This window comes from Nocardia grenadensis, assembly GCF_050942415.1.
In the GTDB taxonomy this organism is placed as follows: Bacteria; Actinomycetota; Actinomycetes; order Mycobacteriales; family Mycobacteriaceae; genus Nocardia; species Nocardia grenadensis.
Genome location: NZ_CP192054.1, coordinates 1,088,427 through 1,144,315 on the forward strand (window position 1 = coordinate 1,088,427; position 55,889 = coordinate 1,144,315).

At 68.2% G+C, this 55,889-nt stretch carries 59 protein-coding genes (2 of these 59 cut by a window edge); 33 read left to right on the top strand and 26 right to left on the bottom strand.

All coding sequences use genetic code 11. From position 1 onward, the window contains the following. From glgP to ACQPYS_RS04820, 3 genes are all read left to right on the top strand, one after another. On the top strand, positions 1–2,372 hold the 3' portion of the coding sequence (glgP, locus tag ACQPYS_RS04810; protein WP_433491786.1) for an alpha-glucan family phosphorylase. Its footprint begins 169 nt before the window's first position; 2,372 of the gene's 2,541 nt are visible here — the last part of the coding sequence; the start codon falls outside the window, past its left edge; it ends in the stop codon at positions 2,370–2,372. Between the two features lie 441 nt (positions 2,373–2,813). Further along, complete coding sequence (locus ACQPYS_RS04815; RefSeq protein WP_431940617.1) at positions 2,814–4,175, top strand: NCS2 family permease; 1,362 nt, start codon at positions 2,814–2,816, stop codon at positions 4,173–4,175. A 99-nt stretch (positions 4,176–4,274) separates the two neighbouring features. Beyond that, on the top strand, positions 4,275–4,817 hold the full coding sequence (locus ACQPYS_RS04820; RefSeq protein ID WP_433491787.1) for a DoxX family protein: 543 nt from the start codon (positions 4,275–4,277) through the stop codon (positions 4,815–4,817). A 10-nt stretch (positions 4,818–4,827) separates the two neighbouring features. Here ACQPYS_RS04820 and ACQPYS_RS04825 read toward each other — a convergent pair whose 3' ends face one another. Continuing rightward, positions 4,828–6,870, bottom strand: coding sequence for an ATP-dependent DNA helicase (locus ACQPYS_RS04825; RefSeq protein ID WP_433491788.1), 2,043 nt, complete (start codon positions 6,868–6,870; stop codon positions 4,828–4,830). Positions 6,871–6,996: 126 nt separating this feature from the next. Here ACQPYS_RS04825 and ACQPYS_RS04830 point away from each other — a divergent pair, with 126 nt between their 5' ends. From ACQPYS_RS04830 to ACQPYS_RS04840, 3 genes are all read left to right on the top strand, one after another. Further along, a complete protein-coding gene (locus tag ACQPYS_RS04830) occupies positions 6,997–7,872 on the top strand; it encodes an oxidoreductase (protein WP_431940614.1) in 876 nt (291 codons plus the stop codon). A 73-nt stretch (positions 7,873–7,945) separates the two neighbouring features. Beyond that, the gene (locus ACQPYS_RS04835) at positions 7,946–8,452 is read left to right on the top strand and encodes a transcriptional regulator (RefSeq protein WP_431940613.1); all 507 of its coding nucleotides are present in this window, start codon (positions 7,946–7,948) and stop codon (positions 8,450–8,452) included. A gap of 65 nt (positions 8,453–8,517) precedes the next feature. After that, positions 8,518–8,817: a DUF3817 domain-containing protein gene (locus ACQPYS_RS04840; protein WP_245664774.1), complete on the top strand. Its 300-nt coding sequence runs from the start codon at positions 8,518–8,520 to the stop codon at positions 8,815–8,817. A 15-nt stretch (positions 8,818–8,832) separates the two neighbouring features. On the opposite strand, the gene rdgB is transcribed toward ACQPYS_RS04840, so the two are convergent. The 10 genes from rdgB to clpS all read right to left on the bottom strand — a co-directional run bounded on the left by rdgB (position 8,833) and on the right by clpS (position 15,808). Continuing rightward, positions 8,833–9,441 carry an RdgB/HAM1 family non-canonical purine NTP pyrophosphatase gene (rdgB, locus tag ACQPYS_RS04845; RefSeq protein ID WP_431940612.1) on the bottom strand — a complete coding sequence of 203 codons (609 nt, stop codon included), beginning with the start codon at positions 9,439–9,441 and terminating at the stop codon, positions 8,833–8,835. Next, positions 9,441–10,214, bottom strand: coding sequence for a ribonuclease PH (gene rph, locus ACQPYS_RS04850; protein WP_433491789.1), 774 nt, complete (start codon positions 10,212–10,214; stop codon positions 9,441–9,443). Before rph ends, rdgB begins: the two co-directional genes overlap by 1 nt. Before the next feature lie 44 nt (positions 10,215–10,258). Then, positions 10,259–11,023, bottom strand: a complete 765-nt coding sequence (locus ACQPYS_RS04855) for a cyclic nucleotide-degrading phosphodiesterase (protein WP_431940611.1) — start codon at positions 11,021–11,023, stop codon at positions 10,259–10,261. 69 nt (positions 11,024–11,092) lie between these two features. After that, complete coding sequence (locus tag ACQPYS_RS04860) at positions 11,093–11,812, bottom strand: rhomboid family intramembrane serine protease (protein ID WP_084481697.1); 720 nt, start codon at positions 11,810–11,812, stop codon at positions 11,093–11,095. A 70-nt stretch (positions 11,813–11,882) separates the two neighbouring features. Next, positions 11,883–12,845 (bottom strand): PLP-dependent cysteine synthase family protein, encoded by a 963-nt coding sequence (locus ACQPYS_RS04865; protein ID WP_063041085.1) that lies wholly within the window; start codon positions 12,843–12,845, stop codon positions 11,883–11,885. A 4-nt stretch (positions 12,846–12,849) separates the two neighbouring features. Then, entirely contained in the window at positions 12,850–13,128 is a 279-nt protein-coding gene (locus ACQPYS_RS04870; protein WP_063041087.1) for a MoaD/ThiS family protein, read from the bottom strand. A gap of 50 nt (positions 13,129–13,178) precedes the next feature. Beyond that, positions 13,179–13,601: a Mov34/MPN/PAD-1 family protein gene (locus tag ACQPYS_RS04875; RefSeq protein WP_433491790.1), complete on the bottom strand. Its 423-nt coding sequence runs from the start codon at positions 13,599–13,601 to the stop codon at positions 13,179–13,181. 195 nt (positions 13,602–13,796) lie between these two features. Then, a complete protein-coding gene (locus ACQPYS_RS04880; RefSeq protein WP_431940610.1) occupies positions 13,797–14,858 on the bottom strand; it encodes a P1 family peptidase in 1,062 nt (353 codons plus the stop codon). Next, positions 14,855–15,424 carry a DUF2017 domain-containing protein gene (locus ACQPYS_RS04885; protein ID WP_063041093.1) on the bottom strand — a complete coding sequence of 190 codons (570 nt, stop codon included), beginning with the start codon at positions 15,422–15,424 and terminating at the stop codon, positions 14,855–14,857. Before ACQPYS_RS04885 ends, ACQPYS_RS04880 begins: the two co-directional genes overlap by 4 nt. 21 nt (positions 15,425–15,445) lie before the next feature. Next, positions 15,446–15,808, bottom strand: coding sequence for an ATP-dependent Clp protease adapter ClpS (gene clpS, locus ACQPYS_RS04890; RefSeq protein WP_063041095.1), 363 nt, complete (start codon positions 15,806–15,808; stop codon positions 15,446–15,448). Positions 15,809–16,048: 240 nt separating this feature from the next. Between clpS and ACQPYS_RS04895 the strand changes: the two genes are divergently transcribed. The 5 genes from ACQPYS_RS04895 (at position 16,049) to ACQPYS_RS04915 (ending at position 21,020) form a co-directional block, all read left to right on the top strand. Beyond that, positions 16,049–17,299 (top strand): nicotinate phosphoribosyltransferase, encoded by a 1,251-nt coding sequence (locus ACQPYS_RS04895; protein ID WP_433492971.1) that lies wholly within the window; start codon positions 16,049–16,051, stop codon positions 17,297–17,299. A gap of 27 nt (positions 17,300–17,326) precedes the next feature. Beyond that, the gene (locus ACQPYS_RS04900) at positions 17,327–17,902 is read left to right on the top strand and encodes an isochorismatase family protein (protein WP_433491791.1); all 576 of its coding nucleotides are present in this window, start codon (positions 17,327–17,329) and stop codon (positions 17,900–17,902) included. A 103-nt stretch (positions 17,903–18,005) separates the two neighbouring features. Next, entirely contained in the window at positions 18,006–18,353 is a 348-nt protein-coding gene (locus tag ACQPYS_RS04905) for an MmcQ/YjbR family DNA-binding protein (RefSeq protein ID WP_063041101.1), read from the top strand. Positions 18,354–18,922: 569 nt separating this feature from the next. Beyond that, positions 18,923–19,582: a PadR family transcriptional regulator gene (locus ACQPYS_RS04910; protein ID WP_063041105.1), complete on the top strand. Its 660-nt coding sequence runs from the start codon at positions 18,923–18,925 to the stop codon at positions 19,580–19,582. A 229-nt stretch (positions 19,583–19,811) separates the two neighbouring features. Next, positions 19,812–21,020 carry an FAD-dependent monooxygenase gene (locus tag ACQPYS_RS04915; RefSeq protein ID WP_433491792.1) on the top strand — a complete coding sequence of 403 codons (1,209 nt, stop codon included), beginning with the start codon at positions 19,812–19,814 and terminating at the stop codon, positions 21,018–21,020. Positions 21,021–21,071: 51 nt separating this feature from the next. On the opposite strand, the gene ACQPYS_RS04920 is transcribed toward ACQPYS_RS04915, so the two are convergent. The 3 genes from ACQPYS_RS04920 to ACQPYS_RS04930 form a co-directional block, all read right to left on the bottom strand. Then, on the bottom strand, positions 21,072–21,296 hold the full coding sequence (locus tag ACQPYS_RS04920) for a hypothetical protein (RefSeq protein ID WP_169811967.1): 225 nt from the start codon (positions 21,294–21,296) through the stop codon (positions 21,072–21,074). Between the two features lie 35 nt (positions 21,297–21,331). Beyond that, complete coding sequence (locus ACQPYS_RS04925; RefSeq protein ID WP_431940604.1) at positions 21,332–22,120, bottom strand: HNH endonuclease family protein; 789 nt, start codon at positions 22,118–22,120, stop codon at positions 21,332–21,334. A 563-nt stretch (positions 22,121–22,683) separates the two neighbouring features. Beyond that, complete coding sequence (locus ACQPYS_RS04930; protein WP_433491793.1) at positions 22,684–23,361, bottom strand: phosphate signaling complex PhoU family protein; 678 nt, start codon at positions 23,359–23,361, stop codon at positions 22,684–22,686. 104 nt (positions 23,362–23,465) lie between these two features. Here ACQPYS_RS04930 and ACQPYS_RS04935 point away from each other — a divergent pair, with 104 nt between their 5' ends. The 9 genes from ACQPYS_RS04935 (at position 23,466) to ACQPYS_RS04975 (ending at position 32,061) form a co-directional block, all read left to right on the top strand. Then, entirely contained in the window at positions 23,466–23,861 is a 396-nt protein-coding gene (locus ACQPYS_RS04935) for a nitroreductase/quinone reductase family protein (protein ID WP_063041113.1), read from the top strand. A 274-nt stretch (positions 23,862–24,135) separates the two neighbouring features. Next, entirely contained in the window at positions 24,136–25,023 is an 888-nt protein-coding gene (locus ACQPYS_RS04940; RefSeq protein WP_063041240.1) for an MlaE family ABC transporter permease, read from the top strand. Continuing rightward, positions 25,023–25,889: an MlaE family ABC transporter permease gene (locus ACQPYS_RS04945; protein ID WP_063041115.1), complete on the top strand. Its 867-nt coding sequence runs from the start codon at positions 25,023–25,025 to the stop codon at positions 25,887–25,889. Before ACQPYS_RS04940 ends, ACQPYS_RS04945 begins: the two co-directional genes overlap by 1 nt. Before the next feature lie 6 nt (positions 25,890–25,895). Next, on the top strand, positions 25,896–26,888 hold the full coding sequence (locus tag ACQPYS_RS04950; RefSeq protein WP_433491794.1) for an MlaD family protein: 993 nt from the start codon (positions 25,896–25,898) through the stop codon (positions 26,886–26,888). Beyond that, positions 26,885–27,889: an MlaD family protein gene (locus ACQPYS_RS04955; protein ID WP_433491795.1), complete on the top strand. Its 1,005-nt coding sequence runs from the start codon at positions 26,885–26,887 to the stop codon at positions 27,887–27,889. Before ACQPYS_RS04950 ends, ACQPYS_RS04955 begins: the two co-directional genes overlap by 4 nt. Then, a complete protein-coding gene (locus ACQPYS_RS04960; RefSeq protein ID WP_433491796.1) occupies positions 27,877–28,947 on the top strand; it encodes an MlaD family protein in 1,071 nt (356 codons plus the stop codon). The genes ACQPYS_RS04955 and ACQPYS_RS04960 overlap by 13 nt, the downstream gene beginning before the upstream one ends. After that, entirely contained in the window at positions 28,947–30,047 is a 1,101-nt protein-coding gene (locus ACQPYS_RS04965; RefSeq protein WP_433491797.1) for an MlaD family protein, read from the top strand. Before ACQPYS_RS04960 ends, ACQPYS_RS04965 begins: the two co-directional genes overlap by 1 nt. Beyond that, positions 30,044–31,108 (top strand): MlaD family protein, encoded by a 1,065-nt coding sequence (locus tag ACQPYS_RS04970; RefSeq protein WP_084481700.1) that lies wholly within the window; start codon positions 30,044–30,046, stop codon positions 31,106–31,108. Before ACQPYS_RS04965 ends, ACQPYS_RS04970 begins: the two co-directional genes overlap by 4 nt. Next, positions 31,105–32,061, top strand: coding sequence for an MlaD family protein (locus ACQPYS_RS04975; protein ID WP_433491798.1), 957 nt, complete (start codon positions 31,105–31,107; stop codon positions 32,059–32,061). The genes ACQPYS_RS04970 and ACQPYS_RS04975 overlap by 4 nt, the downstream gene beginning before the upstream one ends. Positions 32,062–32,095: 34 nt before the next feature. On the opposite strand, the gene ACQPYS_RS04980 is transcribed toward ACQPYS_RS04975, so the two are convergent. Further along, complete coding sequence (locus ACQPYS_RS04980) at positions 32,096–32,860, bottom strand: FadR/GntR family transcriptional regulator (protein WP_433491799.1); 765 nt, start codon at positions 32,858–32,860, stop codon at positions 32,096–32,098. 235 nt (positions 32,861–33,095) lie between these two features. Between ACQPYS_RS04980 and ACQPYS_RS04985 the strand changes: the two genes are divergently transcribed. Both ACQPYS_RS04985 and ACQPYS_RS04990 read left to right on the top strand, forming a co-directional pair. Next, the gene (locus ACQPYS_RS04985; RefSeq protein WP_433491800.1) at positions 33,096–34,382 is read left to right on the top strand and encodes an MFS transporter; all 1,287 of its coding nucleotides are present in this window, start codon (positions 33,096–33,098) and stop codon (positions 34,380–34,382) included. 104 nt (positions 34,383–34,486) lie between these two features. Then, on the top strand, positions 34,487–35,536 hold the full coding sequence (locus tag ACQPYS_RS04990) for an LLM class flavin-dependent oxidoreductase (RefSeq protein WP_433491801.1): 1,050 nt from the start codon (positions 34,487–34,489) through the stop codon (positions 35,534–35,536). 29 nt (positions 35,537–35,565) lie between these two features. On the opposite strand, the gene ACQPYS_RS04995 is transcribed toward ACQPYS_RS04990, so the two are convergent. The 4 genes from ACQPYS_RS04995 to ACQPYS_RS05010 form a co-directional block, all read right to left on the bottom strand. Next, complete coding sequence (locus ACQPYS_RS04995) at positions 35,566–36,372, bottom strand: hypothetical protein (protein ID WP_433491802.1); 807 nt, start codon at positions 36,370–36,372, stop codon at positions 35,566–35,568. An 81-nt stretch (positions 36,373–36,453) separates the two neighbouring features. Next, positions 36,454–37,167, bottom strand: coding sequence for a VIT1/CCC1 transporter family protein (locus tag ACQPYS_RS05000; protein WP_063041129.1), 714 nt, complete (start codon positions 37,165–37,167; stop codon positions 36,454–36,456). A 123-nt stretch (positions 37,168–37,290) separates the two neighbouring features. Beyond that, positions 37,291–38,199: an alpha/beta fold hydrolase gene (locus ACQPYS_RS05005; protein WP_433491803.1), complete on the bottom strand. Its 909-nt coding sequence runs from the start codon at positions 38,197–38,199 to the stop codon at positions 37,291–37,293. Positions 38,200–38,223: 24 nt separating this feature from the next. Then, positions 38,224–38,928: a metal-dependent hydrolase gene (locus ACQPYS_RS05010; protein WP_063041133.1), complete on the bottom strand. Its 705-nt coding sequence runs from the start codon at positions 38,926–38,928 to the stop codon at positions 38,224–38,226. Between the two features lie 420 nt (positions 38,929–39,348). On the opposite strand from ACQPYS_RS05010, the gene ACQPYS_RS05015 reads away from it, so the two are divergent. Both ACQPYS_RS05015 and ACQPYS_RS05020 read left to right on the top strand, forming a co-directional pair. Then, positions 39,349–39,900 carry an Rv3235 family protein gene (locus tag ACQPYS_RS05015; RefSeq protein ID WP_433491804.1) on the top strand — a complete coding sequence of 184 codons (552 nt, stop codon included), beginning with the start codon at positions 39,349–39,351 and terminating at the stop codon, positions 39,898–39,900. Positions 39,901–40,079: 179 nt separating this feature from the next. Next, complete coding sequence (locus tag ACQPYS_RS05020; protein WP_433492972.1) at positions 40,080–40,187, top strand: hypothetical protein; 108 nt, start codon at positions 40,080–40,082, stop codon at positions 40,185–40,187. A 179-nt stretch (positions 40,188–40,366) separates the two neighbouring features. Here the strand turns inward: ACQPYS_RS05020 and ACQPYS_RS05025 are convergent, their stop codons facing one another. Then, complete coding sequence (locus ACQPYS_RS05025; RefSeq protein WP_433491805.1) at positions 40,367–40,765, bottom strand: VOC family protein; 399 nt, start codon at positions 40,763–40,765, stop codon at positions 40,367–40,369. Between the two features lie 140 nt (positions 40,766–40,905). Between ACQPYS_RS05025 and ACQPYS_RS05030 the strand changes: the two genes are divergently transcribed. Together ACQPYS_RS05030 and ACQPYS_RS05035 are read left to right on the top strand one after the other, a co-directional pair. Continuing rightward, positions 40,906–41,502 (top strand): TetR/AcrR family transcriptional regulator, encoded by a 597-nt coding sequence (locus ACQPYS_RS05030; protein ID WP_063041137.1) that lies wholly within the window; start codon positions 40,906–40,908, stop codon positions 41,500–41,502. Between the two features lie 103 nt (positions 41,503–41,605). Further along, positions 41,606–42,808: a cytochrome P450 gene (locus tag ACQPYS_RS05035; RefSeq protein WP_433491806.1), complete on the top strand. Its 1,203-nt coding sequence runs from the start codon at positions 41,606–41,608 to the stop codon at positions 42,806–42,808. Between the two features lie 45 nt (positions 42,809–42,853). On the opposite strand, the gene ACQPYS_RS05040 is transcribed toward ACQPYS_RS05035, so the two are convergent. Further along, a complete protein-coding gene (locus ACQPYS_RS05040; RefSeq protein ID WP_433491807.1) occupies positions 42,854–43,087 on the bottom strand; it encodes a hypothetical protein in 234 nt (77 codons plus the stop codon). 3 nt (positions 43,088–43,090) lie between these two features. Here ACQPYS_RS05040 and ACQPYS_RS05045 point away from each other — a divergent pair, with 3 nt between their 5' ends. Then, entirely contained in the window at positions 43,091–43,456 is a 366-nt protein-coding gene (locus ACQPYS_RS05045) for a hypothetical protein (RefSeq protein ID WP_433491808.1), read from the top strand. Positions 43,457–43,480: 24 nt separating this feature from the next. Here the strand turns inward: ACQPYS_RS05045 and ACQPYS_RS05050 are convergent, their stop codons facing one another. Next, positions 43,481–44,134: an AIM24 family protein gene (locus tag ACQPYS_RS05050; RefSeq protein WP_433491809.1), complete on the bottom strand. Its 654-nt coding sequence runs from the start codon at positions 44,132–44,134 to the stop codon at positions 43,481–43,483. A 348-nt stretch (positions 44,135–44,482) separates the two neighbouring features. Between ACQPYS_RS05050 and ACQPYS_RS05055 the strand changes: the two genes are divergently transcribed. The 4 genes from ACQPYS_RS05055 to ACQPYS_RS05070 all read left to right on the top strand — a co-directional run bounded on the left by ACQPYS_RS05055 (position 44,483) and on the right by ACQPYS_RS05070 (position 51,110). Then, positions 44,483–48,250: a hypothetical protein gene (locus ACQPYS_RS05055; RefSeq protein ID WP_433491810.1), complete on the top strand. Its 3,768-nt coding sequence runs from the start codon at positions 44,483–44,485 to the stop codon at positions 48,248–48,250. Positions 48,251–48,253: 3 nt separating this feature from the next. Beyond that, positions 48,254–49,378, top strand: a complete 1,125-nt coding sequence (locus ACQPYS_RS05060) for a hypothetical protein (RefSeq protein ID WP_433491811.1) — start codon at positions 48,254–48,256, stop codon at positions 49,376–49,378. A 104-nt stretch (positions 49,379–49,482) separates the two neighbouring features. After that, the gene (locus ACQPYS_RS05065) at positions 49,483–50,286 is read left to right on the top strand and encodes an SDR family oxidoreductase (protein WP_433491812.1); all 804 of its coding nucleotides are present in this window, start codon (positions 49,483–49,485) and stop codon (positions 50,284–50,286) included. Beyond that, the gene (locus tag ACQPYS_RS05070) at positions 50,283–51,110 is read left to right on the top strand and encodes a DUF72 domain-containing protein (RefSeq protein WP_433491813.1); all 828 of its coding nucleotides are present in this window, start codon (positions 50,283–50,285) and stop codon (positions 51,108–51,110) included. The genes ACQPYS_RS05065 and ACQPYS_RS05070 overlap by 4 nt, the downstream gene beginning before the upstream one ends. 281 nt (positions 51,111–51,391) lie before the next feature. Here ACQPYS_RS05070 and ACQPYS_RS05075 read toward each other — a convergent pair whose 3' ends face one another. After that, a complete protein-coding gene (locus tag ACQPYS_RS05075) occupies positions 51,392–52,114 on the bottom strand; it encodes a hypothetical protein (protein ID WP_433491814.1) in 723 nt (240 codons plus the stop codon). Positions 52,115–52,363: 249 nt separating this feature from the next. Between ACQPYS_RS05075 and ACQPYS_RS05080 the strand changes: the two genes are divergently transcribed. Continuing rightward, entirely contained in the window at positions 52,364–52,597 is a 234-nt protein-coding gene (locus ACQPYS_RS05080) for a hypothetical protein (RefSeq protein ID WP_431940582.1), read from the top strand. Positions 52,598–53,065: 468 nt separating this feature from the next. Further along, complete coding sequence (locus ACQPYS_RS05085) at positions 53,066–55,021, top strand: GMC family oxidoreductase (protein ID WP_433491815.1); 1,956 nt, start codon at positions 53,066–53,068, stop codon at positions 55,019–55,021. A gap of 10 nt (positions 55,022–55,031) precedes the next feature. Here ACQPYS_RS05085 and ACQPYS_RS05090 read toward each other — a convergent pair whose 3' ends face one another. The 3 genes in view from ACQPYS_RS05090 to ACQPYS_RS05100 are tightly spaced (each overlapping or abutting the next) and all read right to left on the bottom strand, a layout consistent with a single transcriptional unit that may run on beyond the window. Further along, entirely contained in the window at positions 55,032–55,403 is a 372-nt protein-coding gene (locus tag ACQPYS_RS05090; protein ID WP_433491816.1) for a DUF742 domain-containing protein, read from the bottom strand. Then, the gene (locus tag ACQPYS_RS05095) at positions 55,400–55,816 is read right to left on the bottom strand and encodes a roadblock/LC7 domain-containing protein (protein WP_433491817.1); all 417 of its coding nucleotides are present in this window, start codon (positions 55,814–55,816) and stop codon (positions 55,400–55,402) included. Before ACQPYS_RS05095 ends, ACQPYS_RS05090 begins: the two co-directional genes overlap by 4 nt. Continuing rightward, positions 55,794–55,889, bottom strand: the 3' portion of a protein-coding gene (locus ACQPYS_RS05100; protein ID WP_433491818.1) for a sensor histidine kinase. The gene runs 2,292 nt beyond the window's last position; only the last 96 of its 2,388 coding nucleotides appear in the window; its start codon lies beyond the right edge, outside the window; the stop codon is at positions 55,794–55,796. Before ACQPYS_RS05100 ends, ACQPYS_RS05095 begins: the two co-directional genes overlap by 23 nt.

Consider the following 55,889-nt stretch of genomic DNA (forward strand, 5'->3'; position numbering starts at 1 on the left):
TGCTGGCGGAGGTGCCACCGCAGCGGTTGGACGGACTCGCCGCCGACGCCGATTTCTGTGCGCGCGTGGATGCGGTGGCCGCGGATCTGCGGGCGTATCTGAATCGCCCGGTCCCGGATCCGGGGGTGCGGGGGATCGCCTACTTCTCGATGGAGTTCGGGGTGACCGAGGCGCTGCCCAACTATTCGGGTGGGCTCGGAATCCTGGCCGGGGACCATCTGAAAGCGGCATCGGATCTGGGGTTGCCGCTGATCGGGGTGGGGCTGCTCTACCGGTCCGGGTATTTCCGGCAATCGCTGACCGCCGACGGCCGGCAGGTCGAACGATACCCGGCACTGGATCCGCAGGAGCTGCCGTTGCGGTTGCTGGCCGCCGACGGCGCGCCGGTGCTGGTGCACGTGGCGATGCCGGACCGGCGCGTGCTGGCGGCACGGATATGGATCGCGCAGGTGGGGCGGGTGCCGTTGCTGCTGCTGGACTCCGATATCGCGGCCAACGATCCGGACCTCCGGTCGGTGACCGACCGGCTCTACGGCGGCGACCAAGGACACCGGATCGAGCAGGAGATCCTCGCCGGTATCGGTGGTGTGCGGGCGGTCCGGGCCTACACCGCGGCGACCGGGCTCCCGGATCCCGAGGTTTTCCATATGAACGAAGGACACGCGGGTTTCCTGGGGCTGGAGCGGATCCGGGAGTATCTGGCCGCGGGCCACGATTTCGATACCGCGCTGGCGGCGGTGCGGGCCGGGACCGTGTTCACCACGCATACGCCGGTGCCGGCCGGAATCGACCGTTTCCCGCTCTCCCTGGTACACCGGTATTTCGGCGGGTCGTCCGGGGAATCGGAATCGCCGCTGCTGCCCGGGATCGCGGTGGATCGGATCATCGCGCTGGGCCGGGAGGACGATCCCGCGGTGTTCAATATGGCCCATATGGGTTTGCGGCTGGCGCAGCGCGCGAACGGCGTCTCCCGCCTGCACGGCGCGGTGAGCCGGAGCATGTTCGACTCGTTGTGGCCCGGTTTCGATGCCGCCGAGGTACCGATCGGTTCGGTGACCAACGGTGTGCACGCGCCCACCTGGGCCGCCCGGGAATGGGGCGACGGGCTCGATACCGGCGACCGGCCGCGGATCTGGGAGGCGCTGGGTGAGCTGGCGCCGGAGCGGCTCTGGGAGATCCGCGGGACGCTGCGCGCGAAGCTGGTCCGGGAGGTGCGGCGGCGGTTGCGGGAGTCGTGGCGGCAGCGGGGCGCGGCCGAGGCCGAACTGACCTGGGTGGATTCGGTATTCGACCCCGAGGTGCTGACCATCGGCTTCGCCCGCCGGGTCCCGACCTACAAGCGGTTGACCCTGATGCTGCGCGATCCGCGGCGGTTGCGTGATCTACTGCTGGACCCCGACCGGCCGGTGCAATTGGTGGTGGCGGGTAAGAGCCATCCCGCGGACGAGGGCGGTAAGGCGCTGATCCAGCAGGTGGTGCGGTTCGCCGATGATCCGGCGGTGCGGCACCGGATCGTGTTCCTGCCCGACTACGACATGTCGATGGCCCGCTACCTGTACTGGGGTTGTGATGTGTGGTTGAACAATCCGCTGCGGCCGTTGGAGGCGTGCGGCACGTCCGGGATGAAATCGGCACTCAACGGTGGGTTGAACCTGTCGATCCGGGACGGTTGGTGGGACGAGATGTTCGACGGTGAGAACGGGTGGGCGATCCCGACCGCCGACGGCGTGTCCGACGACGAGCGCCGCGACGATCTGGAGGCGAGCGCACTCTACGAGCTGATGGAGCGAACGGTCGCGCCGCGTTTCTACGAGCGCGACGCGACCGGCATTCCCCGCCGCTGGGTCGAGATGGTGCGCCACACGCTGCGCGTTCTCGGGCCGGAAGTGCTCGCGGACCGGATGGTGCGCGAGTACACCGAGCGCTATTACCTGCCGACCGCTACGACGGCGCGGCGGGTCACCGCGGAGAATCTGCGGGGCGCCCGGGAGCTCGCCGAGTACCGCAGGCGGCTGGAGAACGCATGGCCGAGCGTACGGGTGGCGCAGGTGGAGGCGGCCGGTCTTCCGGACACTCCGGTAATCGGGGCGCCACTGTCGTTGACCGCGCGGGTGGACCTCGGTGGTCTCGGACCGGACGATGTGACGGTCGAGGCCGTCCTCGGGCGGGTCACGCCCGAGGACGAGCTGACCGACATCGGTACCGTCACGATGTCCTGTACCGGGGCGGAGTCCGGCGACTCCACGCTCACGGTCTTCACCGTCGAGACCTCGCTGCCATGTGCGGGTACGGTCGGCTATACGGTCCGGGTGCTGCCGGCCCACGATCTGCTGGCCACACCCGCGGAGCCGGGCCGGGTGGTCAACGCCTGACGGCCCGGGTCGGCGAATGAGCGCGACCCGCCTCTCCGCCGCCGGCTCCGGCATGGACGGGCCGGGTATGCCGCCGGGAGCGCCCGCCGCCGGCTCCGTCGCGGGGCACGCGTCCGGATACGCGGAGTCGCGTCTGTCATGTCGGCCCCGCCGGGGTGCCTGTGGTCCGCGAACCGGGGCCACACACCGTCGGGGTGCTGGCGACTTCGTCGTAACAGGTATCGGATACCGTTCCACACTGGCGCTGCCGGGCGCCGGACCTCCCGCTGGGTACTGCGCGCTCACCAGTAGGGGTCATATGGGCTGTCGCCTCTTCCGGTTCGGTTCGGCGCGTACGCGCCGGGTGCCGGCCGGAACGGTGCCCGGCGAGTTCCTGCCGGACTCCGGTCCGCTTCCCGTCCGCGCGTGGGCGGGTGTTCTATCCAGCCGACTGGAGGTCCCATGGCCACCGATCTTCTGACCCGGACCCGCGGGCGAATCGATACCTACTTCGCTGTCGGGGTGCACGGGTCGACCATGCGCCGCGAGCTCATGGCGGGCACGGTGACGTTCCTGGCCATGTGTTACGTGCTGGCGGTCAACCCGTCCATCCTGGGTGACCAGGGCGCGCTGGGCGATCAGGGCATCCCGACCCAGGCGGTGTTCACCGCGACCGCGGTCTCGGCGGTGGCCGGGTCCCTGGTCATGGGATTGTGGGCCCGGTATCCGATCGCGCTCGCGCCAGGGATGGGCCTGAACGCGTTCTTCGCGTTCTCGGTCGTGCTGGGTATGGGGATTCCCTGGCAGGTCGCGCTGTCGGGCACCCTCCTCTCGGGTGTGATCTTCCTCGTGCTCGCGTTGACCAGGATCCGGGAGAAGATCCTCAACGCGATCCCGCTGCAGCTGAAACTGGCGGTCGCGGCCGGGGTCGGCGTGTTCGTGGCGTTTCTCGGGCTCAAGAACGCCGGCATTGTGGTCGACAGTGATTCGACGCTGGTGAAGCTCGGCGATTTCACCCAGGGCACGACGGTGCTGGCGCTGTTCGGCCTGGTGGTCACGGTGATCTTTCTGGTCCGCGGCTGGCACGGGGCGGTGCTGTACGGCATCGTGCTGACCGCGGTGGTCGGGATGGTCGCCGGTCTGGTGGATGTGCCCGACGGTGTCGCGGCGCTGCCCCGGGGGCTGGACCAGACCTTCGGGCAGGCGATCATCCATCTGCCCGACGCGTTCACCGCGCAGATGATCGTGGTGGTGCTGACCATGCTGTTCGTCGATTTCTTCGACGCCTCGGGCACGCTCATCGGGGTCGCCAACCAAGCCGGCCTGCTGAACAGCAAGGGGGAGCTGCCACGGGCCGCGAGCGCGTTATCCGCCGACGCCGTGGGCACCATGGCCGGTGCGGTGATCGGTACCTCCACCACGACGGCGTATGTCGAATCGACGGCCGGGGTGTCCGCGGGCGGTCGAACCGGATTGACCGCGGTGGCGACGGCCGCCTGGTTCGCGGTGGCCATGTTCTGCTATCCGATCTTCTCGGTGGTGGCGGCGTCGGGGGCGGTGACCGCGGCCGCGCTGATCGTGGTCGGGGTGCTCATGGCCCGGTCGCTGGGGGATATCGACTGGTCCCGGCTGGAGTTCGCGGTCCCGGCCTTCATCACCATCGTGATGATGCCGTTGACGTACTCCATCGCGAACGGGCTGGCCATGGGAATGATCTTCTACCCGGTGGTGATGGTGGCCCGCGGCCGGATCCGTGAGGTGCATCCGGTGATGTGGGCGCTGACCCTCATTTTCCTCGGATACTTCTTCTTCCTGGCGGAATAGTCTGAGAGCGGGCCGGGTCGGCAACCGATGAATTGAATAGGGGGACCCCGGTCCGTTTGTTTCCGTGGCCAACTATCCGGATAGCAAGGAGGGGTTCATATGACAGTCGAGTCGACGCTGGACCGCACCGCGGTACCGGCGACCGGAAACCGCACCCTGTCCACCGATATCGGCCTGCTGATCCTGCGGGTGGTCTTCGGTCTGCTCATCGCCTCACACGGCAGCCAGAAACTCTTCGGCTGGTTCGATGGTCCGGGCCTGACCGCGAACAATGCCGCTTTCGAGAAGATGGGCTTCAACCCGGGCAGCTTCTTCGGCACGCTGGCCGGGCTCAGTGAATTCACCGGTGGTCTGCTGCTGGCTCTCGGTGCGCTGTCCCCACTGGGCGCGGCCATCGTGCTGGGTACCACCATCGTCATCATCAATACGACCTTCAGTGGCGGGCTGCTCACCGGCAAGGGGTACGAGCCGGGTCTGCTCTACGCCGTGGCGGCGGCGGCCCTGGCGTTCACCGGCCCGGGCCGTTTCTCGGTGGACGGCAACCGTGCGTGGGCGCGCGGCGGTGTGGTGTGGGGCCTGGTCGCGGTCGCGGTGGCCGCGGTCGCCGCGGTGCTCGTCCTGACCTTCGAGTCGGTGCTCTGAGCTGGTCAGATCAGACGGTCGCGGCGGCGGAGAGCCGGCGCAGTGCCTTCTCCACGACGGCCGGATCGGCTGTCTCCCAGTAGGGGGGCAGGGAGGCGCGCAGGAAACCGCCGTAGCGCGCGGTGGCCAGCCGTGGATCGAGAATGGCGACGACGCCGCGGTCGTCGACGCTGCGCAGCAACCGTCCGGTGCCCTGGGCCAGGAGCAGGGCCGCGTGGCTCGCGGCGACGGTGAGGAAACCGTTGCCGCCGCGCGATTCCACCGCGCGCTGCCGTGCCGCCAGCAGCGGATCGTCGGGCCGGGGGAACGGGATACGGTCCAGGATCACCAGACTCAGCGAGGGCCCGGGCACGTCGACGCCCTGCCAGAGCGAGAGGGTGCCGAACAGGGAGGTTTCCGGGTCGTCGGCGAATTTGCGTACCAGGGCGCCGGTGGAATCCTCGCCCTGACACAGGATCGGGGTGTCCAGGCGTTTGCGCAGGACCTCGGTGGCCGCCTTGGCCGCACGCATGGACGAGAAGAGCCCGAGGGTGCGTCCGCCCGCGGCTCCCACCAGGCGCTCGATCTCGTCGAGGTAGGCCGGGGGCAGGCCGTCGCGGCCCGGCGCCGGCAGGTGTTTGGCGACGTAGAGGATCCCGGATTTGGCGTGATCGAACGGCGAACCGACGTCGAGCGAGGACCAGCGCACGGTATCGGCGTCGCTCGGTGCCTCGGCGCTGTTGGCCATCGCCGGATCGACGTGGCTGTTCGATTGCGGCGGCAGGCCCCAGGTGCGGGCCAGACCGTCGAAGTTCCCGCCGATCTGTAGCGTCGCCGAGGTGAGGACGACCGTTGCGGCGCCGAACAATTGGCTGCGCAGCAGCCCTCCCACGGCCAGCGGCGCCATCCGCAGGGTGCGCCGGGTGACGCCGCGGATCTCGTCGGCCGACAGCCACACCACATCGCGGCGGACCGCCGGGTCGGGTTCGTCGAAGGCGGTGAGCGCGCGGACCGCGCTGTCGTGGATCTCCTCCACACCGGCGATGGCCATGTTCCGGCCGGCGGCGGCCTCGGGATCGTTGCCGCCGGAGCCCTGCGGATTGAGCGCGGTGCGGGCGTTCCAGGCGGCGTCCCGGACGAGGGCCAGCACCCCGGCGACGCCCTCGGGCAGCGTGTCCCAGCGGGTCGGCGGCAGTTCGTCGAGCGCGGTGTGCCAGGCCTCGGCGGCCTCCTCGAGCCGGTCGACCTCCCGCTCGTCGATGAGTTTCGCGCAACGCCGGGCCGCGGTGCCGATGGCAGTGGCGGACAATTCGGCGGTCGCGATCCCGGTGACCCGGTCGACGAGTTCGTGTGCCTCGTCGACCACCACCAGATCGTGTTCGGGCAGTACCTGCACACCGCTGATGGCGTCGATGGCCAGGAGGGCGTGATTGGTGACGACGATATCGGCCTGCGCCGATTCGGCCCGGGCCAGTTCGGCGAAGCAGTCCTGCCCGAACGGGCAGCGTGATTTGCCCAGGCATTCGCGCGCGGACACGCTCACCTGCCGCCAGGCGCGGTCGCCGACGCCCGGGGCGAGTTCGTCGCGGTCGCCGGTCTCGGTATCGGAGGCCCATTCGTTGAGCCGTTTTACTTCGCGGCCGAGCCGCGAGACCGCGAACGCGTCGAACAGTTCGGCCTCGGCGGGCTCCTCCGGGACGGCGCTGTTGATCTTGTTCAGGCACAGGTAGTTGTTGCGGCCCTTGAGGATCGCGAACTCCGGCGTGCGGCCCAGCGGTTTCGTGAGCGCCTGGGCCAGGCGAGGGAGGTCCCGGTCCACCAGCTGGCGCTGGAGTGCGATGGTCGCCGTGGAGATCACCACTGTGCGTCCGGTCCGCACCGCGTACCGCAGGCTGGGCACCAGATAGGCGAGCGATTTCCCGGTGCCCGTCCCCGCCTGGACGGCCAGATGCTCTTTGTTCTCGATGGCGTTGTCCACCGCCGCGGCCATCGTCATCTGACCCGGGCGTTCCTTACCGCCGAGCGCGGTCACAGCGGTCGCCAGCAGTTCTGATACGGGCGGGAGTTCGGGCACTCGGGCAGCCTACTGCGCCGCACCGACAGCTGTGCGCCCAGTCGCGGCCCGGCCTGTCCTGCCCGCTCGGCACCGCAGGCGCGGACCGCCCTTCCCCGCAATCTTACTCAGAAGTAAGGTCTGACCATGGCGTGGAAACCTGATCAGATACCCGACCAGCGCGGACGCATATTCGTCGTCACCGGCGCCAACGGCGGACTCGGAGCCGAGACCACAAAAGTACTCGCCGGCAAAGGGGCCACTGTCGTGATGGCCTGCCGCAACACCGAGAAGGCACAGGAGGTCGCCGATGCCATCGGTGGCGACCTCCGGATCCGCCGACTGGACCTGGCCGACCTGTCCTCGATCCGGGAATTCGCCGAGCAGACCGGGGAATTCGATGTGCTCATCAATAATGCCGGTCTGATGAACGTGCCGTTCTCGCGGACCGTGGACGGTTTCGAAACCCAGTTCGGGGTGAATCATCTCGGCCATTTCGCGCTGACCGGGCTGCTGCTGGACCGGATGCGCGACCGGGTGGTGACCCTGGCCAGTATCGCCCACAAGCAGACCCCCAAGTTATGGGTGGACGACCTGAACTACGAGAACCGCCGCTACCAGCGCAACCTCGCCTACGCCCAGGCCAAACTGTCGAACCTGATGTTCGCGCGCGAACTCCAGCGCCGGCTGGCGGCGGCCGGCTCGTCGAAACGTTCCTACGGAGTGCATCCGGGAGTTTCGGCCACCGAACTGTTCACCCGCACCGAGACCCCGCTGGACTGGGTGAGCAAACCGGTTATCCGGCTGGTTGGGCACGCACCGGCGAAGGCGGCGCATTCGACGCTGTTCGCGGCCACCACACCCGATGCCGATCCCGATACGTACTGGGGTCCGACACGGTTGTTCCAGTCGCAGGGCCCGGTGGCGGCGTCCCCGTCCACCCGCCTGTCCAAGAACACCGACCTGTGGCAGCGGCTGTGGGCCGAGTCCGAGCGGCTGACCGGGGTCGTCTACAAGTTCTGACCGGCGACGATACGGCTGCCGCGATACCCACCTCACACTACGGCCCGTGTAGTAGACGGGTACCGTGGTAGCCGTGTCCGCAACACCTCGCCGCACCGTGCACCGCCCGGCCCTGGTCCTGCTGGTGGTCGTGCTGGCACTGACCGCGCTGGCCCTGGGCTGGTGGCAGTGGGAGCGGTTCTCCTCGGCGAGCGGCACCGCGCAGAACCTCGGGTACGCGCTGCAGTGGCCGCTTTTCGCCGGGTTCGCGTTGTTCGCCTACTTCCGGTTCGTGCGGTTGGAATCGGAGACCGCCGGCACCGAACCGTCCGGCGTGACCACCGAGGGCGCGAATACGCCGGATACCGAGTCCGGCCCCTCGCGCACCCGTATCGGACTGTTCGCCGGCCGACGTGGTGCCGCGGCGGCCGGCCCGCGGGAGATCCCGGCCGGTTTCCTGCCCGAACGCCCGCGAGCCGCCCGCGACGACGATCCGGTGCTCGCCGAATACAACAGCTATCTGGCCCGTTTGCACGCCGCCGACGGCGCCGCGGGCAGTCCGGCGGGCCCGGCCCGCGATACCGAGAGGAGCGCGGGTTGACCGCGAGCGAAAACGCCACCACAGCACCCGAGGCCGGCGCCGCGGCGCCGGCCGGCGACCGGCGGATCGCGGGGGCGCTACTGCGCTACCGCGTCCTGGCCTGGGTCACCGGTCTGTGGCTGCTGTTCCTCACCGCCGAGATGATCGCCAAGTACGGCTTCGGCGTCGATACGCCCAGCTGGATCGCGGTGGTCCACGGTTGGGCGTACTTCATCTATCTGATCCTCACCGCGGACCTGGCGGTGAAGGTGCGCTGGCCGATCAAACGCACCGTCGGCACGCTGCTCGCGGGCACGGTCCCGCTGCTGTCGTTCTTCGTCGAACACCGCAACACCCAGCAGGTCAAGCGGGATTTCGGGGTCTGACCGCCCGGCGCCGGCTCAGCCCGCCAGCGCGGCGAGCGCCGGCAGGAGCTGGGCCAGCGCGCGGCCGCGATGGGACGCTCCGTCCTTCTGTGCCGGGGTGAGCTGGGCGGCACTGAGTTCGCCGCCCTCGGGGCGGAACAGCGGGTCGTAACCGAAACCGCCGTCGCCCTGCGGCTCCCGCGCGATGGTGCCCGGCCATTCGCCACGCACCACGATCTCCGCGCCCGCCGGGATCACCAGCGCGCACGCGGAGACGAAACTCGCGCCGCGGCGTTCGTCGGGTGTATCGGACAACTGCGCCAGTAACAGCGCGTTGTTGGCGCCGTCGTCACCGTGTCGGCCCGCCCACCGCGCCGACAGCACCCCGGGCATACCGTTGAGCGCGTCCACCGCGATACCGGAATCGTCGGCTATACAGGGCAACCGTGTGGCGCGGGCGCCGTCGCGCGCTTTGGCCAGGGCGTTCTCCTCGAAGGTCGCCCCGGTCTCCGGAGCTTCCGGATACTCCGGTACATCGTCGAGGCCCACGATCTCCAGCCCCGCGACTCCCGCCTCGTCGAGGATGCGGCGCAGTTCGGTCAGTTTCTTGGCATTGCGGCTGGCGAGCAGAACCCGACGCGTCATCACTTCTTCTTCGAGGTCTCGGTGGCCTCCGGCAGTACGCCGGGATAGGGCAGGGCCAGCGCTTCCTTCTGGACGGCGAACAACTGTTCGCATCCGGCCAGCGCCGAATCGAGCAGCTTGTCGAGGGTGGACCGCGGGAAGGTGGCGCCCTCACCGGTGCCCTGGATCTCGACCAGGGTGCCGGTATCGGTGGCGACCACGTTCATATCGACCTCGGCCCGCGAATCCTCCTCGTAGGGGAGATCGAGCCGGACCCTTCCGTCCACCACACCGACACTCACCGCGGCGATGGCGCAGGAGATGGGTTGCGGATCCGCCAGCGCACCGGCCGCGCCCAGATAGGTGATGGCGTCCGCGAGCGCCACGTAGGCACCGGTGATCGCGGCAGTTCGGGTGCCGCCGTCGGCCTGCAGCACATCACAGTCGACGGCGATGGTGTTCTCACCGATGGCGGCGAGGTCGATACAGGCCCGCAGGGATCGGCCGACCAGCCGGCTGATCTCCTGGGTGCGCCCGCCGACCTTCCCTTTGACCGATTCCCGGCCGCTGCGGGTGTGGGTGGCGGCCGGCAGCATCGCGTATTCGGCGGTGAGCCAGCCGAGGCCCGAATCGCGGCGCCACGGCGGCACCCCCTCGGTGACACTGGCCGTGCACATCACCCGGGTCTGCCCGAACTCCACCAGCACCGAACCCGCCGGGTGCGTGGTGAAGCCTCGAGTTATCCGTACCTTGCGGAGTTCGTCGTCCGCCCTGCCATCGGCTCGTCTCGACACGGGCTCAGCGTAGTGGGGTACCCGTGCCCGGGACATGCCTGGGTCTACAGGTCGAACGACTCGCCCGGGGACACCGCGTGGACAGGCCCGGTGAACTCGGCCTTGGCCTCGGCGATGACATCTTCTCGGGAGGTCCACGGCGGAATATGGGTGAGCAGGAGTTCCCCGACGCCGGCCTCCGCGGCGATACGGCCGGCTTCGGTACCCGAAAGGTGCACGCCCGCCGGGCGATCGGCGGGATCGTGGGTCCACGACGCCTCCGCGAGCAGGACGTCGGCACCCTGCGCGAGTTCCTGGACCGCCGGACAGACCGCGGTATCGCCGGTATAGACGAAGGTACGGCCGGCGGGGGTGACGATCCGCAGACCGTAGGACTCCGGCGGATGGAACATCCGCCGCGCGGTGAGGGTGTGGCCGGGACCGAACTCCACCGTCTCGTCCTCTTTCCACGGGTGGAAATCGATCACATCGGACCAGTCGTCGCATTCCCCGCCGACCTCGGCCGAGGCGTTACCGATCCGCAGCGGGGCGTCCGAGGGGCCGCGGACGATCGCCCGCCCGGCGGGGGGAATCGGGTGGTAGCGCCGCCACACCAGCAGCCCGGGAAGGTCGAGGCAGTGATCGGCGTGCAGATGGGTGAGGAAGATCGACACCTCGCCCGGATCGGCGAATCGCTGCAGCGCACCGAGGACGCCCGGTCCGAAATCGATGACCACCGGCGACATATCCGGACCGGTGAGCAGATAACCCGACGCGGGGGAATCCGGGCCGGACACACTGCCCGAGCACCCGAGGACGGTGAGGCGCATGTCACCATGCTGCCACGAGGTTTCCCGATTCAAGACCGCATCCCCCGAAAATACTGGCCGCGCCCACGGTCACCGGGGTGAGGCGAGTGGCCCGGTGTTGAGTTGACGGCGGTGTCGACGTTCATCACTGGAGAGTACCCACCCGGCGAACAGTCCACCCATAGCGCCGAAAAGGTGTCCCTGCCAGGAGATTCCGTCCTGGCCGGGGAGTACGCCCCACAGCAGCGAACCGTAGAGGACCAGCACCGCCAGCCCCAGCACGATCTGCCCGATCCGCCGGGCGAACCAGCCGCGGCAGATGAGATAGGTGAGCCAGCCGAAGACCAGTGAGGACGCGCCGACGTGCACGGTGTTCTCGCCACCGGTCAGCCAGGTGCCCACCCCGGCAACGATCCAGACGATCGCGGTCGCGGCCAGTCCGCGGCGGATACCGGTGGCGAGGGTCAGGAACCCGAGGATCAGCACGGGCAGGGTGTTGCCGATCAGGTGGTCCCAGCCGTGGTGCAGCAGCGGCGCGAAGGCGATCCCGTCCAGGCCGTCGACCTCGCGGGGTTCGATACCCAGCGTCCGGTCGATGGACGAGTCGATCGCCATGTCGACGAACTCGATCAGGTACAGCACCATCAGGAACGCGACGGTCAGGACCCCGGCCCGCGACCAGGTGCGACGGGTGGCGGCGAACCCGCCGGAACCCGGGCCGCCGGAAACCGGCCCACCGCCCGCCGGAGGCCGGAGCGCGGCGATACGGTCGGGGTCGAACGAAGCGCCCAGCGGCCCACCACCGGTCATGACGATTTCCTCCTCGCACGCGCCACCGCTCCCGGCGCGCTGCTTCCGAGGGTACCGAGTTATCGCGCCGTCAGGCCCAGAGCTGGCCGTCGAGGCGTTCCTCGGCTTCTTCGAGGGTGCCGTCGTAGGCGCCGGTGGACAGGTACTTCCAGCCGCCGTCGGCCACCACGAAGGCGATATCGGCGCGGCGGCCCGCGGCGACCGCCTTACGGGCGACCCCGAGCGCCGCGTGCAGGATGGCGCCGGTGGAGATACCGGCGAAGATGCCCTCTTCGAGGACCAATTCGCGGGTGCGGCGCACGGCGTCGTAGGGGCCCACCGAGAACCGGCTGGTGAGGACCGACTCGTCGTACAGTTCGGGAATGAAGCCCTCGTCGATATTGCGCAGACCGTAGACGAGTTCGCCGTAGCGGGGTTCGGCCGCCACGATCTCGATGTTCGGGACCTTCTCGCGCAGGAACCGCCCGGTGCCCATCAGGGTGCCGGTGGTGCCCAGACCGGCGACGAAATGGGTGATCTCGGGCAGGTCGGCGAGGATCTCCGGGCCGGTGGTCTCGTAGTGGGCGAGCGCGTTGGCGGGGTTGCCGTACTGGTACAGCATCACCCAGTCCGGGTTGGCGGCGGCGATCTCCTTGGCCCGGGCCACCGCCTGGTTCGAACCGCCCGCCGCCGGTGAGTCGATGATCTCGGCACCGAACATGGTGAGCAACTGGCGGCGCTCCACCGAGGTGTTCTCCGGCATCACACACACCAGGCGGTATCCCTTGAGTTTCGCCGCCATGGCCAGCGAGATCCCGGTGTTGCCGCTGGTGGGTTCCAGAATGGTGCAGCCCGGGGTCAGCCGGCCGTCTGCCTCGGCCTGCTCGATCATGCGCAGCGCGGGACGGTCCTTGATGGATCCGGTGGGGTTGTGGTCCTCGAGTTTGGCCCACAGCCGTACCGGCTGCTCACCCTCCCACTGCGGGGACAGAGTGCGCAGACCGACCAGCGGGGTGTTCCCGAGGGTCGCGATCAGTGACTCGTAGCGTGCCACGGAATTATCGGGCCCCGCCCGCGACGGCCGGCAGGATCGTCACGGTCGATCCCTCGCCCACGGTGGTTTCCAGGCCGCCGGAGAACCGCACATCCTCGTCGTCGACATAAATATTGACGTACCGGTTCAGCTTGCCTTCGTTGAGCAGCCGCTCGGCCAGTCCCGGGTGGTTGGCCTCGAGGTTCTCGATCACCGCGGCGAGTGTGGACCCCTCGGCCGCGACGCGCTTCTCGCCTCCGGTGTGGGTACGCATGATGGTCGGGATGGACACGGTGACCGGCATGGTGCTGCTCCTCGCTAGTACTCGGTGTGTGGGTCGGAAAACTTTGGCGGTCAGGCGGTTTCGTACGCCTCGACGATCTGTACCGGCTCCTCGGTGACCTTGCCGTCGACGATCCGGTAGCTGCGCAGCTCGTGCCGCGCGGCGTCGCGGGTGGAGATCAGCACGTAGTGGGCGCCGGGCTCGGAGGCGTAGGAGATATCGGTACGGCTCGGATAGGCCTCGGTCGCGGTATGCGAGTGGTAGATCACCACCGGCTCCTCGTCGGCGTCGTCCATGGCCCGCCAGACCTTCAACTGTTCGCCGGAATCGAAACGGTAGAAGGTAGGCGACCGCTCCGCGTTCATCATGGCGACGAAACGCTCGGGCCGGTCCGACCCTTCGCGCCCCGCGATGATGCCGCAGGCCTCGTCGGGATGGTCGGCGCGCGCGTGCGCGACCATCGCATCCACCAGGTCGGCCCTGATCACGAGCACAATCGAACCCTTCCACCTCTTGGCACGGCCATCACCGACCGGTCACAGCCGACAACTGCCGAGGATATTCGGGTATTCCCGGCATCCCACACGGCCCCCTGTTCGCGCCGCGCGCACCTCCGCGTGATCCGGGACGGGTCACTGTCGCGGCCGGGGTCACCGGGGCTCCGGCCCGCCGCCCCGGGGGCGCGGCGATCAGGCACCGAACAGGTCGCTGTACGCCGGGATGCCGGCCACGGAGTGGGCGGTGCGGATGGCGTCGACCACCGCGCGTTCGACGCAGACCGCCGCCGCGGTGCCCAGCGCGTCGAGCACCGCCAGATCGGCCGGGAACGCGGCAGGCAGGCGGGGCCCCTCCGGCGGTGTCGCGGTGCCGGTGGCCAGCGCGAAGAAGGTGTCCCCGTCGAGCGGGGAATGGGCTGGGCGGACCGCCCGGGCCAAACCGTCGTGGGCGACCGTGGCCAGTCGGCGGCAGCCGGCCGGATCCAGGGGGGCATCGGTGGCGACCACGCCGATCGTGGTGTTGAGGACGGTTCCCTTCACCGCCAGCGCGTTCGCGGCCGCGAGTTCCTCCGCCGTACCGGGACGTAGGCCGAAGAACTCGGGTCCGTCGGTACCCGCGCCCCACGGTATGCCGGTGCGGGGGTCGAACACCGATCCGACGGGGTTGGCGACGACCAGCGCGCCCACCGTGAGTCCGGCGGCGATGCCCTCGTCGAACCGGATACTGGCGCTACCGATACCGCCTTTGAGCGCGCCTGCCTGGGCCCCGGTCCCGGCGCCTACGCAACCGCGCAGGAAATCGGGTCCGGCGGCGTCGGCCGCGTGATAACCGAATGCGGCGGTGGGGCGGGTGTTCCAATCGCCGACCGGAAGGTCGAAGATCACGGCGCCGGGCACGATCGGGACCACGCGGGCGGGGTCCTCGGGCGACATGGGCAGCCCTTCGCCGTGTTCCTCCAGCCAGCGCATGACCCCGTCCGCGGCGGCCAGTCCGTAGGCGCTGCCGCCGCTGAGCAGGATCGCGTGTACCTGCCGGACCGTGTTCGCGGGATCGAGCAGATCGGTCTCCCGGGTGCCGGGGCCGCCGCCGCGGACATCCACCGCGGCGACCGCGCCGCCCGGCGCGCGCACCACGGTGCAGCCGGTGGCCGCACCGGAGCCGCGGGTCGCGTCCGGGTCGAGTACCTCGTGGTGGCCGACGAGCAGACCCGTCACATCGGTGAGCGCGTTCCGCGCGCCGGGCGCGGCGGTCACGGGGCCATTGCCTGCAGCAGAGAGTCCTGCATCCAGGTGAGCCAGTGATAGACGTCCAGATGGGGCGCGCGCGGATCGTCGGGCGGGAACTGCTCGGGCGTGCCGGCGTCGATTTCCAGCACCACGCCGAGGGCCAGCCGGACATCGGTGAGCGCGGTGAGCCAGGAATCGGCCTCTTCCGGAGTGATCACGATCTTGCCGCCGTCCTCGGGGAGGGTGTTCAGCACCACTCCGGCGGCGGCCAGTTTCGCATCGATGATCTCCGGCTCGTGCAGTCCGCGCAGCGCGCTGTTCAGATCGGCTCGTTCGGCATCGGGGGAGCCCGGTTCGGCCCGATGGAATTCGGGCAGCAGCCGGGCCAGTCGCGGGTCGTCGGGCGGCGTGGTGTTGCCGCTGCGCAGACCGGTGAGAGCGGCGAGCTCGTCCTCGGGGGCCGACGATGCGCGTTCACCCAGCAGACCCGAAACCGCTCCGACCAGCGAGCGCAGCACGCTGGCTTCGCGCGCATCCATCTCCGACCGCAGTTTGAGACCGCTCAATGAGTTCTTCCGGCTCCATTTACGCACGTCGCTACGGTAACCGTCCGATCAGTCGTCTCGTTGCATGGTGGCCCACAGGCCTGCCGCGTGCAGGCGGCGGACATCCTGTTCCATTTTGTCCCGCGATCCCGACGATACGACCGCTTTGCCCTCGTTGTGCACCTTGAGCATCAGCTCGGTCGCCTTGGCTTTGCTGTAGCCGAACAGCTTCTGGAAGATGTAGGCGACGTAGTGCATGAGGTTGACCGGATCGTCCCAGACCACGGTGACCCACGGCCGATCCTCGGCCTCGAGGATCTCGGTGTACTCCACGGCCTCCGGTGTCGCCTGAGCCGCCGACAACGTGACACCCGAGGTGCCGAGGAGGACCTCTGTCGTCGATGAGCGGGGTGCGGTGTTGCACAAGGCCATGAATTCAAGAGTACGACGCGTGGAGTAATTCACAACACCCGGAGCAGCAACGATGCCGACCGTCCGGGCCTGCCGGGGTGCCGGGGACGCCCCGCGCGACACCGCCGTGCGGGTCCGGCGCCCGGCGCTGCCTCCGGCGGCCTTCGCCGGGGCGCGCACGGGCTGTTTACAGTGACACCCGTGGACCTGCGCGACGCGGCCGGTAGCACCGCTCTGCTGACCGACCAATACGAGCTCACCATGCTGGCCGCCGCTCTCGCCGACGGTTCCGCGGCGCGGCGGTGCACCTTCGAAGTGTTCGCCCGGCGTTTGCCACACGGTCGCAGATACGGCGTCGTGGCAGGTACCGGCCGTTTCCTCGATGCGCTGGACCGATTCCGGTTCGGCGAGGCGGAGCTGGAGATCGCCGCCGGGTTCCTGGACGCGGATACCGTCGCCTGGTTGCGCGATTACCGGTTCACCGGCGATATCGACGGCTATCCGGAAGGGGAGCTGTACTTCCCGGGTTCGCCCATCCTCTCGGTGACCGGAACCTTCGCCGAATGCGTGGTGCTCGAGACGCTGGCCCTGTCGGTGTTCAACCACGACAGCGCGATCGCCGCCGCGGCCGCCCGGATGGTGAGCGCCGCCGACGGGCGCCGGATGATCGAGATGGGTTCGCGGCGCACCCACGAGCAGGCCGCACCCGCCAGTGCGCGGGCGGCCTACCTGGCCGGTTTCCACGCGACCTCCAATCTGGAGGCGGTCCGCCGCTACGGTGTGCCCGGCGCGGGCACCAGTGCGCACGCGTTCACCTTGGTACACAGCGGTGCCGACGGCGAACACGAGATCGAGGCATTCCGCAGTCAGGTGGCGGCGCACGGCACCGGCACCACCCTGCTGGTCGACACCTTCGACATCACCCGCGGCGTCGCGCTCGCGGTCGAGGTCGCGGGGCCGGACCTGGGCGCGGTGCGTATCGACTCCGGTGATCTCGGCGTCCTGGCCCGGCAGGTGCGCCGGCAACTGGACGACCTGGGCGCGGTGAAAACCCGGATCGTCGTATCCGGGGACCTGGACGAGTACGCCATCGCGGCGCTGCGCGCCGAACCGGTGGATGCCTACGGGGTCGGCACCCAGCTGGTCACCGGTTCCGGGGCGCCGACCGCCGGAATGGTCTACAAGCTGGTCGAGGTCGAGGGGCTGCCGGTGGCCAAACGGTCCAGCCACAAGGAATCGCGCGGTGGCGCCAAACGCGCGGTGCGCCTGGCCCGTGGCACCGGCACCATCGTGGAGGAGATCGTGTACCTCGCGACCGCCGACCGGCCGGCGCCCGACGGATACGAGGTGCGCGATCTGTCGGTTCCCCTGGTGCGCGGTGGTGCGGTAGCGGACGTGCCCGGGCTGGCCGAATCCCGGGATCTCGTCGCCCGCGGCTTGGTGAGTCTGCCGTGGGAGGGACTCAAACTGTCCGTCGGTGACCCGGCGATTGCGACTACATTCCTGGTCTGACCGGGCGTACGCGAGGAGACTGGAACTATGAAACGCGCGCTGATCGTGGTGGATGTGCAAAACGATTTCTGCGAGGGCGGTTCGCTCGCCGTATCGGGTGGCGCCCGCGTCGCGGAGTTGATCAGCGAATATCTGGCCGAGAACCGGTACGACGCGGTGGTGGCCACCCGCGATTACCACATCGACCCGGGCGCCCATTTCTCCGAGACACCCGACTATGTGGACAGCTGGCCGCCGCACTGCCGGGTCGGCACCCCGGGCGCCGATTTCCACCCGAATCTCGCTACCGCCGCCGTGCAGGAGGTCTTCTCCAAGGGCGAGTATTCGGCCGCCTACTCGGGGTTCGAGGGTGCCTCGACGGCCGGGGAAACGCTGACCGAGTGGCTACGCGCCCGCGATATCGGCGCGGTCGATATCGCGGGTATCGCCATCGACCACTGCGTTCGGGCTACTGCGCTGGACGCCGTCACCGCCGGTTTCACCACACGGATCCTGCTCGGCCTCACCGCCGGGGTCGCACCGGCGACCGTCGAGAAAGCTCTGGACGAACTGAACGGGGCGGGGGTCGAACTCTCCGGAGCCGTGGTCGGGGCCGACGCCTGAGGCCGATGTCACGGTCTTCGGCTGCCGCGGCAGCCGAAGACCGAAGGGGCGAAAGGTTTGACGGCGGGTGAACTTGTCACCGGCGCCGGGCAGAATCACGGTCATGACCGCCACCGGGGACGATGTCCGCTCCTATGCCCTGGCCCTCCCGGCCACGACCGAAGAGTTCGCCTGGGGTATGCCGATCTTCAAGGTGGAGCGCCGGCTGTTCCTCACCCTGCCCGAGGACGAGACCTCCATGGCGGTGCGTTGCCCGATCGTCGACCGGGACGAACTGGTGCAGGCCGAACCGGACAAGTTCTGGATTGCCGGGCACGAGGCCGGCAACCCGTGGGTCCGGGTACGGCTCGCGGCACTTGACGACCTGGACGAAATGCGGGATATCGTGCTGGATTCATGGCGGTTGGCGGCGCCGGAGAACCTCGCGGCGGGGGCGATGGGGGTTTCATAGGACCGAGGTGTCCAGGGCGTGCTACCTGTCGGCAACTGGGCGGTGGTTGCCACGGTCGATGTAGGTGGGCCTGCTTGCGCAGGTAGAGCGATCTGTGCCTACGCGTGAAGGTGCTGTGTTTTTGGCCCCCTGCGGCGTCGAGAGTTGAGGCCCCCTTGGTCTCGCCTCGCCAGGCCAGGGCATCGAGCCGGTGAAAATTCGAGGCCGTGATCGATCGCTTGACGTTCATCGAGCGACCATGCGAAGTCGACTTGGCTCCCGATACCGGGGACGCCCGCGGACCGGGAATGTGGCCGCGACCTGTGGCGATGTCCGGTGAGTTGGAATCGCGGTCCCAGCTGCGGGCTAGCGGTTTGGGGTTGAGCCGTTCTGCGTATATCCGCTGGCTGGTCGAGCGGGACCTGAACCGCGCTCATGGGGAAGACTCGATGGCCGGCGCGCGCCGGCATGTCGGAGCGTTGCTGGACATCTAGAGCGGCGCCTCACAGTTGGTCGGCACGCGATGTCCGGTTCGAACTTGCCGTCCATATACTCGCGCACGTATATTCGTGGGCGAGTGAGGAGGGTGTATGGCGAAGAAGCGCAAAGTGGGCAATCTGCTCGCGCTTGCGGTGCTCGCGGTGATGCAGGACGAAGCCATGCACCGGTATCAGATCGCGGCGCGGCTGCGTGAGTACGGCAAAGACCGGGACATCGATATCAAGTGGGGATCGCTGTACACGGTTGTGCAGAACCTGGCGAAGGCCGGTTTTCTCGAGGTGGTGGGTAGTGAGCGCGAGGGGGCGCGGCCGGAGCGGGTGATCTATCGGATCACCGCGGCCGGACGTCGCGAACTCGTCGACTGGACCCGGGAGCTGATCGCGGAACCGGAACCCGAGCGCGGCCGGTTCGTCGCGGGTCTGTCGATTCTGGCGGTGCTGCCGCCGGAGGATGTGGCCGAACTGCTGGGCCGTCGGCTGGCCGCGCTGGACGAGCAGATCGCGCAGGTGCGCACGGAGTTCGCCGAACTCGCCGGTACGCTGCCCCGGCTCTTCCTGATCGAATCCGAGTACGGGCTCGCCGTGCTCGAGGCCGAAGCGGAGTGGACCAGGGCGTTGCGCACCGAGCTGATCGAGGGCACCTTTCCCGATCTGGCGGAATGGCGGGCCTGGCACCGGAGCGGGCCGGGCGTGGACAGCGCGCGTGCACGCGCCTACGTGGAGGGGGCTGATAGCACGACGGATCAGTGAAACCAACCGGGCCCGATGGAGGTGCGGCAACACCACCATCGAGCTCGGATCACCGTCTCGGACCGTGCCCGCGCGGACGCACACCCGGCCACGAGTTTGGCAGAACACAGGATAACCGGGTGGGTGGACGACGGGGTGGTTCGGCAAGGAAACGGTCCGGACCACGAGGGTTCCGGACCGTGCCGCCGCGGGTCGGCGGCATCGATTCGAACTCCCGAGGAGTACTCCCATGTCCGCAACAGCGACCGCCCTGGTGATCGGCGGCGGAATCGCGGGGCCCGTGATGGCCACCGCACTGCGCAAAGCGGGTATCGCGGCCCGCGTCTACGAGGCCTACCCGAGCCCCACGTACACGATCGGCAGCGGCCTGGCTCTGGCACCGAACGGTGTCGCCGCCCTGGATGTGATCGGAGCAGGCGACGCGGTCCGCGATATCGCGGTACCGGTTCCGCGGATGGCACTGTCGGTCGGCGGAAAGTTGCTGTCCATGCCCGTGCTGGGGGATCAGCCGCCACTGCAACTGGTCGATCGTGGCGAACTGCACCGGATCCTGCACGAGCGGGCGGTCGCCGCCGGGGTGCCGGTCGAATTCGGTAAGCGGCTGGAATCGGCGGAGCAAACCGCCGACGGCGTGCTCGCCCGGTTCACCGACGGCAGCACCGCCACCGCCGATGTACTCATCGGCGCGGACGGTATCCGCTCCACCGTGCGCGGGCTCATCGATCCGGCAGCGCCGGGCCCCGAATACACCGGGATGCTCGGGTTCGGCGCGACCGTGGACTGCGCGGTCGATATCGAACCCGACACCATCGTTTTCGCCTACGGCTCCCAGGCCTACTACCTGTACTGGAGTGCCGGTCCCGGCCGGATCGGCTGGGGAGCGAACCTGCCCAGCAAGGAATATCTCTCGCTCACCGACGCGCGCCGGATCCCCGCCGAACACTGGCTGGAGGTGTTGCGCGAAACCTACGGTGACGATGCCCCGGGTGGTCAACTGGCCCGGGCCACCACCGCCGACCAGCTGGAAACCGTGGGGGCGTTGCACATCATGCCGCCGGTGCCGCACTGGCACCGGGGGCGAATGGTGCTGGTGGGCGACGCGGTGCACGCGCCGTCGAACAGTTCCGGTCAGGGTGCGTCGTTGGCGATCGAGAGCGCGATCGAACTGGCTCGGTGCCTGCGGGACATTCCCGAACCGGCCGACGCGTTCGCGGCCTACGAATCGCTGCGCCGCGCCCGGGTGGAAGATGTGGCCGCTCGCGCGGCGAAGATCAACCACAGCAAGACACCCGGACCGGTGGCGCGCAAGATGATGCGGTGGCTGATGCCCGTGCTGGCCCGCACGGTGATGAAACCGGAGAAGACGGTCGCCACCGAGCAGCGTTATCGGATCACCTGGGACGAGCCGGTGCACCGCGCCCCGGCCTCGGTTCGGTAGCCGACGGCGCGGCGGCGAGGGTGTCTCGCCGCCGGGCCGTTCGGACGGGCGTCAGCATTCGAAGGGGATCGTATTTCCCGCGGCGTCGCGAGCCCCGATACCCTCCGCTATCGCTTCCTCGAGCTCCGCGACCGATTTCCAGGTGCGCGGCTCGTCGTCGTCCAGATTGCCGATCGTGTACCAGTCGTCGGTGTCCCGGTAGCGGACGAGACCGAATCCCTCGGGATCGATGGTGATGTCGAGATCGCCGGAGATGGTGCCGGCTTCCCGGGTCATCACCGCGGCCGAGGCGGGTAACTCGATGACTTCGGCTATTTGAACTCACCCCGTTCGACGCAGTCGTCCACCGCGGTGCGCAGTGCGGTCTGTTCCTCTGGGTCAACGCTCAGGCCGTACTTTAGCTTGACCTGGACATAATGCGAGACATAGCCACACCGGAAACTTCCCGGCGGCAGATAGTGCGCCGCGTCCTGATCGCCCTTGGAACGGTTCGCCGACGGATCGGAGGCGATGAGGTTCAGCGCGTCGTTGGCGATCCGGCGCCGGGTGTCGGTGTCGAGATCCTTGGCGCCCGAACGCCAGGCCTCGGCGAGCGGGACGATGTGCTCGGCGTCGACGCTCTTGGCCTCGACGATGAACTTGTAGGGCTTGAGCTGCCCGGTCTTGCGGTCCATGACGCCGTAGGCGTCCTGCCAGCCGCCACCTGTGCCGATCTTCAGATCGCAGGTCTTCGGGTCCAGGGTGACCTCGCCGGTGGCATCGCGCAGCATCATCACCTCGCGGGTGGTGCATTTGAGGTACTGAGCGAATTCCGGGCCGAAGCCGTGTTCGGGCTCGTTGTTGTCCCAGTGCGGGAACTTATCCCGGCTGTACCCGGCCATCCCGACCTCGGCCTGCACCGGCAGCTTGTCGAGTGCGGACCGGATTTCGGCGGCGGTACCGGCGACCGATTTCGCGGCGCCGGCGGCGGGATCGGTCGGGCTGGGACTGCAGCCCTGTAGGAGAAAGCCCGCGACCAGGACAATCGCGATCAGTACGGGGACGACGAGGGCGGCGAGCCTGCGGGCCGGAGCGGGCAGGGCAGAAAGCAGCGAGTTCATCGCCGGACCTCCGCGAATCGATGGGCGAGGGGCGCGCGGCCCGCTTCGTGTTCATATGTTGTGCGCTTCAACGAGATTCCTTGCCGAGGTACCGGGATGTGCCGAGCGTCAAGCTACCGGCCGGTCAGCTAACCGAAAGCTACTGCCCGGTGTGAGATTCGGCATACCTGGGCGGGAGTACCCGATGGGGGAGCGGGGTATTCCTCTTCCGTCTGGAAGGGCACCACCCCCGAGTCGCCGTGCCGGCGCCGACTCGGGGGTGGGCGTGTCACGAGCGAGGGCGCTGAATCCGGCGCGGGTCGCGGGCCGGTTGTCCGGACCGGCGGTCACGACGCACCGCGGGGCTTGATGAGGGGGAGACCCGAGGTCTTTCCGCACCGGTACGCTCGCCGTGACGTTCTGGGGGCCGGATGCGATCCGGCCGGTTCTCGATATGAAGCTGTAGGTGTCCGGCAGGTGGCCGGTATTCCGGCACCGGGGTTACGCCGATCCGCCGTCAGGTGAAAAGCATAGGGAATTCCCATGATTGGGAGCGAGCGGGGTGGCAGCGGTAGGCCGCTGCGTCATTCCGCGATATCGGCGGCCCCGTCGTCGGCGCGGACCTGGGCGGTCGGTGGCACACCGGTGTCCAGGAAATGGATCAACCGCTCGATACGCTCGGTGTGGTCCAGGGTCCGGGTCAGTTTGTGACCGATGAGGGCCAGCGTGATCGTGGTTTCGGTGTCGGCGTCCCCGGTCGAGGAGAGTGCGCTGTGCAGGTTCCGGTTCAGCGTCTGCATGATGTCCACGCCGGTGTCATCGGTGGGGGTGTGCCGGCCGCGGGTGACGGCGCGCAGGGCCCGGGCGGTGCATTCGGCGGCGAGGTCGGCCATCTGTGCCAGCACGTCGAGAATCGGCGGCGGGGCGATGGGGTCCGGGTGGGTCCGGTACACCTGGTCGGCCACCCGGCTGAACAGTCGGCCGATCCGGGACAGTTCACCGGCGATCTGGATCGCGGTCACCACATGGCGTAGATCGCGCGCGACCGGGGCCTGTAGCGCCAGGAGTACGACGGTGCGCGCCTCGCACGCGCCGTACATCGTCTGGAGTCGTTCGTCGAGGGCGAAGACCTCGTAGGTCGCGGCGAGGTCGGCCCCGACGACGGCATCGGTCACACGTTCGGCCGCTTCGTGGGTGATACGGCACATCTGGGTCAGATCCGCGGTCAACGCGACGAGCTCGTTGGTGAACTGAGTTCGCACGGGGGAATTGTCGCCCATGGCGCGCGCTCGGTCGAATGAACCGACGATTCGTTCGGCCGTTGTTCGGCGGGTGGATCGGGGGTGTCCGGTGTTACCGTCGCCACATGACCGATAGGCGGCGTATCAAACATCGTATTGCCACCACTTTCCAGCGGTATGTGGCCAATCCGCTGAACCGGAAGCGGTCGGCGCAGCAGTTATTGGAGACCACCGGCCGGGTCAGTGGGGAGCCCCGGGTCGTACCGGTCGGCGGCCGGCGGATCGGAGACGAATTCTGGTTCGTTTCCGAGTTCGGTGACCGCTCGGATTATGTGCGCAATATTCGCGCGGACAACCGGGTCCGGGTGCGATTGCACGGCGAATGGCTGCCCGGCACCGCGCACCCGCTGCCCGACGACGACCCGGTGCGCAGGTTGGCTTCGTTACCGCGTGGCAACAGCGCCGTGGTGCGGGTCATGGGTACGGATCTGCTGACGATTCGCGTCGATTTGGACGGCTGAGGATATTCGCCGGCTTTCGTGCGAATCGCACCGGTTATCGTCGGCGAAACGCGTTCTTGTTCTTTCCGGATTTTGCGGTGACGGATGGCGGCATCTTCGAAAATTGATGCGTGTGGCGGCTTTGTGGTGTCCACTGTCACACCGGGGCGGATTTGTCCGTCACCCTGCGTAACGATTAGCTTCCTCTCCGTTGGCATCGATGCCGGACCGGAGAGACCACACGCATGAATTTCGCAACAATCCGTCCCGCGAGAGCGGCAGCCGGAACTCGGCCATGAACTCCGAGCGCCAGACCGCGGCGATCGATTCCGTGGCCCGATCCGATTCCGCGGAGCTTTCGCGAAAACCTTCCGCGCGAGAAATCGTCCAGCACAATTTCTCGGGCACCATTGTGTCCTCGCTGCGTACCTTCGGTCGCGCGGTCGGTATGGCCCGGGAATCGGTCACCGGTGCGGCGTCGGATGTGGTGCGCGGCCGGTTCCAATGGCAGGAGATGCTGATCCAGGCGTGGCGGCTGGTCACGGTCACCGCCTTCCCGGCGATCCTGATGGCGATCCCGTTCGGGGTGATCGTCTCGGTGCAGGTCGGCAATCTCATCCACAACCTCGGCGCCGATTCCCTGCTCGGCGCCACCGGCGGCCTCGGCGTCATCAAACAGGGCGCGCCCATGGCCACTGGATTCCTGCTCGGCGGTGCGGGGGCCGCGGCCATCGCGGCCGATCTCGGCGCCCGGACGATCCGCGAGGAGATCGACGCCCTGCGCACCATGGGGATCAGCCCGGTGCACCGGCTGGTCATCCCGCGGATGGTGGCGATGCTGCTGGCGGCGCCGCTGCTCAATATCCTGGTGATCTTCGTCGGTGTCATCGCCGGATACCTGGTCGCGATCGGCGGCCAGGGCGTGACACCCGGCTCCTACTGGGCGACCTTCGGTTCCTTCACCACCGCCGCCGACGTCTGGGTCTCGCTGCTCAAGGCACTCATCTTCGGATTCCTGGTGGTGATCATCGCCTGCCAGCGCGGTCTGGAGGCCAAGGGCGGGCCGCGTGGTGTCGCCGACGCGGTGAACGCCGCGGTGGTGCTGTCGGTGGTGTCGATCGTCATCGTGAACCTGGCCGTGACCCAGGTGACCGCCATGTTCCTCCCGACCAGGCTGGCGTGATGGCCGCGACCTCCTACGCCCCGAAAGGGTTCGGCCTGCCGGCGCGGTACTTCCGGCGTGGCAGCCGGATCCTGGGTGCGGTCGATTCGCTCGGCTTCGTGGTGGTGTTCTGCTGGCAGGTGCTGTCCTCGATCCCGCTGGCACTGAAGCGCTATCGGGGCGAGACCCTGCGTGTCATCACCAATATGACCTGGGGCCGCGGTTCGGTGATCGTCGGCGGCGGGACCGTGCCCATGATGATCGTGCTGGGTCTGGTGATCGGCGCGTCGATCGGCGTGGAATCGTTCGCCACCCTGGACATGCTGGGTATGGGCCCCGTCACCGGTATCGTCTCGGCCTTCGCGACTACGCGTGAGCTGGCCCCCATCGCCGCCGCGGTGGGATTCGCCGCGCAGGCCGGCTGCCGGATCACCGCGGAGATCGGTTCCATGCGGATTTCCGAGGAGATCGACGCCATCGAGGCACTGGGCCTGCGGTCGGTACCGTTCGTGGTGACCACCCGGGTCATCGCCGGGGCGATCGCCATCGTGCCGACCTTCCTGATCGCGCTGATCGGTTCGTATTTCGCCTGCCGCGGCCTGATCACCCTGGTGCACGGCCAGTCCGCCGGCGTCTACGACCACTACTTCTTCCAGTTCATCGCCGGATTCGACATCGTCGCGGCGACGGTGAAGGTCGCCGTCTTCGGCACTGTGGTGATCTGTGTGCACAGCTATTACGGCTTCTTCGCCACCGGCGGTCCCGAAGGTGTCGGTATCGCCTCGGGCCGGGCCGTGCGCGCCAGTTTCGTCGCCATCATCGCCCTCGACATGGTGCTGACCCTTCTGCTGTGGGGATTCGACTCGGCGATCAGCTTTACGGGATAGGGATAGATGCCGAAGTACGGAATGCCCGGGGTCGCCGCCGATCCGCGCAGTGCGCGGCGGGTCGGCGCGGTCGTGGTCGCGGTCGTGGTGGTGCTCGCCCTGGCCGGTTACGGGTACCGGGCGCTGACCGCGGACGACGGATTGCGGATCGCGCTGCGCACCGAACAGATCGGGGACGGTGTCGTGGCCGGCACGCTGGTGCGCATCGACGGCGTCCAGGTCGGTTCGGTCACCGACATCGTGCCCGCCGGCCGGGGCACCCAGGAGATCGGGCTGCGGCTGGACCGCGACCGCCTGCACGGCATCGACGACAGCATGCTGGTCGACTACGCGCCCGCCAACCTGTTCGGTATCAGCGAGATCGAACTGCGGCCGGGTGCCGGTGGCACGCCGCTGGAATCCGGTGCGGTGGTCGATCTGACCGGCCGCCGGGCCGCCGAGGTCTACGACGCGACCATGGGCGCGCTGCTGCGCAGCCTCTCACAGACCGGTGCCACGGTGTTCACGCCCGATATGGCCATGGTGATCTCGCAGGCGGCCGCCGATGTGAAGGCGTTCACCCCGCTGGCCGAGGCGCTGATCACCGCGGGCCGGGTGATCGCCGACCATCAGTCCATGCCGGCGAACGAACTGGTCGGGCGGCTGGGTCCGGCATTCGAGGGCGGCGGCCGGTTCGCCGGCGCCACCATCGAGGTGCTCGACCAGATTGTCGATATCGATGTGCTGCGCGCCGATCGCGCCGATTACGACGCGGGCGTGCAGGCGCTCACCGGCGATATCCTGCCGAGCCTGGCCGCCACCGCACACAGCGGCGGGCAGCTGTCCGGGTACACCGATATGCTCGCGCCGACCCTGAACCTGCTGGCGCTGGCGGTGCCGGACCCGCAACAGTCCGCCGCCGATCTGCGCACGCTGCTGACCCGCCTCGGGCTCGCTTTCGAGGACGGCCCCGACGGCCCGGTGCTCGACCTGGACGTGCAGCTGGGAGGCGCGCGGTGACCGCCCGCCGCGCCGCCTGGCGGCTGGCCCTGTTCGCCGGGGTGATGGGCGTGGTGCTGGCCTTGGTGATCGGTGCCATCGAACGACCCGTGGACGGCGAGACCGAAACCCATCACGCGCTGTTCACCGATGCCAACGGCCTGAAGACCGGTGACGACGTCCGGATGTTCGGGGTGCAGGTCGGCAAGGTGGAGGCCGTGACCCTGGAGGGCGATCGGGCGAAAATCCGCCTGACCGTCACCACCGAAACCCCGGTCTACGACAACAGCACCCTGGCCATCCGGTACCAGAACCTCACCGGCCAGCGCTATATCGACCTGCAACAGCAGCCGAACGCCGGCACCCGTCTCGGCGCCGGATCGACCATCGGCCCGGAACAGACCATCCCGTCGTTCGATGTGACCAGCCTGTTCAACGGTCTGCAACCCGTGCTCGCCACCCTCTCGCCGGAGGCTCTCAACCAGCTGACCGAGAGCCTGCTCGCGGTGATCGAGGGCGACGGCGCCGGTATCGGGCCCGCTCTGGACGCCATCGGCACACTGAGCGAATACGTGGGCGACCGGCAGCAGGTGATCGGCACCCTGGTCCGGAACATGTCGGATCTGTCCGACCGGGTGGGCGGTCGGCTCTATCATCTGGTTCCGCTGCTGGCCCGGCTCACCGATATCTTCCAGGCGTTGCAGCGCAATGTCGGCGGGCTGGCCGATTTCGCGATGAGCGCGCCCTCGGTGCTCGAACCGGTGGATCGGCTGCTGGCCGCGGCGGGGCTGAGCCCGGAGATGGGTCCCGATATCGATGCCATGATCCGGAATCTGTTCCCGGACCCGCAGCAGGCCGTCGACGTCTTCGGCCGGCTACCCGGATTGCTGGCCGCGGTGGACACCTCCTTCCCCCGGACCCCGGTGGGATTGCGGCCGGAGTGCAGTAAGGGGACGGCCGAGGTACCGACGCCGGTGCGGATCCTGGTCGGCGGACAGCGGGTGGCGATATGCAACGGGTGAACCTCGAGACCTGGACGGCGGCATTGGGCCGCTGGTTCGACCGCGACCAGCCGATCACCGACGAACCGACAAAACTGCGCACACAGTTGCGGCTGGGCGTGATCGGCGTGTGCGCGGTGGCGGTGCTGGCGGTCGCGGTCGGGACGCTGTACGTGGTGCCGCTCGGGAAGCGGACCTACACCGCCGAACTCGGCGAGGCCCAATCGGTGAAACCCGGCGACGACATCCGCCTGGCGGGGGTGCCGGTGGGCGAGGTGAAGTCGCTGGATCTGCGATCGGACCGCGTACTCATGCGTTTCACCGTCGACCGGGACGTGTTCGTCGGCGACCGCAGCTCTCTCGATATCCGGATGCTGACCCTGGTCGGCGGCCACTACGTGGCGCTGTTCCCGGCGGGCAGCGAGGAACTGGGTGACGAGCCGATTCCCGCCGACCGGGTCCGGTTGCCCTACAGCCTGATGGAAACCTTCCAGGACGCCACCATGCCGCTGCGGGAAACCGACGGCGACACCCTGCGCCGTAATCTCGCCGCGCTCGACACCTCCATCGGTGCCGCGCCGGAGTCGCTGCGCAGCGTGCTGGACACGGTCGGCAGTTATCTGGACGCCATCGAACACCAGCGCACCCAGGTGTCGAATGCCATCGCGACCGCGGACGAGTACGTCACCATGTACGACGGCGCGAAAACCGATCTGGGCAGGCTGATGGACAATGTCAACCTCATGGAAACGGTCCTGCTGGGCAAACGCGCCGAGCTGCGGCAGGCGCTGGCGCTGCTGAGTTCGGTGGTGCAGCGGGTGAGCGCGTTGGCGCCGACCTGGGACGACACCCTGCGGCCGAAGGCCCGGCAGCTGGCCGACGCCCTGCCCCGCCTGCAGGAGTACGGCGACCAGTTGGAGCCGATGATCGCCTCGGCGCAAAGCCTGGGCGCGAAGCTGCGCGAGCTGACCGGTCCGGACGGCGGGGTGCGGATCGATCGGTCGGGGACCACGGTGACCGCTCCGGAACCGGATCCCGGTGCGCTCCTCTGTGTCCCGCTGCCGGGGAAGGCGTGCTGATGGTGCGGAAAGTGCTCGGATCCCCGGCGCTCATGTCGATCGCCGGGGCGCTGGTGCTGGTGCTGGCGGTGACGGCGGCCTATGTGATCGCCTTCGAACCGCTGAAGCAGACCCGCGCGTATTGCGCGCTCATGCCGGACAGTATCGGCCTCTACCAGGGCAATCAGGTTTCGATGCGGGGTATCGCCGTCGGTACGGTGACCGGTATCGCGCCGGAGGGTGCGAAAGTGCGCGTCGACTTCGAGGTCGACGCCGACCATCCGCTCTACGCCGATTCCGGGGCCACTACGGTGTCCAACACCGTAGTGGCCGACCGCGAATTGGCGCTGCTGTCGAGCGGGAAGACCACCGACGAATGGGATCCCGGGCAGTGTGTGACCAAAACGCTCACACCGAAGAGCCTGTCCCAGACCGTCACCGCGCTCGCGGAACTATCCGACCAGATCGGTGGTACCGTCACCCGACCCAACGCCCTGGCCGGTGGGCTGGACGCGCTCGATACGGCCTCGGCCGGCACCGGGCCTCAGATCAACCATCTGATCGATCAACTGGGCCGGGTCCTGGAATCACCGGACGCCGATATCGCCCACCTGGCCGGTATCTTCGACGCCTACGCGTCGGTGTCCAACAAGGTGGCCGAGCACTGGGGTGATCTGAAACTGATGCTCACCCGGCTGGCTCCGACCCTGAACCAGGCGCACACCGAACTGCTCACCCCCGGTATCGCGCTGTTCGACGGGCTGGGCGAAATCCTGCCGGTGCTGGGCGATCTCACCGTAATCCTGAGCGATCCGCTCATGGCATCGCTGGACGGCCTGGTGCCGCTGGTGAAGCTGCTGCGCGCGAACGTCGGGTCACTCGGCGATATCGTGCGCACCACGCCGGTGCTGGTCTCGGCGTTCCGGACGATCACCGATCCCGCGACCGGCGCGCCCGGCCTCACCTACGCGCCGCCGCGGGTGGCCGTCCCGCAGGCGAACGCCGAGCAGGTGTGCGCGGCGGTGAACGCCGTGTCGCCCGGCCGCTGCGCCGGTGCGGCCGGCGGCATGGTCGATCTGGACCTCACGCGGCTGGTGCTGGGATCGGTGGGTGCCCGATGACCGCCCGGATCACGGTGGATATCACCCGCCTGCGGCGGGGTCTGGCCGCGTTCGGCCTGGTGGCGGCGCTGGGCGTGTCGGGCTGTGCGTTCGACCCCTCCGATATTCCGGTGCCCGGCGCCACGGTCGCGGGGGACAGCTACCGGTTGCGGATCGAGTTCACCAATGTGCTGAACCTGCCCGCGCGGGCCAAGGTGATCGCAGGCGGCGCCCAGGTGGGCAATGTGGAGAAGGTCGAGGTGATACCCGGTGACACGGCGGGCCCGGGATACGTGGCCGTCGATATCGAGGTCGAGGATTCGGTCGAGCTACCGGCCACCACCGTCGCCGAACTCCGGCAGAACACCGTGCTCGGCGATATCCATATCGCGCTGACCACCCCGCCCGACGGATACGGCACACTGCTGCGCCCCGGCGACACCATCACCCGGGATCACACCCGGCCACCGGTGCAACTCGAGGACACCATGGCCGCCATCGCGTTCTTCGTGAACAGCGGATCGGTGGGACAGTTGCAGGACATCGTGAACCGCGTCAATTCGGTACTGCCCCAGGATCCGGCGGAGACGAAGCGGATCGCGCAGGTTCTCGCGACCGACGCGGTGGATCTGGCGGCGCATCTGGACCAGGTGGACCTGCTGCTGTACGGCGTCGCGTCGAATGCCGAGGTGATGCACGGGATCCAGGACGAACTGGACAATATCCTGCGCCCGGAGTCGGTCGGACAGATGAACGCCGCCACCGAATCCATTGCCGGGGTGACCGAGATCTTCGGTGGGCTGGGTCCGGTGGGCGGATCGCTGACCTGGCTGGCGCCGTTCGCGCGGTCGGGCGGCGCGGCCGCGACGGCACTGGTGCCGCTGGTGACCGGCGGACCGCTGGACCTGCGGCAGCCCTCGAACCTGAACCTGCTGGTCGCATTGCTGCGGGACAAGGTCATCCCGTTCGTGGAGAACGGACCGCAGGTGAACCTGCGCTCGGTGCGCGCCGGCGATATGTCCGCGGACGATCAGGTGAACCGGATCATCGAAACCCTGCGCATGATCGGAGCCGTGCGATGAAGATCGGGCCACTGGCCTCGCTGGGCGGTATCGCGGCCATCACCGTGCTCGGCGCGAGCTACCTGACTTTCGGTGTGGTGCGTGTGGACCCGTTCACCGAGTACTTGAACGCCTCCCTGGTTCTCGACGATTCGGGCGGGCTCGGCGTCGGTTCACCGGTCCTGCTCACCGGTATCGACGTCGGCCGGGTGACCTCCGTGGACCGTGTCGCCGACGGAGTGGAAGTCGTTTTCCGGGTGGACGATTCGCATCGCCTGCCCACCGATAGCGTCGTCACCGTCGAACACCTGTCGGCGCTCGGCGAACCCTATGTACAGTTCGCGCCCAGGACCGGGGCAGGCCCGTACCTGCGTGACGGGCAACGGCTGGAATCGGAGGACGTGCGCAGCCCGCTGTCGATCCCGGAGGCCGCCCGGATGGTGACCCGGACCATGAACCAGCTCGATCCGGCGACCATGGGCTCGCTGGTGCGGACCCTGCGCGATGCCCTGCACGGCACCGACGCGGTGCTGCCCGAACTCACCCGCGCCGCCGATCTGCTGGCGGCCACGATCATGTCCCGGGAACCGCGTATCGCCGAACTGCTAGACAATTTCGAGACCGCCGCCGCGGACAGCGCCTGGTCCGGCCCGGCCACCTCCGCGGCGGCCACCGAATTCACCCGGTTCGCCGAAGTACTCGACGATTTCGTCGAAGCGGTGGGCCGGTTCACCGGCGCCGAGGGCTCACCGGAAATGTATTTGCGCGACGACGGCCTGGTCCCGCTGCTTCAGCGCCTGCGCGAGTTCCTCGACGAGGCCGGCCCCGAGCTGGCCGCCCTGCAACCCGGGCTCGTACCACTCACCGACGCGCTGAACGGCGCCGTGCCGCAACTCGATATCGGCACCCTGATCGGCCAGGCACTGCAGAGTACTACCGACGATTCGGTGCGATTGCGGGTCGGGGTGAAGTAACCGCGAGCGCTGGGCTCGGGGACGGTCCGGCGTTTCAGTCCACGAAGATTTCCGCGCCCTCGTAGGTGGGATTCTGTCCGCCGCCGGTCGCCGCGGCCACCACCTCGGCATACATCGGCCAGAGATGGGCGACGACACCTTTACGTGCCGCACTGTGGTCTTTGTCGATGACGGCGGCCACGATCCGCGCGTGATCGTGGGTGGACCGCCGTTCGGCTCCTTCCCGGGAGAGCAACTGCTGCCGGAACTCCTTGAGCCCGGGCACCAACGTCCGGTAGAGATCGCTCACCACCTCGTTGTGCGCACAGGCGACGAGCATGTTGTGGAAATGTTCGTCGGTCTCCACCATGGCGGTGAGATCGCCCGCGCGGTGCGCTTTCTCGTGTTCGGCACAGGCGGTGGCCAGCGCCTCCAGGTCGAGGGCGTCGGCCCGTTCGCAGGCGAGCCCGGCCGCCGTGGATTCCAGTCCGATCCGCGCTTCCAGCAGCTGGGTCACCTGGGTGCTTTCGGCCCGGCTCCAGACCGCGAAACGCAGGCGGGAGTCGTCGCCGACCGGCTCGCGGACGAACGCGCCACGCCCCCGGACGATCTCAACGATCCCGGCATCCTGGAGTTTCGCCAGTGCTTCGCGTAACGAACCGCGGCCGACACTCATCTGTTTGGCCAGCTGAGGTTCGGAGGGCAGGCGGTCGCCGGGAGTGAACACACCGCCCGCGATCGCGGCCACGATCCGCTCCGCGATGAGTTCCGGGAGCGGTCGTCGCGACAGCGAGGTCGAGAACGCCGCCGATAACTCCATCCTGTGTTCCTCTGCTCGAATACCCACCGGTTGCCAACTTGCCGGATCGAGCTTAGCATCCAACTTGTCTCTTGTTCGAACAGGGGACAAGTGGCCATCAGGCCTCGCAGGACCGGCGGTCCACGCCCGGCTTCAGGGCACAACGGCGTGTCGACCGGCTCCACAGCTCGAGAACGGCAGATCCACCATGGCGACAATCTCTCCCGCACCCGCATCCGCACAATCCAAACGTGTCGTGGCCGCCAGCCTCGCCGGCACGGTGATCGAGTGGTACGAGTTCTACATCTACGGCACGGCGTCGGCGCTGATCTTCGGCGAACTGTTCTTCCCCAGCGCCGATCCACTCGTGGGGACCCTGCTGGCTCTCTCCAGTTTCGCGCTCGCCTTCCTGGCGCGACCGGTGGGCGCGGCGATCTTCGGTCATTTCGGTGACCGCGTCGGTCGCAAGAAACTACTCGTGCTCTCGTTGAGCATGATGGGCGCGGCCACGGTACTCATCGGCTGCCTGCCCACATACCACACCGTCGGCGTACTGGCGCCGGTCATTCTCGTGATATTGCGGGTGGTGCAGGGCATTTCGCTGGGCGGTGAGTACAGCGGGGCGGTGCTGATGAGCGTCGAGCACACCAAGCCGTCCCGGCGAGGCTTCTTCGGGAGCCTGATCAATACCGGTGCCAGTTGGGGTCTGCTGCTCGCGTCACTGGTCTTCCTGCTGCTGTCCTATCTGCCCGATGACGCGTTCCGTGCCTGGGGTTGGCGTGTCCCGTTCTGGGCCAGCGCGGTGCTCATCGCGATCGGGATGTCCATCCGGGTCACCATCAGCGAAAGTCCCGAGTTCCGGGCCGTGGCCGGCGCGAACCGAATTCCGGAACAGCCCTTGCGTACGGTACTGGTCGAGCACTGGCGTCCGGTCGTTCTCCTGGCCCTGTCGTACCTGTCGGCCGGCGCGACGTTCTACGTGGCGACCGTGTTCTCCCTGTCCTACGGCGCGCAGCATCTCGGCGTCGACCGCTCCACCACTCTGGAACTCGTCACCGGAGTCACCGTGGTGGCGATCCTCGGCGTGCCACTGTTCGGCTGGCTCTCGGACCGATACAACCGCAAGCTCGTGTATCTGGCCGGAATCGTGGGCATGGCAACGCTGCCCTGGCTGTGGTTCCCGATGCTGGGCACCGCCCACACGCTCGTCATGTTCGCCGGGTTCGTCCTGCTCTTCATCCCCTACTGCGCGACATACGGAACGATGCCCGCCTTCTTCGCGCATGTCTTCCCGGCCCGGATCCGGTACTCGGGGATGGCCGTCGGGTACAGCCTGGGCACGGTGGTGGGTAGCGGACTGTCCCCGCTGATCGCCACCTCGCTCCTGGGTGTGACAGGCAGTTGGTATGCCATCGCGGGCTTCATGACCGGATTCGGGATCGTCTCCTTCCTGGCGACACTCGCAATGCGCGAACTACCGACGGACACCGGTTCGGTCGCGGCGGCCGGCCCGGCGCCGGCCGCCACGCCGTCCACCCCCTGACCGAGCCCATTCGCGCACCACGCCGAAGGCGCCGTGACCAACAGCCGGTGGCGCGGCCGGTCCCGTACCCGCCGCGCGTCGGCCCATCATCCGAGGAACCCACCATGACGGAACCGCTGACTTTCGGCGCCCCGATCGCCATCCACCCCGACGCCGACCCGCTCGACGACATCGCCTGGGCCGACCGGCAGCCCGCGGCGTCCGCCGCCTGGATCATCGACCACCTCCAGGGATGGTATCCGCGTGGCGCCCCGAGCACCGCTCTCGCCGACCCGCACCACACACTGGAGGCGCTGACCGTGCTGGCCGCCGGGGCGGCCACCACCCGCCGGGTGGATCTCGGAGTCGCCGTAACCGATCCCGTCCGCCGGACGAGTGTGGCCCTCGCGCATACCGCCGGCACCATCGGACGGCTGGGTGGCCGGCGCCTGAAACTCGGTATAGGCGCCGGTGATCCCGGCCAGCTGCGCCCGTTCGACCTGCACCGGAGCCGGGAGCGGACCGGGCGGTTGCACTATGTGCGGCCCGCCGTCGAACAACTGCACGCGCTCCGGATGTCCGGCTCACCGTGGCCGGACGCCGATCTACCGGTCGCGCAGCGCCCCGGCTACGACCTCTACATCGCCGCGCACGGCCCACGGATGCTCGAACTCACCGCCCGATACGGTGACGGCTGGATCCCGTCCTCTCTCACGCCCACCGACTACGCGGAGAAACTCTGCCTGCTCAGGCACCACGCGAGGGAAGCCGGCCGCGACCCGCGCTCGATCACACCGTTGCTCTTCGTCTGGACCGCGCTGGCGAGTACCCGCGCGGAGAGCCGGGCTCTGCTCGACCATCCCACCGTCCGCGGGGTCGCGCTCTATCGCGGCCGGGCCGCGTTCGAGACAGCGGGCGCACCCTATCCGTTGGAACACGGCTACATACCGCACGAGATCCCGGCCGCCGACGTCGACTCACTGCTCCGGCGGATACCCGACGAGATCGTCGAACAGGCCGTACTGCACGGTTCCCCCGCCGACGTGCGATCACGCCTCGACGAGTACCACCGGGCCGGTTGTCGACATGTGATCCTCTACGACATAGGGCGGTTCACCGAGAACGGTGGTACCGAGCGGTTCCGCGAGGCGTTCAACGCGATCGCCACGCGGTGACCCGTGCTGACCTGCCGCGATCCGCGGGCTCAAGGATATTCCGGCCGATCGCTGTTCGCGCGATCGAGGATGGCCTGGGCCTGGTTGTCGACATCGCCCAGCGCCGAGATCAGGTCCAGCGCGCCGAGTTCGACAGGTGTCTCCTCGGCCATCTGCCGTAGTTCGGCCAGGACGGAATCGATATCGTCCTCGGGCGGGCGGCGTCGTCTCGGATCGGGGGCATCGATCGGCTGCCAGGCGATGGCCTGTTGCCACCACGGATCACCGGTCGCCCAGGCCCAGATCGTCTTGCGCACCAATATGGCATCGTCGGTGTAGAGCTGGAAGAATGCGTCGAGATCGCGATGTTCGAGCTCGAATATCTCCTCCGGTAATCGGCGCGCCCGGATATGGCACATGGGGGCGCGGATCACCTTCAGCGCCGGGTCGCGCGGATCCGGCGGAGTCTCCAGGATCTCGTCGAGAATGCTCTCGGTCAGATAGGGCAACCGGAAATCACCCGTGGTCACCGGGACCCGGGCGGCGCCCCGTGGATTGTAGAAGCGGCGGGTGGCGACATCGAGGACGGCCAGATCGCGGTCGGCGGTGAGGGCCAGCAGCGCGCGCAGGCAGTCGAAACGATCATCGACGGTGGCCTCCAGCAGTGCCCCGCGGGCGTCCGGGCGGCGGTGCACCCGCAATCCGGTTCCGGAGCGGTGGATCAGCGTGCACACGACGCCGACCGTTTGCAGCGGCGGGGTCGGCTCGGGTGCACCGGCCAGGGACCGATAACGCTCGTAAGCCTGTGCGGCCGATTCGATCCCGGCCGCGGGCAATACGGCGAAAAGAGAACTCACCCGCCAAGTACAGCAAAATATGCGAACCGCCGCTGGTTCACTTGACAGAAATATCTCTCCGGCAACCGAATTCGCGGCAGATCAGATGCCGGTGACATTCGCGAGCTGGCCGATCCCGTAGGTGACCCCCATCGCCAGCGCGCCACCTATCACCACCCGGGCCATGGCCCGGGGCCGGCTGCTGCCACCGAGCCCGGCACTGATCGAACCGGTGAGGGCCAGCGCCAGCAGTACCGCGACCATGGTGACCGGTATCCGGGCCGACTCCGGCGGGAGGAGGATCGCCAGCAGCGGCAGCAGCGCCCCGACAGTGAACGAGACGGCCGAGGACAGTGCCGCATGCCACGGAATGGTCAGCTCGTCGGGGTTCAGTCCCAGCTCGGCCTCGGCGTGCGCGGCGAACACATCGTAGGCGGTGAGCTCCTCCGCCACCTTGCGTGCGGTTTCCGCGGACAACCCCTTGGCGTGGTAGATGGCGGTGAGTTCGTCGAGTTCGTCGGCCGGGTCCTGCTCCAACTCCCGGCTCTCCTGCTCCAGCAGCGCTTTCTCCGTATCGCGCTGGGTGCTCACCGAGACGTACTCGCCGACCGCCATGGAAATGGCCCCCGCGCTGATGCCCGCGATACCCGCGGTGAGAATCGCGTCGGTATTCGGCGACGCGGCCGCGACCCCCACCACGAGCCCCGCGGTGGACACGATCCCGTCGTTGGCGCCCAGCACTCCGGCCCGCAGCCAATTGAGTTTCGCCGCCAGTCCGTTCTGCGGGAGGTACTGGTCCTCCGCTGCCTCGGTCATAGCCGCACACTATGCGAATATGTGCAGGTGAGGCCAAGCGGGGTGGCCATAGGTCACGCGCCTAGGGACTGGGCCGCAGGAGGGTCGAGGGCTGCTCGTCTGCCGGCCATTCGGTGATCCTATTCAGGCAGCGGCCTTGATCCAGTCGTCGACGTGCGTATTGAACCATTCGGGGTACTGCAAGGGAAGGCCATGGCCGGCTCGGTCGTGGATGACCAGTTCGCTGCGAGGATTGTCGTGGTGGAGTTGCCGCATCGCTCGCTGGACTGCTCGTGGCTCCTTCGCTCCCGCGAGCAGCAGCGCAGGGCCGGTGAACTGGCGCCACGTCGACGGTGTCCGGAACTGCGCGTTCGCTGACGTGAGCGCGACGAGGCTGTCCTTGGGTAGCGTCTTGGATGTGCGGATGTAGTCGTTCAGGAGGTTGTCCGGGATGAAGAGCGACTTCGCCTGCAGCTTCGCGAACCATGTCCGTCGAGCCAGTGGAGCGGTGAGACCGACGAGCCAGTTACTCAATCTCGGCAAGGGTATGCCCTCGGTCAGGGCGCTGGTGACGACGACTCGGGCGACCAGATCGGGGCGGGATGAGGCGAGTTCGAGGGCGACCTGCGCACCGAATGAGAATCCCACCACGGTGATGTCCGTGCCGGCGGGTAGATGTTCGAGATGCGCGGCGAGTTCGGAGACCACCGCCGCGCTGGTGGTGAATGGGATGGCACTGCTCCGATCGTGGCCGGGGAGATCGGGGACCAGAATGCGATAGCGGGATCCGAAATAGGTGATCTGTGCGTCCCACATCCACCCCGCGACGCCGCCGCCGTGGATGAGGAGCAGAACCGGCTGCGACGCATCCCCCCTATCGCTGAGGAACATCCCGTTTGAACTCACGCCATCAAGGCTACCGAAGTGCGTATTCCGGCAACGAATGCATGAACTCGTCATCCTGCGTCCGGTCCCGGGTGGGCGTGCGCCGAACGGCGCCAGACCTCGCCGTGCCATCCAATCCTGCACCCGGAAAACAACGTCCACTCCCATGGTGCCGAGTTTATGAAGCAGGGGCTAGCCGGGCACCGCGTACACGTACAGCAAACCGACCGTGACCAGGCCCATCAGCGGGGTCAGTACCCAGGTCTCCACCTTGTTCCCGGTCCGGGAGATGATCGGCAATGCCAGCCGGGGCTTCAGCGGCCACAGCAGCGGACACCCACGGTCGGTGAGGCAGTCGCCGACGATATGGATGAGTGTTCCCAGGCCTATGGCGAACGGTAGCCAGTAGGGCGCGTCGGGTAGCCAGCGGTCCATCAGTACGGTGCCGCCGCCGGCCAGGAGCACACACAGGCCGTAGGCACGCAGTGAATCGCCCTTCGGCGTCAGGTGCAGGGCCCGTACCCCGAAGGCGAGCATCACGAAAATCATGCTCAGGGTGAAGTACCGGCCGAGATGGTGTACTCCGGCCCAGGTCGCCCAGCCGGCGAGCAGGATGAACAGCAAACCGTGTGTGCCCTTGCGGTGTCCGCCGGACACCACCGAAACCCCCCTCGCGACCGCGTTGCTCACCGGTCCGAGTGATTGCGCGATGGTGCCGTTCGGGTGGTCGATATCAGGAAGCAATGCCGCGCCCGCCGTGATCAACGCTCCCAGAACGAGTTCGAGCGCGCTGATATCCACTGGCCCCTGCACCACCTCCATCACGGGAGTCGGGACGATGGTGGCGGCGGTGACGAACGCGAGCGCGCCGCTGGTGGCGTGGGAATGGCCGAGCACTAACTCTCCCGATATCTGAAAAGCGAACGAACGGTAGCGTTCAAGTTAGCAATCGATTCCGACACGCCGGACCCCGCGCGGGGCGCGAAGGACTCGCCGCCCCGGGAACACGCCGCCTCGACCAGGTTTCCGCTGGGAGATCTGATGACCATCTGTACTGCCGCGCCTGGAGATGCGATGCTGTGGGAAAGGAAACGTCGTGGGGGCGATCCGTTTCGCAAAGGGGGCGTAGAAATGTGTGATCTTCAGCCGGTTCTCCATCGGGTGCCGGGATACGAACCGCCGGTGCGCCGGTCGTGTGCGCGAGCCGGTGCCCCTCCGGGGGGCGACCGGGTGGGCGCCGGAGACCCGGCCGCGGAATATCGACCGCGGGCGGCTGCCTCCGGTGCCGCGGTTCCGCCACCGGCCTCTCCCGGAGAGGTGGTCGCCGAGCCCGTCCGCGGCCGGCCCGCGACAGTGCTCGATTCCGGTCCGGCCTCGGCACCCACCCCGCCGAGGACCGCCGAAGTTCCCGCTACACACCCGGAGTCCCGCGCTCGGAGCTGTGCGTCCCGCTCGGATCGGAATGCGCTCCGGCGCAACCACAGTGCCCCCGCGGGCGTCCGGCGTGCCCAGCGGGCGGGGCACGCCACGTCCCGAAATACGGAACCCGCCGGTGTCCGGGCCTTCGCCACGACCTCGGTCCGGATCCTGCTCGAGGTACTCGACCGCCGGCGCCCGGTCGCCCAGCTCACCGCTCTGTGCACCCCCGGGCTGGTCAGTGCCATCGGCACTCTGGTGGCGGGCGATCACGCTCCGGGTCGGACCCTCGGGTCGGCGGTGCCCGGCACTGTGCGGTTGTTCCAGGTGGAGGAGTGGGCGGCGGAGATGGTGGCCACCTACCAGCGCGGTCCGCGCCGCCTGGTCCTCGCCGGGCGGATCGAGCGCGGGAGCAACACACCCTGGAAGGTGACCGCGCTGCGCGTCCTGTGAAGTCGCCCATGGCCTGTGCCGGGTTCGGGCAGCTCCGGCCGGTCGAAAGCCGGATGCGCCGTTCACGCGTTTCGGACAGGTTGGCGGGGAAGCGTAGCGCGCAGCCCGGTCCTTCAGGTCCGGGTCAGCGCATCACGTGTGTCGTTGGTCGACAGTAGGTTTGGATTCGGGTCTGGGGTATCGGGCCGGCCGCGGACGACCCGGGTGCGGCGGACCCTACCCGGTGGAAGGGGCTGAACCTGCTCGGTTTCGCCCTCATGGAGGCACGATCGGCGTTGCGCGGGTAGTCGCTCGGGCGGATGGTCGAGGGAAGTATTCGGGCGGGCGTGCGCTACGTGCCGAAGTCGTCCGATGCTCTCGCGGGTAAGCGCACTCCCTGCGGACCTCTTCGATATCGCCGTCTACCTCGCCGCCGCCGCGGACGCCCGCGCGATGCGCTCGGCGAAGCGGGGCGTATCGACGCGGTTCAGGGACGGTGGGCTCGGATATCGACCGGGCGACCGTCCGGGTCCTGGGCCGTCATCGTCCACTGGGTGGGGAGTGTCTCGATGGGCCCGGCCGGGAGCCCGGCACCCATGATCCGCTCGCGGACCTCGCACAGCTGGGCGTAGGTCGCCAGGCGCAGGCCCCAGCCGGCCCGTCCGAGCGGGTCGAGGCCGGTGGCCGGCCCGGTCGTGGTCTCGACGATCGCCAGGTGGTCGGCGCCCCCGACGTCGAGGACCGCGATACGGGGGTCGGTGCCCGAGGCGGGACGCTCGAAGACCAGCCGGGCACCGAGCACTCCGGTGTAGTACGCCACGAGCTGGTCCAGGTCTGTCGTGGACAGCGTCAGATGGTTGATCCCGAGGAGTTCCGGCATGGTCATCCGAGCGTAGAGCCCTGTCCGGCCCGCGTCCAGGGTGTGCTGCGACGGGGCGGTGTGCGGGGGCGTTGCTGGGCGCCCGCTTTGTCCGATCCGGTGTGGCTTACGCTGCTCTTCCAAATGGCACGCGGAGCGGAGGGTGCATGGTCAGCGGAAACGAGTTGGTCGGTCGTCGACGGGATGCCTCGGCCACGCGGGCCGCGATTCTGGCGGCGGCTCAGGAATTGTTCGCCGAACGGGGGTACGAGCGTGCCACCGTACGCGATATCGCCACCCGGGCCGGGGTCAACCAGGCGTTGCTCTTCCGGTACTTCGGGAACAAGGACGAACTCTTCCGGGCGACGATGACCGATCGCGGACGTTCGGTGCTCGACGCCGGTCCGGTGGACGGGTTGCTGTCGCGGTTGCTGGAGCGCGCGCTGGAGCCGAGTGAGACCGTCTCGCCCGGTAATTGGTTACAGGCCGCGTTACGTTCCAGCGGACACGAGGAAGGCGTGTCGGTGATCCGGCGCGAGTTGGGGGAGGAGTACATCCGGGCGTTGGCGACGCTCACCGACGACGGCGACGGGGAGTTGCGCGCGGATCTACTGCTGGCCTGGTTGCTCGGGATCGGGCTGGTTCGTTCCGTACTGCACCGGGAGCCGTTGCGCAGTGCGGACCCGGCGCAGGTCGCCGGTCATGTGCTGCGGGCGGCGGAGGTGCTCCTGGAGCGTAACGACCCGAGATTCCCTCCGGCGTAATGCTGTTACGTCGTTGACGTCGACTCCGGTAAACCCTTACCCTGCCTAAGTAAGCAATCGCTTACAAGGCTGGAGCCGCCGGGCGGCGGGAAAGGGAGACCGTATGACCGTGAACACCGAGGTACGTCGGTACCCATTCGGAGAACCGGTTCGCCTCGATATGGACCCGCTGTTCGCCGAACTGCGCCGTGAAGAGCCGGTCTGCCGCGTCGAGCTGCCCTACGGCGGCGAAGGCTGGCTGGTCACCCGATACGAGGACGTCAGACTCGTCCTCGCCGACCCCCGGTTCAGCCGCGCCGCGACCGTCGGCCGAGAGGATCTGCCCCGGGCCACGCCCGCGCCGGTTCGTCCCGATTCGCTGCTGAGCATGGATCCGCCCGAGCACAGCCGGTTGCGGAAACTGGTGGCGAAGGCGTTCACCAGCCGCCGGGTCGCCGAACTGCGTCCGCGTACGCGCGAGATAGTCGATGAGAAACTCACCGCGCTCGAGCGCGCCGGTGCGCCCGCCGATCTGGTGGAGGGTTTCGCGCTGCCACTACCGGTCACCGTGATCTGCGAGATGCTCGGGGTGCCGCCGGGTGACCAGCACCGTTTCCGCGATTTCTCCGACGCGATCCTGTCCACCACCGCCTACACCCGGGAACAGATCGAAAGTGCCCGGGATTCGCTGGAGACCTACCTCGCCGAGGTGGTCGCCGAGCGTCGGCAGCGCCCCACCCACGATCTGCTCGGCGCGCTGGTCGCCGCCCGTGACAACGAGGACCGTCTCAGCGAACGGGAACTGGTGAACCTCGGTGTCGGTTTGCTCATCGCGGGCCATGAGACCACCGCCAACCAGATCGCCAACTTCACCTATGTGCTGCTCACCCAGCGCGAGTACTGGGAGCTGCTGCGCGCGGAACCCCAGCTGATCCCGGGCGCGGTGGAGGAACTGCTGCGCTACGTGCAGCTCGGCGCCGGTGCCGGACAGCCCCGAGTGGCCACCGAGGATGTGGTGCTCAGCGGCGTGACCGTACGGGCCGGAGATTCCGTTTTCGTGAACACCCAGGCCGCCAACCGCGATGAGAACGTTTTCGACGATCCCGAATCCCTGGACCTCACCCGGCAGCGCAATCCGCACGTGGCCTTCGGCTACGGCGCCCACCACTGCCTGGGCGCGCAACTGGCGCGCGTCGAACTCCAGGTCGCACTGGAGGCGCTGCTGGAACGTTTCCCGTCGTTGCGGCTGTCGCCGCCGCTCGACGAGATCCCGTGGAAATCGGGTCTGCTGGTACGCGGCCCGAAACAGCTTCTCGTGCAGTGGTGAAGCCCCGATCGGAAACGCCGGCCGGCGGCGCGACGAGCGGACGGGTCAGGTATTCCAGCCGCGTTCGTTGCGCTGCCGGTAGTACTCGTCGTCCGCGTCGGCTTCGTCCCAGGCCGGGTCGCGGCGCATACCGGGGGCGGATGCCGCGCCCGGCCGGACGGTGGCGACCGCCTGCTGGAGACGCCGCGTGATCTCCTCGGGCGGGCCCGGGGTGAGCGTGAATTCCTCTTTCGTGTGGTTGATCAGAAGATAGCGGCCGTCCTGCGGCAGATAGTCCATCCAGTGGAAACCGTGCGGGTTGCCGGTGGGCCGGGAGTCGATCGCCGGGCCCGCGAACACCCCGAGCTCACCCATGGGCCGGAGAACCGGCACATTCCCGAGCAGGTCCGGGTCGCGGTCGGGCAACTGCCCGGTGCCGACGACGTCATCGTGGCCGCGATCGCGGACGTGCGGGGCCGGCAGTGGTGGGCCGTGGTCGGGCGGCATCTCAGGGAACTGGGCCCGGTGCGTATCCACCTGCCCGCGACCACGCCGGATCGGTGGCACGTCACCGCGGGTCTGGACGTCTCGCTGTGGACCGCGGCGCTGGCGCTGGACGATGCCAGCCATCCACATCTGCTACGGCTGCGGGCCGCGTCGGAACCGTGAGCGTGGATCACGGCTGGGGAGCGGTCAGGCCTCGCTGGGCTGGACGATGACGAAACCTTCACCGTCGAGCCGCAGCTGGAACGCCTCGCCGGAGCCGCCGCGCACCATCGATCCGAACGACTGCGACCGGTTGAGCGAGGTCTGCAGATGCGCACTCCAGCCGACTACGGCATCGGTGTCGACGAAAACCGGGGCCTGCGGGTGCACCGGAATGATGATCGGCGTTCCCGCGCAGACCAGACCGAGCCGCCCCTGCCCGGAGAACACACAGTTGAACAGCCCGCCGCCGGCCATCCCGACGCCCTGCACCATGCGGATGTCGTAGTGCAGACTCGAATCGAACACCAGGACATTGCGGCCATTGAGGGTGAGCGCGTCGTCGGGGGCGAGGTCGACGGTGAAGCAGTTGCGGTCGAAATGCGCGAACCAGGCCTCACCGTGCCCGCGGACCGTCATCAGCGGCACACCTTCACCGGTGAGCGCGCGCTGCAGAAACTTCCCGACGCCCTGACCCTTCTTCTCGAAACGCAGATCCCCACGGAAGGCGACCATCGAGCCCTGCCGGGCGAGGCATTCACCGTTCACCGCGTATTTCAGGGATTTGGCGCTCTGCGCGGTCAGGCCGGGGGCGGTGGCGGGCTGCGCCGTGTTCTCGGCGGCGAACAGTTCACTCTGCACGATGCGATCCTCTCCTGGCACCCACGGACGATCGCCAGCCTATTGGACTTACTCCGTGGAGCCGATGGCATGGGTCGTACCGGCTGTCGACGGAGCATCGCACCACGTCGACGGCTTCGTTCTGCGCCCGGTTCGCCCGGCACACGCCCTACGCGCCCTCTGGTCCACCCGCCGTATCCGAGAATTTCCCGGATCGGGGGAACCGGACCGTATTCGGTGACGTCGGATATGGGTGATGAAACTGTTGTCGAGGCGGAGGGGTGGGACGATGCGCCGCTCGCGGATCGAATGGGGGAGCGGGCGTCACTCCGTACCGGAAACGGCGTTCACCTCGGCGGAAGTGCGCTGATGGGTATCGAGATCCCGGAATCGCTGCAGTGGGTGGCGAAGTATGTGGTGGGGGCCGGTGACTGGCCGGAGGGCGACGAGACCGCGATGCGCCGGGTCGAGTCGGCGTGGACGAAACTCGCCACCGACCTACGTGACCTGGATGCCGACGCCAACTACGCGATCGACCAGGTGCTGGCCTCGATCGAGGGCGATACCGCCCAGGCCATCGCGGACCGCTGGACACAGCTGGGCCACGGGCAGGGGGCGTTCGACGGCCTGATCGCCCATATCGAAACCCTCGCCGACGAGATCGGCGACGGCGCGGCGGATATCGAACAGACCAAACTGGTGATCCTGGCCGGCCTGGCGATCTTCGCGGTCGAGATGGCCGTGGCTTTGGCCGCCGCATCCACCGGTATCGGCGCGCCGGCGGCGGCCGCGGAGGCGGCCGCCGCGCAGGTCGCGACCCGAATCGCGATCCGCACGGCGATAAAACAACTGGTCCAGCGCATTCTGTCGAAGGCCGCCCTGAAAGCGGCCGCCCGTGCGGCGGTGCGCGGTGCCTGGGAGGCAGCACTGGAGGAGACGGCGCTCGATCTGGGCACCAAGGCCTTGCAAGTGGCCACCGGCCGCCGCGACGAGATCACCACCGAGGACCTGACCGAGGCCGGAAAGAACGCGCTCACCGCCGCGGCCGGCGGTGCCGTCACCGGCGCGATGGGCCCCGACGGATTGACCAGCAGAAATGTCCCCGGCGGCCCGGAGGGCGGGAACCCGCTGGCCAACGCTGCCAAGGACGCGGCCAAGGAGACGGTGGCAGGTGTCGCGGGGGAGGTGGCCGGGGAGGCCACGGACGCGGCACTCAACGACCGAGAATTCAGCTGGGAGAACGCACTCGCCCCCGAGAACCTGTCCTCGGCCGCCGCCGGTGGGTTGCAGCGGGGTACCGAGACGCTGGGGGAGAGCAACTCCGGCGACGGTCCGAACACCACCGGGGAGGGCAGCGAAAATGGTGGTGACGAGAGCCCATCCAACGAGACATCGAACTCCGGCGATCAGCAGAACGGCGAAGCACCCGGCGGCCGATCGGAGGCGGGCGACCGGGAAGCGCCGACCACACCACAGAATTCGAACCAGGCGACCCAGCCGGCGGGCACGAACTCGCCACAGACGCCGGACACCTCCACCCAGCCCCAGACCTCGTCGTTGGACCAACAGTCACCCGGGCAGCCCGCGGAAACCGGTTCGCAGCCCGCCGGACAGCAACCGCCGTCGCCACCCGGCACGGAGTCGACCACCAGTGCGGAGCAGGAGGCATCGCCGACGGGGTCGGAGTCGCCGCAACCCGCCGAGCCCGGTCCCGCCACCCCCGATACAGCCCACCCGGGGCATACGGACACCGGAGCTCCGGATACCCAGCAGGCGCAGCCGACCGGTTCCGGTCCAGCGGAGTCGCCACCTCCGAACCCGGACAATGAAACGCAAACCGAGGTCGGCGATTCGCCGTCCGACTCGCAGAGTGCGCCGGAAGCCGTGGAGACGCCGGGGCCGGACGACATGCCTGCCACGTTCGATCCGGCCCCCGCGCCGGGAACGGAGCCACCCCGGTCTACCTCCAGTCTCAACCTCGGCCCCGACACCACCACTTCGCCGGACACCGGTGCACCCGCGCCCGTTACGCCCGATAGCGCCACCGCGAGCAGTACCGACACCACGCCCGGTACGAATTCCGCCACCGGCCAAGCACCCCCCGGCACAACCACACCGTTCGCGACGAATTCGCCTGCCGGTCAATCCACCACAGCAGGTGAATCCCACCCGTCGCGCACCGATCCCGGCCCTGCGTCCACACTTGGGAACACGGCCACGCCCGGTGAGTCCACCACCGGTGTAGCCCCGCCCGCCGGAGATCCGCCCATCCACGTTCCCCCGGGGCCGACTCCCGAGCCCGCGACGACAACAGCCTGGTCCCCGTCGGAAGAAGCGACCACCACCACGTCCGCCGCCGCGACACCGACCATTCAATCCACCCCGGCTACCGTGGTGGCCAGCCCCGCCCATGGTCCGGCCGAAGCGCCTCGCGGCACCACGCCCCCGGATACGACGGCTGCGCCCCCGGTCGGCGCTGCTCCGGCCCCGTCTCCGCGGAACCGGACACAGTCGCCGGCATCCCACGCCTCCGGCCCCACCGGCGGTTCCGGTACGCCGGACGGTTCCCGGAACGGACGTCCGCCCGGTATGCCCTCGCCGACCTCGGACAACGCGTCGGGTAGCTCTGGTAGCCCGTTCAACATCTTCGACCCGGCCAATCACGCACAGTTCCTGGCCGACTTCGCCCGGCCGCCCATACCTGCTCGACCGGCGACAACCGAATCTCCCGCGGATCCGCCCGCCTCGGCGGCCGCACCCGCTCCGGGAGCCGACGACCGGCCAACGACTCCCAGTGTGGCCGCTACTACTTCAACCGACACCGCTCGCGCCGATCGGGAGGTGTCGCCGGCCCGCCCGCGAACCCCGGGCGAAGCCACGCCGGCCTACCCGCCGCCGAGCCAACCGCACTGGAATGCACCACGCCCTACTGATCCGATTTGGAACGCTCCGGACCGATCCGGCAGGCCCTTTCAACATCCGTTGCCGAATGTTCGGCAGCCGGACCCGAATTCCCCGGATAGGTCTACGAATCCTCCTCGACCGCCGGGCAACCACAGCCCACAACACGCCCGATCCCCCGAGCAGCATCCCGTCCCGCCCAACCGGGCTCCCACGCAGCCACCGGACCGGAACACACAACACCCGCATACTCCATCCAGAGCAGCTCCTCCGAGCCTGCCGGCGTCTCATAGCCCGCAGCAGCCGCTCACACCTCACGGTGGGCCCGCGCACCCCCAGCAGCCACCGGCGTCATCGGCCGACCGCTCACTTCCCCTTCGGACTACACCTGCCCGACAGCACCGGCAAACGCCCTGGGATCCGAGCGCCTTCCGCGCCCCGGAATCCATGCCGCCGCCGCGGCAAACATTCCAGCAGTCACCCTCGGCATGGATCCCGACGAACCAGGACGCCGGCCGACCGGAACCACAGAATGGGCTGCCCGTCGCGCAGCCCGGCCCGAACAGTCGCCCCCGCCGTCCCAGTCCACTGCGCCGATTCGTCCAATGGCTGGCCCCGACGGCCCGTTCACCCCAGGAGACCGTGCCCGCTCCGGTACATCCGGTCCGGCCGGTCACTCCGGTCATCCAACCACCGGACGGGCCACAGGAGGGCGTACCGCACCCGGATGCGGACATACCGGAGAGTCCGTTCGGATCGACTCCTCCGTTCGAATCGACCGAGATGGCGGGTAACTATCGTGGTGAGCATCTGCCAAGGAACAGTGTCTGGACTACCTCCGTGGACTATCTGAACGAATACCGGCGGAGCCGAGCACGTCTGACGGTTCGCGACGGGTTGCTATACGATTCGGCCGGCAACCTGTTCGATACCAGAAGCGGGCGTTCGGTGTGGGGCGGCGGGGGCCGCGCGATATTCGTGATGGACCAGGCCGGAAACCTCTATGCATCCAATTACCATGAAGCCGGCCTGTTCCACCATTCGAGCTTCCTTGCAGGTGGTCCGGTGGCCGCGGCGGGGGAGCTCGTCGTGATCAACGGTGAGCTCCGGCTACTGACCGACTCGAGCGGTCATTACAGGCCGTCGCGCGCATATACGTTGCAAGCCGTCGGCTACCTGCGTAACCAGGGCGTGGATATACGGCCGGATCAAGTCGACTTCGAATCTCAGGTGTAGATCATGGAGGATCGTGTGGCATCGCTCTGGCGAGGTTTGGTCAACATTATCGTCTACAGTGTCCGATCCGATGACCTGGGCGAGGCGACCCAGGACCGCATAGCCAGGGCACTCCTCACCGAGCCGATCGACACGTTCACACCCCAGCAAGAGTTCGATGCGCTCTCCGAAGGACTGGCCGAAAACTATCCCATCCCGGAGTCGATCGACACCGAGCACCGGCCGGAGGAGATCCGCACTTTCGTCGCCGCGGTAGTCCGGAAGATGGACGCGGCGCGCCCTTGGCCCGATCTCCCGTATCTTCCGTTACCCGCCGAGCAGCTGCGTGACTTTTTCGGTTCTGCGCGTCCGCTGGCGCGGGTGCGTGTGCCGTCAACAGGTGTGGAGGTGGCGGTCAAGCGGAACTTCCGCAACCACCCAGAGTTCGGTGAGTATCTTTTACTGCGGTTGAAATCCGGTGTCGACGTCGCCTTTTTTCCGGACTTCTGGGACGACAGCAGCGACACTCTCCTCTCGGCCGCCGCAGGATCGAAACCCTCTCACGAGATTGTCGGGGAACTGGTGGCCGGTTCCGGCTTGCGCGCGGAGGACTTTACGTTGACGATCTGGCCCGAGCCGCCCGAAAACGGCTACGCGCCATATGAAACCACCCCGCTACGGCCCGAGTTCCGCGGTGAGCACCTCCCGGGGAACCCGCAGTGGGGGGACAGGTTCGTCAGATACCTGAGTCCGGCGGAACGCGAGCCCTACCGTCTGTTCGCGAACAACGGCCTCCTCTACACCGTCGAGCAGCAGCCGCTGGATACGACGCACACCCGCACGCTGTGGACCCCGCAGGGCGGCCGCGCCATCTTCGTTATGGACGAGCAAGGGACGCTGTACGCGTCCCCATACCACCTGCTCGGCGAGTTCCACCATTCCAGTCTGCTCGCCGGGGGGGCGGTCGCGGGCGCCGGGGAGATCGGTGCGGTGGGCGGGCGTGTCGAGCTCGTATCCGACCACAGCACTCATTACGTGCCCGCGCGACGGTTCACGCGGCAGGTTGTGGACAGTCTGGCGCGGCAGGGGCTGGCCGTCGATCGGCTGCAGATCGAGTACCACAGTCCGCCCGATCCAATGCCGGGCTGATTCCGGGCGTCGGCGGCACCCGCCCGTACCCGGCGCGGGTCCGTTAGATTGGCGGATCGGGTGGCCCCACCCGGTTGACCACGGATGTCGAGGATAGGTGTCGTATGGCCAAGACCGCGCTGGTGACCGGAGCGTCCTCGGGGATCGGCCGGGCGACCGCCGCGCTGCTGGTGCGGCGGGGATATCGCGTGATCGGGACCAGCCGGGATCCGGCGGCGATCGCGGATTCGGCGCGGGTGGCAGGGGTGGAGTACCGCGCGCTCGACCTGACCGATCAGACGGGGATCGAGCGGTTCGGTGCCGATCTGGGGCCGGTGGATGTGCTGGTCAACAATGCGGGGGAAAGCCAGTCGGGGCCGCTCGAGGAACTGCCGATCGAGGCGATCGAGCGGTTGTTCCAGTTGAATGTATTCGGGGCCGTCCGGCTGGCTCAGCTGGTGCTGCCGGGGATGCGGGAGCGGGGTTACGGGCGGATCGTCATGGTGGGTTCGATGCTGGCGAGTTTCCCGCTGGCGTATCGGTCGTCGTATGTGGCGGCGAAGGCGGCGATCAAAGGGTTCGCGGATGCGGCGCGGCTGGAGACGGCGCCGTTCGGGGTGTGGATCAGCACCGTGGAACCGGGATCCATCGCGACCGGGATCGGGGAGCGGCGCACCAAATACATCGCGCCGGATTCGGTGTACGCAGCGGATTTCGACACGATGATCACGCATCTGGATCGCAACGAGCGGGCCGGGATATCGCCGGAGCAGGTGGCCGAGACGATTCTGCGGGCGATCGCGGCGGATAAGCCGAAACCGCTGTACGCCAGGGGGAGTCGCGCGCCGATCGTCTTTCTGCTGCGGCGGTTGGCGCCCGCGTCGGTGATCGAGAAGATCGTCGCGGGGATGCACGGGCTGAAGCGTTGAAGCTTCACGTCGGCTGCGCCATGTGGACGCATACCGCGTGGCCGGTGCGCGGTGACAAACTGCGCGGCTATGCGCGGTGGTGCAATGCGGTGGAGGGGAACACGACGTTCTACGCGGTTCCGGCTCGGCGGACCGTGGAGAACTGGGCGAATCAGACCGATCCCGATTTCCGGTTCGTGATCAAACTGCCCAAAACCCTCACCCATGAGCGCCGGCTGTCCGGGGTGGATGCCGAACTGCGGCAGTTCCTGGACACGATGGAACCGCTCGGGCCGCGGATACATGCGCTGTGGGTGCAGCTGCCGTCCTCGTTCGGTCTCGGCGATCTGGGTGCGCTGGCGATGTTCTTTCGTGGGCTGCCCGCGGCGCTACCGCTCGCGGTGGAGGTGCGGCATCCCGAGTTCTTCGCCGACGCGGGTGCCGCCGCGCAACTCGAGCGGGTGCTGGGCCGGGTCGGTGCCGAATGGGTGCCGTTCGACACCACCGTGCTGTTCGCCGCGCCCGCCGCGAGCCCGGCCGAATTCGAGGCCCGATCCAAGAAACCCCGGCTGCCGCGCCGCATGAAGGCGCTGACAGCCGCGCCGATCGTCCGGTACCACGGTCGCGACGACCACGCGGTCACGGTCGCGGGCTGGCGGCCCTGGGTGGAGCAGACGGCGGAATGGCTGCGCGAGGGACGGTCGCCGACGGTTTTCCTGCACACACCGGACAATGCTTCGTCTCGGGACCTCGCGCGCCGGTTCCACGACGAGGTCCGCACCCTGGTACCCGAACTCGAACTCTTGCCGGACCCGGCGGCCGACGAACCCATGACGCTCTTCTGAGGTGCGGCTCTTTCTGTCCGTGACCGTCCGGCCGTGCGCTGTGGGCTCGGCGTGACAGTTGCCGAGGTGGTCATCGTCACGTATAGCGTGACGACATCCGTGGAAGGCTCCATCGGGATTCCCCGAAAACCTTCGGCAAAGATGCGGACAGACGAAATCAACGGATGCTCGGCCTGTACCGATGTGCCTCCGCATCACGCGCAACGGCGGGTGAATATGACGAACGGTTGTGGTCGGTGGCGGCCAGGCGCGATACGCCGTTCTTCACCGATGCTAGAGGGCTATGACCTGTACCTGCCGCCGCGCACCAGAGCGGGCTCGGACGCCGCGGCAGACCAGAACTGGAGGCGGACGCGGTTGAAAACCTCGAAGCTGGGCGTGTCCCGTGAGTACAGCGGGATGCTGTCCTCGTCGAGGTCCCCGGCGGCCACCGTGTCGACCCGAAGGCTCGTTCCCTCGGGCTCCCAGGCCATCGACACCCGCAGCCGCAACCAGCCAGCGGGTACGTCGAACGCCGGTCCGTCCTCAGGAGGCAACGTCGGCGATCCGAGGACCATGCGACCGGAACCGGCGTGCAGGCTGCACTCCAGCTCCACTTCGGCGTCGGCGCCGACTGTCGGTGGTCCGTCCGTCACCTCGACAGCGACCACGAGGTACCCGTTGACACCCGTCTCGATCGCGACCGCGTCCGTGCCCAGCGCCAGATACCCGGCTGCCGGGGCATCGTCCAGGTCCCAGAGGTCGCACGGATCTTCGGCTGTGCCCTGGTCGAAAACGTAGATTTGATGGTAGTCCGAGAAAAGTAGTACGTCCTTCGACATCGACACTCCTTCAGCAACACCAACGAATCCGCCCGGTACGAGCGACAGACCCGCTGCCCGAAATCGTCCAGTCCTGTTCTCGACGGACTGCACTTCGTGTTCCCGACCTCGGCGGGCGACGCCGAGCGCGACCCCGACGTACCCGCCGAAAAATAACCTCGCTCCACCGTTCGAATCGCTCACCCCGTTGTGGGCTGAAGACAATGTGTGGGTCGGCATCGACACCAGTGGGCCAGGGCTTGGCGGCCCTCGCTTCAGTCCTGATCGATCAGTTCCCATCCATCGTCGCTCTCACCCGGCCAGGACAGGCCCAGCGCCGCACACCATGCATCGCAGGGGCCACCGACCGTGTCGAGTTCTCGGTAAGTGACAGCATCGGCATCCGCAGCTCGGCCGACCGCGGCTACCGGCACACCGCCGGACAGTGCCCTCGTGTGTGTCCAGGATGATGTGCTCCGCACCGTACTCGTCGTGGTCGAGCGCGATAAAGGCGTGAGAGACGAGTTCGGTCTGTGCGGCAAGCCACGCCACCAAGTCGGCGAGCTGCTCGGCATCGTCGTCGAATGCCACTGTGATCCGGTAGCGGTCGTCGACTCTTTCGGCAGGCAGGGCATCGACCCGGCCTCGGGATCGTCGTCTTGGGGATCTCGTGGCATCGTGGGGTAGCTCGCCAACGCCGCTGACGGATCCGCACCCGGCACCAGATCGATCCAAGCGAGGCCCATATAGGTCGACATGCTCGGAAGCGTAGCGCTGTCGCCACTGGCGGTGGTTCGGCTTCCCGGCGAGCTCGTTCGGCGCGGCATTCCGGTGTGGACTACCGTGACCAGACCTCAGGTGAACCCCGACCGCTACGTCGTCACCGACCTCGTCGGCGCGCGGCCGGCCCGGTCTGTCCCCGCCACCGCAGTCGGGTCGGGCGCAAGGTACCGGCGCTCATCGCTCCTGAGACGACGCGGGACACCGGAGGGGGGCCGTTCGTCCGTTCGGGGCGATCGACCGCTGCCGAGCCGCCGATCGAAGTGAATCCGGATTCTATAATATTCGGCCTTTTCACGCCGAATTCTATCCACTTTTGTAAGTGGTGATTCACAGTACGTGATAGAACTTCGGCAATCTGAAAGGCGGATAGGTATGAAGGCGACTGCCAAGCAACGTGCCGCGCTCGGGACGATCTGCGATACGTTCGTGCCGGGGGACGGTCTCACGTTGCCGTCGGCGACCGAAATCGGTGCCGTGGACACCGTATTCGAATTGCTGGGGCGCAATCCTCGGGAGGCCGAGGGCAAGCAGCTGGCGACGCTGCTGGATGTATGGGATTCCCCCGTGACCGGTCTGCTCACCGGGCGCGGGCCGCGGCGTTTCTCGAAGCTGTCACAGGAGCAGCGGGAGCGGGCGCTGCTGCGACTCGGTGACTCCCGTATCGGTGCGGTCCGGGCGGTTTTCCAGGCGCTGAAACAGGCATCGCTGCTCGCCTACAACGTCACGCCGGGCCGTACCGGGTTCCACCCGCTGTGGAAGGAGATCGGCTACCCGGGCCCGCCTGGACCGCTGCCGACCGCGCCGCGGCCCGCGTTGGCGCCGCAGCGGATCACCGAACCCGGCACCCTCACCTGTGATGTGGTGATCGTCGGCTCGGGCGCGGGCGGTGGGACGGCGGCCGCGGTGCTCGCCGAGGCGGGACTCGAGGTGATCGTCGTCGAACGCGGCGGCTACTACGACGACCAGGATTTCGGTGCCGGGGAACTCGCGGGCCTGCAACAGCTGTACGCGCCGGGACCGTCGGTGTCGGCCGAAGGGCAGATCACGCTGGTCGCGGGGACATGCCTGGGCGGCGGGACCGTCGTCAACTGGAGTACCTCGCTGCCGACACCGGACAGGGTGCGCGAGGAATGGGCCGGGGTCGGCGCGAAACAGTTCGGCGAGGCCGAGTTCGGTGAATCGCTGGACGCGGTGGTGCGCCGGCTCGGGGTGAACGAACGCCGCTCGATCCTCTCGGCGCGCGATGGAGTGCTGGAACGCGGTGCCGAGGCGCTGGGCTGGGCGGTGGACCCGCTGCCGCGCAATGTGACCGACGCGTGCGATGCCGGAGTGGAATGCGGTCGGTGCGGTAACGGCTGCCGGGTGGGGGCCAAACAGTCGGTCACCAAGACATGGCTGGCCGATGCCGCCGCGCGGGGGGCGCGGTTGATCGTGGACGCAGATGTGCGGCGGATCGCGGTCCGCGCCGGTAAGGCCGAATCGGTGTCGGCGCGCACCACAGCGGGTGTGGAATTCGAGATCCGGGCCCGGGCCGTGGTGGTCGCGGCGGGCGCGATCCAGACCCCGGCGCTGCTGAAGCGCTCGGGGCTGGCGAACAAGAACATCGGCCGTTATCTGCGGCTGCATCCGGCTGCGGCGGTTTTCGGGGTGTTCGACGAGGAGATCCGGCCGTGGGAAGGTGGATTGCAGACCCGTATCTGCCGTCGCCACGCGGATCTGGACGGTAACGGCTACGGCGTCATCTACGAGACCGGGCCGCTGCATCCGGGGCTGTCGACCGGGTTCATGAGCTGGCGCGGCGCCGCGAACCATCGCACCAATATGCTCGACTTCGGCCGCTCCGACGCGATCGGCATCATCACCCGCGATCGTGATTCCGGGGAGGTGAAGGCGGACCGCGACGGGCACCCCACCGTCGACTACCGCATCTCCGACTACGACGCCGGACATCTGCACACCGGTATCGAGGGCGCGGCGAGCATTCTCGAAGCCGCCGGGGCGCGGCGCATCTTCTCCGGGCATCAGGCCGGGATCTCCTACGAACCCGGTGTCCGGGGGTCGCACGCGGAATTCTCTGCGGCCTGCCGCACCGCGGGCTACGGCCCCGGCCGATGCGCGCTCGGTGCCCTGCACATCATGGGATCGGCGCGGATGGGCGGTTCGCCGGAGCTGTCGGCGACCGACCCGGATGGCGCCACCTGGGATGTGAAGAACATCGTCGTCGCCGACGCGTCCTGCTTCCCGACCTCCTCGGGGGTCAACCCCATGGTGTCGATCGAGGCGATCGCCCATATGAACGGGAAACGGCTGGCGGCCCGGCTGACCTGAGCGGTTCGGCTCAGCCGCCGCGCAGACTGTTCGCGATGGTCCGCAGCAGGCCGAGATCGGCGGTGTCGCCGGTCTCGGCCGGGGCACGGACCAGCAGACGTCCGTCGTCGACGAGATCCCCGATGAGGACCTTGGTCAGCGCGAGCGGCACGTGCAGTTGCGCCGACACCTCCGCCACCGACTGCGGGACCCGGCACAGGCGGACGATATCGACGTACTCCGGTTCGGTCCGTCGCGAGGCCAGCCCGGGCGAGGCGTCGACCACCATGGTGTCCAGGGTGAGGCCGTCGCGTGAGGTGCGGCCACGGCCCCGGGTCACCGCGTAGAGGCGTACGACGGGACCGGCGTCCTCCTCGTCCCAGTCGTCGTGCGGGCCGCTCACGGCTGCGGCGCGCCGTTCGTTTGCGGGCGCGAGTCGACGGCCAGATGGCTGCCGACCCGCTGGACGGTTCGGTTCATCTCGAAGGCGACCATGCCCATATTCGCGGATTCGGTGGCCAGTAGCGCGAGGCACGCGTTGGCGCCCGCGGCGGTGATGAACAGGACCGCGCGGTCGAGTTCGACCACGGTCTGGCAGACGCCGCCGGCCTTGAAATGGCTGCCGGCGCTGCGGGCCAGACTGTGGAAGGCCGACGCCATTGCCGCGAATCGTTCGGCTTCGGTTTGATCCAGTCCCGCCGAGCGGCCCATCAGCAGTCCGTCGGTGGACAGCAGGACCGCCGATTCCGCGTCCGGCAACCCGCTCACAAGTTCTTCCAGCAGCCAGCTCAGGTCAGTGCGCGGGGGAGTTGTCATCGTCGCCTTCCTGTCGGGGCCGATCGGCCGCGGTCGGATCGGGACGCGGGTGGCGTCCGGACCGGGTGCCGCC

Bases quoted from the DNA above. Each gene is read 5' to 3' on its own strand.
- ACQPYS_RS04960 (WP_433491796.1), top strand. From the start codon at position 27,877: ATGCAACGGGTGAACCTCGAGACCTGGACGGCGGCATTGGGCCGCTGG.
- ACQPYS_RS04950 (WP_433491794.1), top strand. From the start codon at position 25,896: ATGCCGAAGTACGGAATGCCCGGGGTCGCCGCCGATCCGCGCAGTGCG.
- ACQPYS_RS05055 (WP_433491810.1), top strand. From the start codon at position 44,483: ATGGGTATCGAGATCCCGGAATCGCTGCAGTGGGTGGCGAAGTATGTG.
- ACQPYS_RS04915 (WP_433491792.1), top strand. From the start codon at position 19,812: ATGTCCGCAACAGCGACCGCCCTGGTGATCGGCGGCGGAATCGCGGGG.
- ACQPYS_RS04860 (WP_084481697.1), bottom strand. From the start codon at position 11,812: ATGACCGGTGGTGGGCCGCTGGGCGCTTCGTTCGACCCCGACCGTATC.
- ACQPYS_RS05000 (WP_063041129.1), bottom strand. From the start codon at position 37,167: ATGACCGAGGCAGCGGAGGACCAGTACCTCCCGCAGAACGGACTGGCG.
- ACQPYS_RS04830 (WP_431940614.1), top strand. From the start codon at position 6,997: ATGGCGTGGAAACCTGATCAGATACCCGACCAGCGCGGACGCATATTC.
- ACQPYS_RS04855 (WP_431940611.1), bottom strand. From the start codon at position 11,023: ATGCGCCTCACCGTCCTCGGGTGCTCGGGCAGTGTGTCCGGCCCGGAT.
- ACQPYS_RS05030 (WP_063041137.1), top strand. From the start codon at position 40,906: ATGGTCAGCGGAAACGAGTTGGTCGGTCGTCGACGGGATGCCTCGGCC.
- ACQPYS_RS04965 (WP_433491797.1), top strand. From the start codon at position 28,947: ATGGTGCGGAAAGTGCTCGGATCCCCGGCGCTCATGTCGATCGCCGGG.
- ACQPYS_RS04905 (WP_063041101.1), top strand. From the start codon at position 18,006: ATGACCGCCACCGGGGACGATGTCCGCTCCTATGCCCTGGCCCTCCCG.
- ACQPYS_RS05065 (WP_433491812.1), top strand. From the start codon at position 49,483: ATGGCCAAGACCGCGCTGGTGACCGGAGCGTCCTCGGGGATCGGCCGG.
- rdgB (WP_431940612.1), bottom strand. From the start codon at position 9,441: ATGACGCGTCGGGTTCTGCTCGCCAGCCGCAATGCCAAGAAACTGACC.
- ACQPYS_RS04920 (WP_169811967.1), bottom strand. From the start codon at position 21,296: ATGACCCGGGAAGCCGGCACCATCTCCGGCGATCTCGACATCACCATC.
- ACQPYS_RS05035 (WP_433491806.1), top strand. From the start codon at position 41,606: ATGACCGTGAACACCGAGGTACGTCGGTACCCATTCGGAGAACCGGTT.
- ACQPYS_RS04990 (WP_433491801.1), top strand. From the start codon at position 34,487: ATGACGGAACCGCTGACTTTCGGCGCCCCGATCGCCATCCACCCCGAC.
- clpS (WP_063041095.1), bottom strand. From the start codon at position 15,808: ATGGCCTTGTGCAACACCGCACCCCGCTCATCGACGACAGAGGTCCTC.
- ACQPYS_RS04900 (WP_433491791.1), top strand. From the start codon at position 17,327: ATGAAACGCGCGCTGATCGTGGTGGATGTGCAAAACGATTTCTGCGAG.
- ACQPYS_RS05025 (WP_433491805.1), bottom strand. From the start codon at position 40,765: ATGACCATGCCGGAACTCCTCGGGATCAACCATCTGACGCTGTCCACG.
- ACQPYS_RS05060 (WP_433491811.1), top strand. From the start codon at position 48,254: ATGGAGGATCGTGTGGCATCGCTCTGGCGAGGTTTGGTCAACATTATC.
- ACQPYS_RS05040 (WP_433491807.1), bottom strand. From the start codon at position 43,087: ATGGACTATCTGCCGCAGGACGGCCGCTATCTTCTGATCAACCACACG.
- ACQPYS_RS05095 (WP_433491817.1), bottom strand. From the start codon at position 55,816: ATGACAACTCCCCCGCGCACTGACCTGAGCTGGCTGCTGGAAGAACTT.
- ACQPYS_RS04870 (WP_063041087.1), bottom strand. From the start codon at position 13,128: ATGCCGGTCACCGTGTCCATCCCGACCATCATGCGTACCCACACCGGA.
- ACQPYS_RS04820 (WP_433491787.1), top strand. From the start codon at position 4,275: ATGACAGTCGAGTCGACGCTGGACCGCACCGCGGTACCGGCGACCGGA.
- ACQPYS_RS04815 (WP_431940617.1), top strand. From the start codon at position 2,814: ATGGCCACCGATCTTCTGACCCGGACCCGCGGGCGAATCGATACCTAC.
- ACQPYS_RS05005 (WP_433491803.1), bottom strand. From the start codon at position 38,199: ATGGGAGTGGACGTTGTTTTCCGGGTGCAGGATTGGATGGCACGGCGA.
- ACQPYS_RS04895 (WP_433492971.1), top strand. From the start codon at position 16,049: ATGCTGGCCGCCGCTCTCGCCGACGGTTCCGCGGCGCGGCGGTGCACC.
- ACQPYS_RS04975 (WP_433491798.1), top strand. From the start codon at position 31,105: ATGAAGATCGGGCCACTGGCCTCGCTGGGCGGTATCGCGGCCATCACC.
- ACQPYS_RS04980 (WP_433491799.1), bottom strand. From the start codon at position 32,860: ATGGAGTTATCGGCGGCGTTCTCGACCTCGCTGTCGCGACGACCGCTC.
- ACQPYS_RS04945 (WP_063041115.1), top strand. From the start codon at position 25,023: ATGGCCGCGACCTCCTACGCCCCGAAAGGGTTCGGCCTGCCGGCGCGG.
- ACQPYS_RS05085 (WP_433491815.1), top strand. From the start codon at position 53,066: ATGAAGGCGACTGCCAAGCAACGTGCCGCGCTCGGGACGATCTGCGAT.
- ACQPYS_RS04940 (WP_063041240.1), top strand. From the start codon at position 24,136: ATGAACTCCGAGCGCCAGACCGCGGCGATCGATTCCGTGGCCCGATCC.
- ACQPYS_RS04935 (WP_063041113.1), top strand. From the start codon at position 23,466: ATGACCGATAGGCGGCGTATCAAACATCGTATTGCCACCACTTTCCAG.
- ACQPYS_RS04970 (WP_084481700.1), top strand. From the start codon at position 30,044: ATGACCGCCCGGATCACGGTGGATATCACCCGCCTGCGGCGGGGTCTG.
- ACQPYS_RS04910 (WP_063041105.1), top strand. From the start codon at position 18,923: ATGGCGAAGAAGCGCAAAGTGGGCAATCTGCTCGCGCTTGCGGTGCTC.
- ACQPYS_RS04925 (WP_431940604.1), bottom strand. From the start codon at position 22,120: ATGAACTCGCTGCTTTCTGCCCTGCCCGCTCCGGCCCGCAGGCTCGCC.